The organism is Enterococcus sp. C74 (assembly GCF_040887125.1).
In the GTDB taxonomy this organism is placed as follows: Bacteria; Bacillota; Bacilli; order Lactobacillales; family Enterococcaceae; genus Enterococcus_B; species Enterococcus_B hirae.
Window position 1 is genome coordinate 173,015 of record NZ_JBFOFA010000003.1, and the last position, 57,671, is coordinate 230,685.

Consider the following 57,671-nt stretch of genomic DNA (forward strand, 5'->3'; position numbering starts at 1 on the left):
GACGATATCAGTATGTTGTTAGGCTCGCATGACAAACATGTAAAATTAATTGAAGAAATGACTGAAACAACGATTCATACGAGAGGCGAAATGATCCAGATTATTGGAGAAGAGCCGGGGCTTTCGTTAGCACAATCGGTGATACGTACCTTACAAGAATTGATCAAGCGGGGGATACATGTCAGTACACCTGATGTTGTTACTGCCTTAAAAATGGGGCAAAAAGGGACATTGGATTACTTCATTGAAATGTATGAAGAAGAAATCGTCAAAGACCGCAATGGTAAACCGATTCGAGTGAAAAATAGTGGACAAAAACAATATGTCGAGGCCGTTGCTAAACATGACATCGTATTTGGTGTCGGTCCTGCTGGAACAGGTAAAACATTTCTAGCTGTCGTTTTAGCAATTGCTGCGTTGAAAAAAGGCGAAGTCCAAAAAATCATTTTGACTCGTCCAGCGGTGGAAGCAGGAGAAAATCTTGGTTTCTTACCGGGTGATCTGAAAGAAAAGGTTGATCCTTATTTACGTCCAGTGTATGATGCACTGTATCAAATATTTGGTTTAGATCATACCAATCGTTTGATGGAGCGTGGGATCATCGAAATTGCGCCATTAGCTTATATGCGTGGGCGAACACTTGACGATGCTTTTGTAATACTAGATGAAGCTCAAAATACAACAGTGGCACAGATGAAAATGTTCTTGACTCGTTTGGGGTATCAATCAAAAATGATCGTAAACGGCGATACAAGTCAGATTGACTTACCTAAAGGGACGATGAGTGGTTTGATCCATGCAGAACGTACATTGAAACAAATCAAAAAAATTGCTTTTGTCAATTTTGAAGCAAGTGACGTCGTTCGTCATCCTGTTGTAGCCGAAATCATCAAAGCTTATGAAAAGGCAGATCTTCATCAAGAGTAAGGCTTAGGGGGATAAGCGAATGTTGAATAAAATACTCCAACAACTGCAAGCAAAATTAGGAAAGGCGGCAATGCCTTTCTTATTGCTTTTGTTTTTTGTGATCGTTTGTGGCGTCACGTTTAGTAGCGTCAAGCAAAAAGCCAATGATTTCAAAGAAGGACAAGTGGCAGAAGAAAGTATCCGTGCGAATAAAACGATCGAAAATACAGAAGAAACGGAACAAAAAAGAAAACTAGCAGCGGAAGCTGTTACGCCAGAATATACGTATCAACAAGATTTGGCGAGTGAACAAAGTAGTCGCATCAAGCAGCTTTTTGAATTGATCAATAAAACAAATGATTCGATCAATAAAGCGTATAAAGAAAAAGTGGATAAAGCAAAAGAAAATGAGAATGTTCCCAAACCAACTATAGATGAGCGAATTGCAGCTCTAAAGAAGAGTTTTGAAAATGCTAATGCTGAAAACGTGGCATTTTATCAAAAATTACCGACTAACTTTTACACAAAAATCTTTGGCATGTCAGATAGTCAAATTGCGACAGTCCGAGATGAAAGTCTGCGATTGATCAATGAACAAATGAAAAAACAAGTTCGAGAAAGTGATTTAGAAACCTTCAAGCAACAGGCGGAAGAACAGATCCAATATTTGAACGTGACACCTGACCAACAACAAACGATCCATTATCTTGTCGATCAAGGAATCGTCGTAAATGATGTCTTAAATGAAAAGAAAACAGAGGAATTGAAACAATCAGCAAGAAGTGCGGTTCAACCGGTCATGATCTATCAAGGCGAAATCATTGTTCGTGAAGGAAATCAAATCGATGCAGATGCAATGAAAAAGCTTGAATTATTAGGATTGACCAGTCAAACAACGTCAATTTTTCCTTTAGTAGCAATGATCTTAGCAGTCTTATTGCAAATTGCTGTTTTAGTTTACAACTCAATGCAGTACCATGAAGCCGGAAAACGAACAGAGTATGTTCTCTTTTATGTTACGGCTATGTCCATCAGTGTGTTATTAATGAAATTTTTCCAACTATTCCAAACGGAACAAGCAGCTTTTATCCCGCTGTTTTATCCTGCAGCTTTTGTTCCCTTAGTTTTAAATTTCTTTTTGAACCGGAGGGCAGGAATCATGGCTGCCTTGTTCCAAGCCGTATCTGCATTGTTTATTTTTTATGGCTCGATTGGGACCAACTTTTTGACCGTTATCTTGATGGCTTATCTTTTTTCAGGTTTATTAGCGACGGTTTTAAAACGCCAACGAGTGTCAGAACAATGGTTTTCAGCTATGATGTGGGTCATTATTTTTCCGTTGATGATGGATGTTGTGCTGATCGTTTATCAAGGTATGAGCTTTAGTAATGGAACAACTTGGTTAACACTGATTTGTGGCTTTATGGGGGCTTTGCTGTCGTATCTGTTAACGATGGGATTACATCCGTATATCGAATTGATGGTCAACGATGATAGTGTGATCGTCTTGAATGAGTTAAGTAACCCTAACCATCCATTGTTAAAACAGCTATTGGAAGAAGCACCAGGAACTTATCATCACAGTATGATGGTCGCCAATTTAAGCGCAAACGCTGTGGCTGAGATCAATGGGCGGTCATTATTGACACGTGTAGCTTGTTACTACCACGATATTGGTAAAATCAAACATGCTAGCTTTTTTGTAGAAAACTTGCCTTCTGGTGCTGAAAATCCACATAATTTCTTATTACCTGAAGATAGTAAACAGATCATTTTTGGTCATGTGACCGATGGAGCGAAAATTTTAGAGGAATATGGCATGCCGCAAATGGTAATCGATATTTGCCGACAGCATCATGGAACAACATTGATGAAGTATTTCTATATCAAGGCAAAAGAAAGAAATCCTGAAGTCACCGAAGAACAATTTCGTTATCCTGGTCCCAAACCACAGACCCGAGAAGCCGGCATCGTGAATATTGCAGATAGTTGTGAAGCGGCAGTACGGGCAATGGATCATCCAACAGGTGAAAAAATCGAAAAATTTGTCCATAATTTGATTGAAGAACGAATCTCTGATGGTCAACTTGATGATAGTGGTTTAACATTAAAAGAAATTCGCAAAGTGGAAAAATCTTTGATCAGTGGGTTAAGTAGTACCTTCCATTCACGGATCAAATATCCTAAAATGAAATCGGAAGCGGAAACGATGAAAGTAGAAAAAGAAAATGGCTAAAATAAAAAATATCAGCAATAAGTAAGAAAGAAGCGATAAATATGGACATCACATTTATGGATGAAACACAGAAAGTTTCAACAGAAAAAATCAAAGAGATCGAGGACCTTCTGCAATTTGCAGCGGCTCATTTAAAATTATCCGAGGAAACAGAAATGTCTGTTACTTTTATGGACAATGCAGCAATCCAAGAAATCAACCGTGTCTACCGTGGCAAAGATGCCCCAACAGATGTGATTAGTTTTGCATTAGAAGACGAAGGGGAAGACGAAATTCCCGTGATTTTTGAAGAAGGCGATAATCCTTTACCACGAGTATTAGGAGATATCATGATCTCAATTGAGCGTGCCCAGGAACAAGCGGAAGAATATGGTCATTCGTATGATCGAGAGTTGGGATTTTTGGCAGTGCATGGCTTTTTGCACATCAATGGTTATGATCACATGACACCCGAAGATGAAGCAGAGATGTTTGGTTTACAGAAAGAGATTTTAGATGCTTATGGACTTAAAAGATAAAGAGTGCGAGAAAAAGGTTGAGAAAAATAAGCACTTCGCTATGTCAGTAGAATTTGCTCTTCAAGGGGTTAAAACAGTCTTTGATGAGGAACGTAATATGAAAAAACATGTAGGTTTTGGGTTGCTGGCGTTTTTTATGGGAGTTGTATTTCAACTGAATCAAATAGAATGGCTGTGGTTAGTTTTAGCAGTTTTTCTGGTATGGATCGTTGAGATTTTAAATACTGTTTTTGAGAATGTGGTGGATATGTTTACCGATTTTCATTTCCATCCAATTGGGAAAAAAATCAAAGATATGGCGGCAGGAGCAGTGTTAGTCACCGCTTGTTTTGCAGTGATCGTCGGTCTCATTTTATTTGTACCTAAAATCTATCAAATGTTTTTTAATTAAAAGGAGAATAATATGTTAGAACATAAATCAGGTTTTGTCGCTATTGTGGGACGACCAAATGTTGGCAAATCAACATTATTAAATCGAATCGTTGGGCAAAAAATTGCTATCATGAGTGACAAGGCACAAACGACCAGAAATAAGATCCAAGGCGTTTATACGACACCAGAAGCACAGTTGATTTTTATCGACACTCCGGGAATCCATAAACCAAAACATCGTTTGGGTGATTTTATGGTGGAATCAGCCTACAGTGCACTAAGAGAAGTGGATGCTGTCTTATTTATGATCAGTGCGGATCAAAAACGTGGACGTGGGGATGATTTTATTATTGAACGATTAAAAAATGTTCAATCACCTGTTTATTTGATCATCAATAAAATCGATAAAGTTCATCCAGATGAATTATTAGGAATCATCGAAGATTATTCGGTACAAATGCCTTTTGCACAAGTTGTACCGATTTCGGCTACCGAAGGGAACAATGTGGACCGTCTAATGGAAGTTTTGATCGCTGAGATGCCAGAAGGTCCTCAATACTTCCCGGATGATCAAGTAACGGATCATCCAGAATACTTTATCGTTTCGGAATTGATTCGTGAAAAAGTCCTGTTTTTGACTAGAGATGAAGTCCCACATTCAGTGGCTGTTGTTGTTGACTCAATGAAACGCAATGAAAATGATAAAATCCAAATTCAAGCAACCATTATCGTTGAACGTGATAGTCAAAAAGGGATTATCATCGGTAAAGGTGGTAAAATGCTAAAAGAAATTGGGACGAAAGCAAGAAAAGATATTGAAAATTTGCTTGGTGACAAAGTATTTCTAGAACTATGGGTTAAAGTTCAAAAAGATTGGCGCGATAAAAGAGTTTATTTACAAGATTTTGGTTACCGCAAAGAGGAATACTAACTTTAAGTAGATAAAAATGAGTTGAACGTGATTATTCGATAGACGAAACCGCGTGTAAAAGTCAGAAGACAAGAAAATGAGTAGAATAAGTGGGAAAGGAAAATGATTCAGTGAATGATTTTTCTTTTCCTTATTCTTTTTCTAAAAGGGGGGGCGAAAAAAATGAGCCAGCTAGCCGAATCAAAAGGGATCATATTGTCCAGTCGAAATTATAAAGAAAAAGACAAATTAGTGAAAATTTTTACTGAGTCTGCGGGGAAACTGATGTTTTATGTCAAAGGAATTCACCGGCAAAACCAACCATTAGCCCCTGCACTGCTCCCATTTACTGAAGGAATCTACATTGGTACGTTTAAAAGTGAAGGACTTTCGTTTATAACCAGCGTAAAAGATGTTCACTCCTTTAGAAAAATTCAAGAAGACATTTTTTTAAGTGGTTACGGCACGTATTTGTTAAACTTAGTGGATGCAGCGATCGAAGACCATCAATATGATCCCCATCTTTTTCAATTTACACAAGCAGCATTGCAACGGATGGATCAGGGGGACGACGCGGAAATCATCACCAACATCTTTGAGGTACAATTATTGCAACGCTTTGGGATTGCACCGATTTGGACACATTGTGCGGTGTGCGGCAAAACTCAAGGTAAATTTGATTATTCTTCCAAATATGGAGGCGTGCTGTGCGAAGAACATTGGTCAATGGATCACCGTCGTTATCATGCAGATCCAAGAGCTGTTTATTTCGTGCGTATGTTCTCTGCTATTTCTTATGATAAGATCACAGGGATCAATTTAAAAGACGAAACCAAGGCAACGATCAGGCAACTGATTGACCAGTTATACGAAGAATACGTAGGGATTCATCTAAAAAGTAAAAAGTTCATTGATCAAATGAAATCATGGGAACATGTCCTAAAAAAGCCTGATCCGGAAGGAGAAAGTGCTTCTGAAAACCAAAAAAATGAGTAGAATGTTCAATCAACATTCAAAACTATTTGACAAAAGCCTAACTATACGTCTATTATGGAACCTAGATAAATGAGAGTTTTGTACAAAAACTTGATTGGCTAAATAAAAGAATAAAGTACGTTGAACAAGATCAGTAAAAAATACGTAGCAAAAGCGAGTTCGGGAGGGTGAGAGCCGAATGCTGTCGGTTTTTGAAGAGGCACTTGGGAGTACTGACAATGAAGCTGCCGAAATTTTCGGAAGTAGGGTGGAACCGCGAAGTTATTCGTCCCTATGTTTGTTTAGACAAGCATAGGGACTTTTTGTTGTTTCAAATTCTCAGCAAACTATTTAGAAGTGGAAGGAGTCATTTTAAATGAGCAAAAAATTATCTGTACAAGACATGATCTTGACGTTACAAAAATTTTGGTCATCAAATGGGTGCATGTTGATGCAAGCCTATGATACAGAAAAGGGGGCAGGTACAATGAGCCCATATACCTTTTTACGAGCAATTGGACCAGAGCCTTGGAATGCAGCATACGTAGAGCCTTCTCGTCGCCCAGCCGATGGTCGTTATGGGGAAAATCCGAACCGTCTGTATCAACATCATCAGTTCCAAGTAGTGATGAAACCATCACCTGAAAATATCCAAGAACTTTATTTAGAAAGTTTACGTTTATTGGGGATCGATCCTTTGGAACACGACATTCGGTTTGTCGAAGATAACTGGGAAAACCCTTCGATGGGCTGTGCTGGTGTTGGTTGGGAAGTTTGGCTCGATGGAATGGAAATTACACAATTCACGTATTTCCAACAAGTCGGCGGTCTGCCATGTAAACCAGTGACATCTGAAATTACTTATGGTTTGGAGCGCTTGGCATCCTACATCCAAGAAGTAGAAAGTGTCTATGATCTTGAATGGTCAGATGGCGTAAAATATGGGGAGATTTTCAAACAGCCTGAATACGAGCACTCCAAATATTCATTTGAAGTCAGTGATCAAGAACTATTATTAAGTAATTTTGATCGTTTTGAAAAAGAAGCTAAACGATGCATTGATGAAAATTTAGTTCATCCTGCCTATGATTACATTTTAAAATGCAGCCATACATTCAATCTATTAGATGCTCGTGGTGCAGTTTCTGTCACAGAACGTGCTGGTTATCTGTCACGTATCAGAAATATGGCAAAATCTGTTGCAAAGATTTTTGTGGCAGAGCGTGAAAAATTAGGATTTCCTTTATTGAATAAAAACACAGCAAATCCAGAAACGGTTAAGGAGGCTGAATAACATGGCAAAAGAGTTACTTTTAGAAATCGGGTTGGAAGAAATGCCTGCCCATGTAGTTACACCAAGCATGAAACAACTGGAACAAAAAACAGCAAAGTTTTTAGATGAACACCAATTGTCTTATGATACAATCGAAACTTTTTCAACGCCAAGACGTTTAGCGATCAAAGTAACCAATATCCCAGAACGTCAAGCAGATAGCGAAGAAGAATTAAAGGGTCCGGCTAAAAAAATCGCATTGGATTCAGATGGAAATTGGACGAAAGCCGCAGAAGGGTTTGTACGTGGTCAAGGTTTGACGACTGACGATATTACCTTTAAAGAGCTGAAGGGTGTAGAGTATGTGTACGTAACCAAATATACACATGGACAACCAGCGAAAGAAGTATTGACTGGACTTGCAGATGTCATCAAAAGTTTGACATTTCCTGTTACGATGCATTGGGCAAATTTTGACTTTGAATATATTCGTCCTATTCATTGGATTGTTGCTTTACTAGATGATGAAGTGATTCCTTTCGAGATTTTAGATGTTACAACAGATCGCACATCACGTGGTCATCGTTTCTTAGGAGAAACAGTTCGTTTCGCTCATGCCAATGAGTATGAAGAAAAATTACAAGAACAATTCGTGATAGCTGCGCCACATAAAAGAAAAGAAATGATTGTCCAACAAGCAACAGAATTAGCAGAGAAAAACCATTGGACGATCGATTTAGACGAAAAGTTATTAGAAGAAGTGAATAATTTAGTCGAATATCCCACAGTTTTTGCTGGCGATTTTGAAGAAAAATATCTGTCTGTCCCTGAAGAAGTATTGGTTACTTCAATGAAGGAGCACCAACGTTATTTTGAAGTAAGAAATGACCAAGGATTACTCTTGCCACATTTTATTTCTGCTCGAAATGGGGATCGTGTCAAACTAGAAAACGTGATCCGTGGAAATCAAAAAGTATTGACTGCTCGTTTAGAAGATGCAGAGTTTTTCTACAATGAAGATAAAAAGATTCCAATCGAGACTTTTGTTGATAAATTAAAATCAGTGACTTTCCATGAAAAAATTGGAAGCATCTACGAAAAAATGCAACGAGTACAAGTTATTGCTCGTATTTTAGGTAAATCTGTCGGCTTATCACCAGAAGAGTTAACGGATTTACAACGTGCTGCTGAAATCTATAAATTTGATTTAGTGACCAACATGGTAGGTGAGTTTCCAGAGCTTCAAGGGATCATGGGTGAAAAATATGCGCGATTACACGGCGAAACATCAGCTGTAGCAACAGCTATCAAGGAACACTATCTGCCAATTTCAAGTGAAGGTGACTTACCAGAAACCAAAATTGGTGCAGTATTAGCGATTGCAGACAAACTAGATAGTATCTTCTCTTTCTTTACAGTTGGAATGATCCCAAGTGGGTCAAATGATCCGTATGCTCTTCGTCGTCAAGCGTATGGGATTGTCCGCATCATCGAAGCAAAAAATTGGGCATTTCCATTGGTTCGTTTACAACGTGAAATCGACCAGGCAATCAATGAAGATCAAGAACGTTTTGGCGTCCAGTTATCGGATGGACAACAGGCAGTCATTGATTTTATCAAAGGACGTTTCCGTCAGTTACTAACTACAAAACAAATCCGACACGATGTGATTGATGCAGTTTTAAATGCAAAACAAAGCGATTTGACAAAAGTTTTTGCAGCAGCTCAACTGTTTAAAGAACGTTTAGATGAGGAAGAGTTTAAGCCATCGATGGAAGCATTGACTCGAGTGGTTAATTTAGCGAAGAAAGCGCAAGAAACAACGACAACAGAGATTAATCCTGCGTTATTTGAAAATGAAGCTGAAACAGCACTTTATCAAGCGGTAGCAGAAATGAAAAAACAATTTGGTACACAAACGCTGAAAGAAGATTATGATCAACTTGTTGCTTTACGTCCATTGATCGAAACGTATTTTGACCAAACCATGGTCATGGTAGACGATCCTGCTGTCCGTAACAATCGTTTGGCACAGCTGAAACAAATTGCTGAAATGGCACTATCAATAGCAAGCTTAGATCAGATTATCACTAAATAAATCAGGTAGCCCTTTGCCAACTTGATTTGAAACAAGCGTTATGACAAGTCTAGCTCTGAGATATAAGCCGAAGCATCCGAAAATAGTTTCTTCTATTTTTAAATGCTTCGGCTTATTTTTTGACTGATTACCGAAGTGCAGATCTTTGAACGCCGTCGATAAGATTGTGAAAGTATCAGAGTGGATGCTTTCATAGCAATTACTCATTTTAGTGTAAAAAGTAAGCTTAAGGTCTTAATACCTCAGACTCTTTTTATGTAGTGTATATCGTTTTTATTCATGCTATCTAGCAATAAGCGACTTTTCTTTCACGAATCAGAACAATATGACATTTTTTGGTAAAAAGAGAACAATCGGTCAGTGCTATTGAGTGAAATGCATAGTTTTTGTTATTTTTAAATCATCCTTTATTTAAAAATGAAAGTTAGGTATAATTAATATAGAAAAATTGTTATTCATAACAAGAAAAGCTTGTTATGAATGGGATAATAGTAAATAGGGTCTCAGGTAGAAATTCTTTACTTGTCTAATGAAATTAGCAAATTTCCCGTGATTTGGAAGCGATTAGATAAAGTAACGATTTATTTTTTTGGGAATAAAAAGTTTTTAAAACGATGGGATCCAGTATCTTACTCTAGATGATAATAATTATCATCTGAATGATAAACTAAAAATTTTTTTAGAAATCGATGTCATTTTATTATCTAAGTATGTTCATAGGATGAAAGTCTCACGAAGCTTCACTGAAATGAGTATATTTTATGAGAACAAGTAACATCAGCAGGATGTCATGTGTTAAAAGAAAAATGAATTTAGGAAAGTAACAGGAAAGTGGAGAGAAATGGAAGAGACAATTAGTATAAAAGAGATCATCGGAGTATTTCGTAAGCGTTTGTTGACCTTATTTATTTCAACGTTAGTTGGTTTGGCGGTAGCAAGTTTCGTTACATTCTTTATTTTAACACCCAAGTTTAGTTCACAAGCCCAATTGATTGTCACGTTGCCTCAGTCAAATATTACGAATGTCAATGATGTGAATACGAATTTACAAATGATTAACACCTACAAAGATATGATCATTAGTGACTTAGTTTTAAGTGAAGTGAAAGATCAATTAGAAACGCAAGATCAGCTAGCAATGACGGTTGGAGAAATCAAACAAGCAATCACAGTGAATCAATCCGAAAATTCACAAATGTTTTCTATCCAGGCGATTAGTTCGATTCCAGATAATGCTCAGAAAATTGCGAATACCACAGCTGAGGTGTTTCAAACGAAAGCAAAAGATGTGATGAATGTCGATAAAATATCGATCATTTCTGAAGCGGTTGCGGACGGAACATCGGTGTCACCAAATAAAAAACTAAATATTGCCCTTGGCCTTATTTTAGGTCTGATGATTGGCATGGGGATAGCTCTGTTATTGGAATTGTTCGACCAGACTGTGAAAGATGAAAAATATCTTTCGGAGGTCATAGGGTTTCCAATTTTAGGGACGGTACCAGAAATGACTGCCAAAGATTTCAATAGAAATGACAAAAACAACAACGCACCGGTGACAATAAACGATGAAACTGGTGAACAAGCGAGAGCTTCTCGTAGAGCTCGTTCGAGAGTGTAGGAGGGAAAACATGCGACGCGTCATAAAACAAAAAGAAACACTACTTCAACCGATTCGTTTGATTACTTTAACTAATCCTTCATCAGCAGCGGCTGAGCACTACCGAACGATTCGAACCAATATCCAATTTGTTTCAATCAATGATCAACAAGTCAAAACGATCGTGGTCACGTCATCTGGACCAGGTGAAGGGAAATCGACCACGGCTGCAAATCTGGCTGTTGTCTTTGCAAAAGCTGGTCAGAAAGTGTTATTAGTTGATGCTGACATGCGAAAACCAGTTATTTACAAAGCATTTCAAATAAATAATCATTATGGGTTAAGTAATCTACTCAGTTCAACTGAAACGATCAGTAAAGGGATCCAAAAAACGGCAATCAAGGAATTATCAGTATTACCAAGTGGACCGATTCCTCCTAATCCATCAGAGCTGTTAAGCTCGAAAAGAATGGATCAGCTAATGGTAGAAGCAAGTCAGCTCTATGATATCGTGATGTTTGATTTGCCGCCGATTGTAACTGTGACAGATGCTCAAATCTTGTCATCAAAGGCAGATGGTACGCTTCTGGTAGTACGTGAAAAGACTTCACGAAAAGAAGCAGTTGTGAAAGCCAAAAAATTATTAGAGATGGCTCAGGCAAAGGTACTGGGAATTGTTTATAACGGAGTCGAACAAAGCAAAGATACAAGTTATTATTATGAATGATAAAGAGGAGGTAGAGGGAATGATCGATTTACATTGTCATCTATTACCAGCAGTTGACGATGGTGCGCAAAACCTGGAAGAAAGCCTAGCAATGGCTGAAAAAGCGGTTGAACAAGGGATTACTCATATTTTATGTACACCGCACCATAACAATGGCAAGTATTGTAATCAAAAGAAAAAAGTCATTCCCCTAGTCGCCACTTTACAAAAAGAGCTGGATAAAAGAAATTTACCGTTGGTGTTATTAGAAGGTCAAGAAGTTCGTATTACTGGAGAATTGCTTGAAGCGCTTCACCGAGATGAACTTCTTTTTACAGATTTAAATGATACTTATCTATTGATTGAATTTCCTACATTAGAAGTACCGTTATATGCAAAGAACCTTTTTTTTGAACTGTTGAAACTAGGAAAAATACCAGTAATCGTGCATCCTGAGCGTAATACTTATTTTGCAAAAGATCCGAATCGTTTGTTGCCTTATCTAGAAATGGGGTGTTTGACACAGCTGACAGCGCCAAGTTATCTGGGGCGCTTTGGCAAAGAAATCCAAAAAACAGCAAAAAAAATGGTCAAGTACAATCTTGTACAAATGATTGCTTCGGATGCTCACGGTGTTGAGCGACGTTCTTTTTGTTTAAAAGAATGTTATGAACAAATCGCTAAAGACTTCAATAACGAAAAAGTTGAGCAAATGAAACAAGTCGCCAAAGATTTAATCAATGGGGAGCAGATTCATTATCCAACTTATCAAGCGATAAAAAAGAAAAAGTTTGGGTTATTTTAGGGGGAGTAAAGGTGTTTGAAGTCACAAGAAAAAGAAAGATTGCTATTTTGATAGGAGTTGATAGCTTATTGTTGTTTTTGGCAAACATTGCTACAATTAGATTCATGAAGCCATTCGCAGAAGTATCAACGGATTTTATGTTCATCTCTACAGGCGTTTCAATAGGTTTCTATTTGTTTTATGGGAGTTTATTTAAAGTCTTTACAAGGATCAATCGCTATATGAATTTAGAAGAAATCAGGGCGATTTTTGTTTCTTTGTCGATCACTATGATTTCAAATCTTTTTGTCTTGTTTTTTATCAATCATCAGTATATGTTACGTCTAACGATCTTTACCTATATTTTGTCTTTGCTTTTAATCATGGGAAGCCGTCTGGAGTGGCGTCTTTACATTGAGAAAAAGCAGACAAAGCTACAACCTAGAGCCACTGCCAAGAAGACGATCATCGTAGGCGCTGGTGAAGGCGGTAGAATTTTGGCAAATATCTTACTTGGATCAAAAACAGCAAGTGACACCTATGTCATTGGTTTTGTTGATGATGATCCTAATAAGCAAAATACATATCTTTCAGGAAAAAAAGTGATTGGTATGATCAAAGACCTCCCTGCACTAATCAAGAAACATGATGTACAAATCGTTACCATCGCCATTCCTTCCTTATCCAAAACAAAAATCAGGAATATCTTTCAAATGGTAGAATCCTTGCATGTCAAAGTAAACACCATGCCTTCAATGGAAGAAATCGCTTCTGGAAAAGTCAGTGTCACAAAATTAAAAAAAATTGACGTAGTTGATTTACTAGGAAGAGATGAAGTTGAATTGGACATTGAATCGATCAAAGGACATTTGACAGGGAAAACCATTCTTGTGACTGGTGCGGGTGGCTCGATCGGCTCAGAGATTTGTCGGCAGATTATCCAGTTTTCCCCAGCACAATTATTACTAGTAGGACATGGGGAAAATTCGATTTATTTGATCGATCGGGAACTCCGCATGAATCAGCAAAATCAGCAGACAAAAATCATCCCGCTCATTGCAGATATTCAAGATCGTGACAAAATCAATGAGATCATGCAAAACTATCGCCCAGATATCGTTTATCATGCTGCAGCACATAAGCATGTTCCTCTCATGGAAGTAAATCCCAAAGAAGCAGTAAAAAATAATATTCTTGGAACGAAAAATGTTGCGGAAGCAGCCAAACAAGCGAAAGTCAAGAATTTTGTGATGGTCTCAACAGATAAAGCGAATCATCCACCTAATGTGATGGGAGCGACAAAGCGGATTGCAGAAATGATTGTAACAGGATTGAACGAAAAAAATGGAACAACATTTTCCGCTGTTCGCTTTGGAAATGTATTAGGTTCACGAGGAAGTGTGATTCCTGTCTTTCGTGAACAAATTGCGCAAGGTGGACCAGTCACGATTACTGATTTTCGGATGACACGTTACTTTATGACAATTCCTGAAGCAAGTCGATTGGTCATTCAATCAGGAGTCTTGGCTAAAGGTGGAGAGATTTTTATTTTAGATATGGGTGAACCAGTCAAAATCGTCAACCTTGCCAAAAATATGATTCGCCTGAGTGGCTATCGTGAAGACGAAATTGAGATTCTTGAAACGGGTATCCGTCCTGGGGAAAAACTATATGAAGAACTACTGTTGGATAAAGAGAGAAACGATGAAGCTGTCTATGAAAAAATTTTTGTCGGAAACATCAAAGGTTATTCAAACCAAAAAGTGATGGATTTTATCCGTCATTTGCCAAAAGATGAGAAACAATTAGCAAGAGAAGTGATTCGTTTTGCCAATGCTTCTAATCAATAGAAACTAGCTGTTTTAAGCTGAACGTACTATTAGTAAAGTAGTAAAATTATTGCTTTATGTGCTGGATTATACGATTCCTGCGATCAAAAATTGCATAGGGATACGTTATTCAAATCGCATGTAAAAAAACGTTTGACCATCAAAAAAAGAAACGAGAGGAGAAAGCGAGTGGATGCAATAATAGTAGGAGCGGGTGGGTTTGGTAAAGAAATTGCTTTTTTGCTCCAACAACAAAATGAGTATCAGTGGGTCGGTTTTGTCGATGATCGTAAAAGTGAGCAAAGCGATGTTCTAGGAAAACCTGTGATTGGCAAAATTGCTGACTTGCTTCAAGTCAAAACACCAATGGCAGTTTTTCTTGGGATTGCGGCTCCGACGGTCAAAGAAAACATCTCTGAACAGTTACGACAAAACCCTCACTTGCTTTTTCCAAATTTGTTTGCCCCTAGCGCATTGATTGGCTTAAATGTTCAACTGGGCATTGGGAACATATTGATGCCTTACACGACCTATACTGCAGATATTTCAATCGGTGACTTCAATATGATCAATATTGGTTCAACAATCGGTCATGACTCCATTATAGGTAGTTACAATGCCATTTTTCCTAATGTCAATATTTCGGGAGCAGTCACTTTAGGAGATAAAAATGAACTGGGTGTCGGTACAAAGATTATTCAAGAACGTTCGATTGGTGATGGTAACATTATTGGGGCTGGCAGTGTTGTCATCAGAGATATCCCTCATCATTCAAAATGGGTGGGGGTACCAGCAAAGATAATTGAAAGGTGGAGTTGATGTGAGAAAAAAGCGAATATTATTAGCTTCGCCCCATATGAGTGAAGCAGGCTATGAACAAGCGTTTGTCAAAGAAGCCTTTGATACGAACTGGATTGCCCCTTTAGGTGCCAATGTCGATGGTTTTGAGCAAGAACTGGCAGATCATGTGGGAGCCAAGCATGTTGCTGCGCTTTCTTCAGGTACGGCAGCGATTCATTTAGCATTAAAGGCAGCAGGTGTCACTAAAGGAGATCAAGTGATTTGTCAATCCTTGACTTTTGCAGCTACGGTCAACCCGATTCTTTATCAAGGAGCCGTCCCAATCTTTGTGGATAGCGATGCCGAAACTTGGAATATGAGTCCTGTTCATTTACGCGCAGCTTTAGAAAAATATCCAAAAGCGAAAGCGGTGATCGTCGTTCACTTATATGGATTAGCTGCAAACTTAGCTGAAATCATGCAGATCTGTCAAGAATATCAAGTGACGTTGATTGAAGATGCTGCCGAATCATTAGGAACGACTTACCAAGGTAAATATACAGGAACGTTTGGAGACTATGGGATTTATTCCTTCAATGGAAATAAGATCATCACAACTTCAGGTGGGGGAGCATTAATCTCTGACGATCAATCAAAAATCGAAACAGTCAAATTTTGGGCCACTCAATCTCGTGAAAATGAACGTTATTATCAACATTTAGAAATCGGTTACAACTATCGTATGAGCAATATATTAGCAGGAATCGGACGTGGTCAATTAAAAGTATTAAATGAAAGAATCCAAAAGAAGCGTGCCATCTATCAATTTTATCAAGAAGAATTGTCCGAGTTTCCTAATATACAATTTATGCCGGAAAACTCTTGGAACGAACCTAACTATTGGTTGAGTGTCATTCGTTTAGAAGGAATAGATCCATCTTATTTGATTGAAGAATTGGAAAAAGAACAGATCGAAGCACGTCCTGTCTGGAAACCGATGCACTTACAGCCTGTTTTTGACTCTTTTGATTTTATTGGCGGCGAAGTTGCAGAATCGCTTTTTTCTTCTGGAGTTTGTCTTCCCTCAGATACTAAAATGACGGATGAAGAGTTAAATAGAGTCGTTGCAACGATCAAGCGAGTGATGCGTTATGAGTAAACCAACCTTTTATCGACTTTTTGGAAAGCGTGCGTTCGATCTTTTTTTCTCAGGTCTTTTATTGCTTTTGCTTGCACCACTGATGCTCATACTTGCAGGGTGTGTGCGATTAAAATTAGGTTCACCGGTTATTTTTAAGCAAACAAGACCAGGGAAGAATGAACGATTATTTTTTATGTACAAGTTTCGCACGATGACAGACGAGAAAGATCAACATGGCGCGTATCTTCCAGATGAAGTTCGTCTAACAAAATTCGGCAAACTACTTAGAGCAACTAGTCTTGACGAGCTGCCAGAGCTTTGGAATATCTTTAAAGGCGAAATGTCTTTTGTTGGTCCTCGTCCATTATTGGTAGAATATTTGACACTTTATAATGAAGAGCAAAGAAAACGCCACAACATTCGCCCAGGTTTGACCGGATTGGCCCAAGTCAGTGGTAGAAATGCGATCAGTTGGGAAGAAAAGTTTACGTATGATTGTTTGTACGTTGAAAGTTATTCGTTTGGCAAAGATGTTTGGATCTTGTTACAAACAGTCCTTAAAGTGTTCAAACAAGAAGGGATTAGCTCAAATTTTGGACCAACAAGTGAAAAATTTGAAGGGAATGAACCATACTGAAAATTTTATATGTGACGACGATCTCCAATACACTCAATGCTTTTTTAATCCCACATATTGATCAACTAATCAAAAATGGACATGAAGTGAGTGTGGCATGTGCGCTTGAACAACCGTTGGCATCTTATTTTTCTGATAAAAAAATACCTGTGTTTCAAATACCATTCAATAGGAATCCATTAGCTAAAAGCAATCTTTTAGCCTATAAGAAAATCAAACAGCTGATCAAAGAAGAGAATATCGATATCGTACATACGCATACGCCAGTTGCTTCGATGGTGACAAGACTTGCTTGTAAGCGGATCAATATTCCTATCTACTATACGGCACACGGGTTTCACTTTTATCAAGGAGCCCCAATGCTTAATTGGTTCGTCTATTACCCAGTTGAAAAATACTTATCTCGTTATACAAGTAAGCTTATTACCATTAATCAGGAAGATTATTTGCTTGCTTCACAAAAATTTAAAGCAACACAAACTCATTTGATTCAGGGTGTTGGAATCCAAGTCGAAAAGTTCGAGAAAACCTTGGTTGATAAACGGCTAAAAAGTAAGGTACTTTCACTAGCTCAGCCAACAACCAAAGTACTCCTTTCAGTCGGTGAATTGAATAAAAACAAAAACCACGAACTGGTGATTCATGCACTCGCTTCATTTAAAGACCAAGATTTCCACTATTTTATTTGTGGAACGGGGCCTTTGAAACAAACGCTGGAACAAAAAATTAAATTTTTAGGTTTGGAAAAGAAAGTCAGTTTACTCGGATATCGTAAGGATATTATTGAGATCATGAAAATGAGTGATCTATTTCTCTTTCCTTCTTTAAGAGAAGGATTGCCCGTATCGATCATGGAGGCTATGAGCGTTGGTTTACCGGTAGTTGCTTCAAATATACGAGGCAATAAAGATCTGATCTATGATGAGAACACAGGAAAATTGTTTGATGTTAAAGAGCCAGAAGAACTAGTGAATATTCTTCAAGATTTTTTTTCTGGAACGTTACCTGTTACAAAATATTCCGAGAGCGCTGCTGCTCATATCCAACAATTCAGCGAAAATGTAATCATCAATCAAGTAGCAGAACTTTATGAAACTTTATAACTAAAGGAATTTCACAAAATAAAAAAAGCACTTAAACAGGGAAAATGAGGTGAAAAGCTCTTAACCTCAAGAATGTTTTGATTATTTGTAAGAGTGACTGACGAAATGAGCCTGGGTTCAAAGGAAAAGTAAATGGCTTTGTTTTTTTAGAAGAATGATAAAGCGAATGAAACGAAGAACGACCAAACGTTCCAGTTTGTGTTTTTTATGTTAATAAAACTAATTATAGAGGTGAAACCAATTGAACGTATCAATTTTCGGCCTAGGCTATGTAGGGCTAGCCAATGCGTTATTACTTAGCCAGCATGAGAATGTCAAAGCTTATGACATCGTAGCAGAAAAGATCGAACGACTACAAAAGAAGGAGTCACCAATTGAAGACCGTGAAGTACATAATTTTCTTCAAAGAGAAGACCTAGCAATCGAATTTATTAAGGATTTCCGAGAAGCGGTTCTTTTTGGTGATTATTTGATTATTGCCACACCCACTGATTACGATGAAAAGAAAAATTATTTTAATACCTCATCGATTGAGAGCATCATTGAACAAGCTCTCGCCATTCGTCCAGAAGCAAAATTTATCATTAAGTCCACGGTACCAGTAGGGTATACGGCCGAATTAAAGAAAAAATATCAAACAGAAAATATTGTTTTTTCACCAGAATTTTTACGTGAAGGTAAAGCATTGTACGATAATCTTTATCCTTCCCGCATTGTTGTAGGAGAATGTTCAGATAGAGGGACAGAGATTGCGAATATGTTCAAAAAGAATACGCAAGCAGATAATGTCCCAGTTTTATTGACTCATTCAACAGAAGCGGAAGCAATCAAGTTATTCTCAAATACGTATCTGGCGTTGCGTGTGGCTTACTTCAATGAATTGGATAGTTATGCGGAGATACGAGGCTTAAATACGAAACAAATCATTGAAGGCGTCGGACTGGACCCACGTATCGGCTCTCATTACAATAATCCTTCATTTGGTTATGGAGGGTATTGTTTGCCAAAAGATACGAAACAGTTGAAAGCAAATTATACCGATGTGCCTAACAATCTTATCCAAGCGATCGTTGAAGCAAATACAACCAGAAAAGATTTTATTGCAGAACAAATTTTAGCCCAAAAGCCTAAAACTGTGGGAATCTATCGGTTAACGATGAAAGCCGATTCAGACAATTTCCGTTATTCATCGATTCAAGGAGTCATGAAACGAATCCAGGAACAAGGAGTTTCGGTGGTTGTCTATGAGCCAACGTTACCTGTTGAAGAATTTCATCATGCGCCTGTCGTTTCGGATCTTGCGCGATTCAAACAACTATCGGATGTGATCGTCTCAAATCGGATGGACCATCAATTAAAAGATGTGATCGAAAAAGTCTATACGAGAGATATTTTTAGACGGGATGAATAAATGAAAAATATAGCCAAAAATTTTTTTTATCAGAGCTTGTTTCAACTGACGAAAATCATTCTTCCGATTATTACCATTCCAATCGTTTCTAATGCTTTAGGGCCAAGTGGGATCGGTCTTTATAATTATACGTTTTCAATTGTCCAATATTTTGTTTTGTTTGCGGGGCTAGGGGTAACGATGTACGGGAACCGGGAAATAACTTTGACTTACAACCGTAAGAAAGAAGCGTTATCAGAAGTTTTTTGGGAAATTCTGCTTTTTAAGGCATTAGCGAGCTTAATTGTCATAGTCGCTTACTTTATTGTTGCCTCTTTATTAAATAATCGTTCGTATTTGTTTGTCCAATCCTTGGCGATTTTTGCCGTATTATTTGACGTATCTTGGTTTTTTATGGGAATTGAAGATTTTAAGAAAACTAGTATAGCTAATTTAGTAGTCCAACTAGTCACGTTTTTTCTCATTCTTTTCTTGATTAAAAACGAAGACGACACGTTAAAATATACCTTGATTCAAGGACTAGGTTTAGTTTGTTCACAAGTGAGTGTCTGGTTCTTTATTCCTAAATACATTCATTTGACGAAAGTTGATTTAAAGAAAAGTCTTAGTCATTTAAAGGGCTCTTTTGATTATTTTATTCCTCAAATTGCGATCATGTTGTATACCAATTTGAATAAGACCCTTTTAGGTTTCACATTAGGAAGTGTTGCAGTGGGCTATTTTACCAATTCTCTGCAATTGAATACCGTATTCATCACGATCATAACTACCTTAGACATCGTCTTACTTCCCCATATGACAAGTTTTTTTGCAAAAAAAAATATGGAGAAAATCGTTCGCACGATGGAAAAAACGATTCATTTACAATTGTTTTTTTCGATTCCAATCATGTTTGGGATGTTGACAGTTTATGACAAGCTCGTTCCTTGGTTTTTTGGCGAAAAATTTAGCTACATCACTCAAATTATTCCATATTTTACGGTTTTGATTGTGATCGTTCCTTTAGGCATGGCGATTTCTAGACAATATCTAATGCCAATCGGTCAGGTTAAAGAGTATAATCGTTCAGTAATCATTGGAGCTATCATCAATCTTGTGGCAAATCTCATACTATTGCCGTCTATTGGCTTTTTGGGCGTCGTATTTTCAACTATTCTCGCCGAAAGTTTCGTTACAGTTGTAAGAACAAGAGCTTTTCTAAAACAGACGACGTTTACCTTTTCTCTCAGAAAAATCGGGATGTTTATAATTGCTGGATTGATCATGTGTTTGATCACCAGGTTTTTAACAGGTCATTTAACGAGTAATATCCGAACCAATCTGATCCAATTCGTCATTGCTTGTCCAATCTATCTCGCAATCACAACGATAACGAAAGTCAATCCACTAGTTGATTTATTGAAGATCAAAAAGAAAATCTAATGATGACAAACAACAGGTCAAAGACCTTGAAAGTGGTTGCTGCTAGTGAAAAGAAAAATGTTTACACTGATTTTCATTCAATCCGAACCATTGATTCGGCAATATAGCGAAGAATAGTCAATGATCAGAGGACAAAATAAAAAAGGAGGAGAGGCGTTCTCTCTTCCTTTTTTATTTTAGCTATTTTGAGAAATAAACGAAATGCTTAGTTATTTCCGTTTTTGTTGTTTTCCAGCGTTACGACCTGTTTGGTTTTTAGGTGCTTTGACTTGTTTCTTCACTGGTTGTTCGCTATCCGCAGGTGTCACGTCTTTACGAGGTGTTACGACTTGCTTCGGTGGATTTTGTTTTAACTCTTCTGCCACTTGAGCTTTTAATTTAGGCTTCATGATGACATTTGTAATGAAGGTTTGCAAACAACTAAAGATACCACCAACTACCCAATAAAGTGTGACTCCAGCTGGCGCACTGATCGACATGAAGACGATCATCGCAGGCGAAACGATAAGCATCGTACGCATTGTTTTCTTTTGTTCTTCAGGGATACCGATTGTTGAAATATATCCTTGAAGTAAATAAGCAGCACCAGCAATCGCAACTAATACAAAACTAGGGTGTCCTAAGTCGATCCCATAGAAAGAGGATTCACGAATGCCTTCTGTATAACGAGCTGTGAAATAAAGGGCTGAAAAGATCGGCATTTGGATCAAGAGAGGCAAGCAGCCAATCCCGCCAGTCATACTTAACCCATTTTCACGATAAACTTGTTGCATTTCAGCTTGTGCAGCCATTTGTTCTTCACGAGTAGTCGCCGTTTTTAGTTTTTGTTGAGCGGCTTCGACTTGCGGCTTCAATGCTTGCATTTTTTCAGATTGGATCATTGTCTTTTTCGATTGACTAATACCTAATGGCAAAATGATGATACGAACGATGACTGTCATTAAAATAACAGCCCAACCATAGGACCAGTTGAAGTTCTCCACTAAATATGTAATCGCTTGTCCCATTGGATGGACTAATACTCGGTACACGATACCTGATGTGTCAGGGTTACCATTTGAATCCAGACGAACACAACCAGATAAGAAAAGCATGACTGTGACAAGGCCAGAACCCAATACCCAATTTTTCCATTTATTCATAAAATACTTCCTCTTTTATAATTTTTACACAAAATTAACTATACTAAAAAAGCACACACAATTCAATCTACTTTATAGAAAATTCATAGATTCCTACCTATATGGTCTTAAAAAAATAAAAAAGTTATTTGTCAAACCACAAAAAGGAAAGGGAGAAAGGCCATCGGTTAAACAGAAGCAAAAACGATCAAACGAGTGAGGGACGATTAGAAGAGAGAAGGCACGTTGTTTCTTTAAAAAAGTCCTTTATCGTCAAACTTTCTTAAAGTCATGTGAGCCTTCTCATAGTGTAAATAGAACTACCTTTTGCGTGTTTCGTCCATTCATAATCAGTAAATTAGCCGATCACATCAAATTTTTTTCGTTCTTCCATCATCGGATTATCTTGCAAGTCAACGTATTGTACGCGACCACTAGGACTTGGAGAATCCTTTACTTCTTCAATGAATCTTTTGATCGTTTCCTCATCGCCACATGCTTCGATTGTCACCGAACCATCTTCTTCGTTTTTAACTGTGCCTGTGATCCCTAATTGATCGGCAACGATTTTTGTCATATAACGAAAGCCAACACCTTGGACACGTCCTTGAACGTTCATCTTGATTTTTTTCATCATATCCACCTTTCTTTCCTTGCTTTTTAAATTAATGATACCGATTTTTTGATGTTGTAACAAGTTCAAGGTTCGAATTCATGCTATAATTAAGTGAGGTGAAAAATGTGAAAGAAATCCAATCAGCAAAAAATCCAAGAATCAAAGAATTGAAAAAACTACATAAGAAAAAATACCGGGAAGAAACAGGCGAGTATCTACTCGAAGGATTCCATTTGGTTGAAGAGGCAGTTGCTTCTCATGCCAAAGTAAAAGAAATCTTAATCACAGAAAAAGGGTTAGAAGAGTGGGAGGAGTGGCTTAAAAACCATTTAGACATCCCTTGTACCTTGGTAACGAATGAAGTCATGGCTGTGGTATCAGATTTGCCAACACCCCAAGGTATCTTAGCCGTTATGCTCTACGAAAAAGTAAACATGCCCGAATTAACTGGAGGATGGTTATTGTTAGATAATGTCCAAGATCCTGGGAATGTTGGAACAATGATTCGTACGGCAGATGCTTTTGGACTATCTGGTGTCGTTTTAGGAAAAGGATCAGCTGACATTTATAGTACAAAAGTGTTAAGAAGTATGCAGGGGAGCAATTACCATCTACCAATACTTCAAACAGACCTTGAGCAAATGATCCCGCTTTTAAAGGAACACAATTTTAATATCTATGGAACGGAATTGAACGAGGATGCTCGTTCATTAGAACAGGTAACTGTTCCTGAGAAGTATGCAATTGTCATGGGGAATGAAGGGCAAGGCGTGCGGCCCGAAATTCTTTCCTTGACGGATAAAAATATCTATATTCCGATTCGCGGAAATGCTGAATCATTAAATGTAGGAGTGGCAGCAGGCATCGTACTTTACCATTTCTCTTTATGATTAAGGAACTATTAAGCTTTCTACATTTTGATGGAACCTCACTAGAATATTCCGAACACTAATGGTATACTAGGATCAATTTCAAAGGAAAATGAAATTCAAAAAAGGTGGCAGATCAATAATTATGACAGAAAAATGGCGTGAAGACGAAGAATATATGTCTTATGTAGAAGATCTATTAGCAACAGATGCAGTGAAGAAATTAGCCAATTATACACAACATGTCCACTCCACTCGATTAGAGCATTCTCTTAGTGTTTCTTACTATAGTTATAAATTAGCCAAAAAATGGGGCGGTAATGCAAAAGCGACTGCACGTGCAGGTCTTTTGCATGATCTTTTCTACTATGATTGGCGTACAACAAAATTTGATGAAGGAACGCATGCTTATATCCATCCAAGGATCGCAGTGAAAAATGCAGAAAAAATTACTGACCTATCCGATTTAGAGCGTGATATCATCTTAAAACATATGTGGGGCGCTACGATCGCACCGCCTAAGTATAAAGAAAGCTATATTGTGACGTTTGTCGACAAATATTGTGCTGTGAAAGAAGCAGCACAGCCGATGACTGCTTCGATGAAACAAAAATGGCAAAGATATTTCGGCAAAGAACAATCGATTTAATACGATGTGATTAAGAATTCTTCCTGAGAAATTTCATAAAATTTCTCAGGTTTTTTTTTATTGACGAACCATGATTTTTACTGTTTACTTTGTATCAAGAATAAGTTGTTGAAACAAACTTAAAGGGGGTGATGATAAGATGCCATATGGATCTTATTTAAAAGAGTGGAAAAGCTTTAACTAACGTACTTTGTTGAAGTTCTTTTCTTCAAAGTACATTCACTTGAAAGAAGAAAGGACTCAAAGTCATGGAAAAAACAATTAAACCTTATCAATATTATTTTATTAAAAGAGAAGTCGAACAATTAATATCAGTCTATCATTCAGTAAACGATTCTAAAACGATCGAAACGGTCCAAGCATTAGCTGTGGAGAGAATAGAGGAACTAGTAGAACCCTCACAAAGGATGAACCTTTTCTTAGAAAACATCTTAGATACTTCTTTGACCAAAGAAACTGCTGAACGCTTATTAGAAGAATTAAAAGAATCAGTTCAACCTTTTGAGCAACCTTCGAAAGCTCAAATCGAAAAATTATTCCGAAAAGTGAAAAAGTTAAAACAACCTGATTGGAATCATTTGGATTTAAGAGAACACACCTATATTGGATGGAATGATCCTGGTACCCAGAAAAAATTTCTTGTTTATTATGATGAATCAGGGAAGTTAAACGGTATTCGCGGGACTTTATCCCCGACCATCACGAAAGGGATTTGTACGATTTGTAAAAAAACTTCGAGTGTGTCACTCTTTTTAGCAACAACAAAATCGAATTCAGATGGCACCTATACGAAAAAAGGAAACTATATTTGCCATGATAGTGAGCATTGTAACCACAATTTAGTCCAATTGACTCCTTTTTATGAATTTACTGAGATTGTAAAAAAAGAAGGATAATTTCATTGTATTTTTCATAAATATATGCTATTTTAATTGATGAAGTGAATAGGTGATGGTGTTCGCCTTTAAACGTTAATCTTAAGATAACTAATGACGCCTACTAAGAATCGGGATACCCCTTTTTTTAGTAGGCGTTTTTTTTTGAGGAGGAAAAGAGATGGAAAATCGATTACCTGATCCAATTAGGGTCGTCGTATACATGATCAAGTGGTTATTGATCACATTGCTATTGGGAATTTTTATGGGAAGTTTATCAGCCTTTTTTCTCAATAGTTTAACATGGGTTACTAATATACGCCTTGCTTCACCCTGGTTGTTGTTTCTTTTACCAGTAAGTGGTGGAATTTTTGCTTTTTTATATAGTAAGTACGGAGGAAATTCTGGTAGAGGAAATAACTTAGTGATTGATCAAGGAAATGGTGGAGAAGAAAAAATTCCTTTACGCCTGATTCCTTTAACGTTATTTGGAACGATTACCACCCATTTATTTGGTGGTTCTGTCGGACGAGAAGGAACAGCTGTGCAAATGGGAGGCGCTTTAGCAGAAAATTTAGCCCGTCTTTTTCGGTTAAATAAAGTGGAACGGGAGTTATTGGTGATCAGCGGGATCAGTGCTGGTTTTAGTTCCGTTTTTGGTACGCCTCTGGCTGGAACACTATTTGGGTTAGAAGTTTTAGCAATTGGAAAAGTTAGAACAGAAGCCTTATTTCCAAGTTTTTTTGCAGCACTATTTGCTAACTTTGTGACTGAAAGCTTTGGGGTGAAACATATCCATTACCCTATGGGGACGATTCCAAGTTGGGATGTATCTCTTTTCTTTAAATTATTCGTTGCAGGCATTGCTTTTGGTCTTATTGGTTGGGTATTTAGTCGTTCGATTGTTTTTTTGAAAACTTGGTATGCCAAAAGAATGGCTAGTCCAGTTCTACGTAATTTTATTGGCGGAGCTGTGGTCGTCATCGCAGCGCTCTTATTGCAAACCCAAAGATATTTGGGGCTCAGTTTGCCTTTGTTAACTGATGCCTTTAATGGTACCGCCCATTTCTATGATTTTCTTGGAAAGCTTGGATTTACTGTCTTGTCTTTAGGTGCTGGTTATCAAGGTGGAGAGGTAACTCCTTTATTTGAAATCGGAGCGACATTAGGTGCTGCTCTAGCACCAATCTTACATGTGTCCATTCCTTTTTTAGCAGCCTTGGGATTCATTGGCGTCTTTTCAGGAGCAACAAATACACCCATTGCTTGTTTTGTTATGGGAATCGAATTGTTCGGTGGACAAGCAGCCAGTTATTTCTTTATGATCTGTCTGGTGAGCTTCATGTGTTCTGGTAATAGTGGAATTTATTCAGCACAAAAAGTAGTAGTGAAAAAGGGAATTCTTTTCCTGCCAATGATGGGAAGTCAGAAACAGTCTGAGCGATCTAAGGGGAGAACGAAAACACGAAAATAGTTGTTGCAAAAGGAAAGATTACAAAAAGTAAAAGGCATTTGGGGGGCACCCAAATGCCTTATTTAAATAAAGATGCTCAAAGCTGCGAATAATACGGTAAATAGCACGATTAAGCCACCAACGATCAAGTGTCTTTTTTTGTGCAGAACCAAGATGGCGATATATTCTCGCAAAAATGCATTCGGCAAGTAGTAAAAGGCAGTTTTCGCTCCGATTCCATCCGCTTTTAAACCAGCTTGCTTTGCATAAAGACCTGCACGGAAGATGTGGTAATTATTAGAAGTGAAAATCGCTCGATATGGCCCACCAGTTTGTTGATCCATGAGTTCTTTAGAAAAACGCATATTTTCTAAAGTTGTCTTTGAATTGGCTTCCACCAAGATATCTCTCTCAGGAATGCCTTTAGCTAAAGCATATTGCTTCATCGCAATTGCTTCCGGCACTTTTTCATCTGATCCTTGACCACCAGACATCAATAGAATAGGCGGGTTCAAGGTTGCTTTACTTTGTGCCCAATAAAAGGCGATCGCTTTGTCGATTCTTTTTGCTAAAAGAGGGGATACCGTTTCGCCATTGAGTAGACCAGCCCCTAAAACGATAATGTAATTTTGGTTGTATCGTGGACGGTTGAACTGATACAAAAAAGAAACGGTTATAAAGTTATAGAAAACCACAAAAAGATAAAACAGAATCAATGGGACAGCCGTGAATAATACATTGAACCATTGTGGGAAATATTGGATAAAGAAGATTTGAAATATAGTATATAACGTTAAAAAGATTGCTAATAATAAAGTTAAGAGATTGGCTAATGAGCGAGATTCTCTTTTTAAAACTAATAACCCGTTCCAAAATAAAAAGACGATCAAAATGTAGACGCCAAATAACAAGATCAACAAAACGGGGATAGCAATTATTGCAAATAAACCACCAATAAAAATATTTTGTGTTTCAAGCAGCAAGGTGACTAAGTAGCCGCCAAAACTAATTAAAAAGAAATTGAACAATACCCCGTTCAATAGTTTGCGTTTTTCAGTAAAATAGGAGAATGCAAAAATACTGAAAAAAACAAGTGGGATCAAAAAGTAAAAGGTGGAATAAAAAATTTCCAAAACAATGAAGTAAGTGACCATCATCATAAATGTCCAAGATCCACAATAAAAGAACAGAGCAGGATCACTTTGACGACGGCGCCAATAAAGAATACCGGTAAACCCTAAAACATAGAGAACCAAGAAAGTCAGGTCTCTTGTCAAATTCATAGAATTAACTCCTTTCGTTTAATGAACACGAAATAAAACGTGTTTTGTTTAGGTTGATACCAATTTACGCAAAAACGATTGATTGAAAGATAAATCAATAAAATTGACACAACCTTTACTATTATAGCTAAAATTAGAAAAAAAAGCTGTTCTGAAAAATTAAAAACTAAAAAAAGGAAAACTTGAGGCATGTAGCAGGGATTGTTAGATAAAAGTACACCTCCTAAGTTAGACAATGAGATTCTGACTTAAGAGGTGTACTTAAAATTCTACGTTCTACTTGTTGGTATTTTAGCTGGATTAGAACAAATTACTAAAAAAATCAGTAACATGTCGCCAACCAATCACAAAGATATTTGCTTTTTCAACTGATTTAGCAGTAATAATATCTGTGGTTGGTTCTTTATTGTCTTCCAAATAGCCCAGTGAATCATCGGCTAAGGTAATCGTTGCTGTCCCTACCTTCATACCTTTATTGACGGGAGCTGCTACTTGATTATTCGTTACGACTTTTTTATCAAGGGTAGGAGTAATTTTTAATTTACCAGTATCCATACCATTTCTTACCCAAACTTTTACAGGATTTTTTAAGGCAACTGCTACTGAAGTTTCTTTGCCATCTTTCACTGCTAAGTTTTTTAAATCTGGAATACTTGCATTGGACTTTCCAAGTTCTTTAATTGACCAATTATCATAGCAGTAATCCATTAAACGTCCGGTTTCGTTGAAGCGGGCACTTGGATTTGTAGCATGGTCATCGGCATTTAAAACAACCGTAATGACTCGTCTACCATCTTTATTGATCGTTCCAACAAAACAAGCACCAGCAAATTCAGTTGTACCAGTTTTTAAACCATCTACGCCTTCTTTGTAGTTAACAAACCCAGAAAGCATCCAATTCCAATTCACCATTTCGACAGGTGACTGAGTCCCTTCGCCGAATGTTTCATTAGTAGTATTTGTCACTTTTAATACCTCAGGGAAATCTAAGATCAAGTGTCTGGCAACAATCGCAACATCTTTGGCTGACATTTGGTTTTCTTCTGTTTCCGAGGTACCTTCAGGACGATTCTCACCGAGATAGGAATTATTTAATCCAGAGGCGTTCACAATCGTTGCGTCGTTAATACCCCAATCTTTTAATTGTTTTTTCATCAATTCAAGAAACTTTGTTTCACTGCCAGCTATTTTTTCGGCTAAAGCTACCATTGAGGCGTTAGCAGATTGAATAAAGGCTGAATCAAAAAGTTCTTTGACCGTATAGCTGTTCTCTTTGTGCAAAGGTACGTTTGACAAGTCAGGAACAACGCTCAATTTTTCAGCATAATCTGAAATTGGCACTTTTTCATCCCAAGTCAGTTTTCCTTCTTTTACTTGATCAAGAACGATATAAAGACCAATTATTTTGGTGATTGAAGCAATTCCCATTGGTTTTTCTCCATCTTGATCATAAAGGATCTTACCACTCTCTGCATCAACAGCAAAAGCGGCTTTTGCATTGACTTTGAATGATTCGTCAGCGTGAACTGCTGTGATTGGTAAAATCGCAGTGAGGCACAAGATCAAACTTGTTAATAACATGAACAATCGTAATTTTTTTTGAGGCATTTATTTTCTCCTTGTTTTCTAATAGTTTTCCTATAAATTAAAATTTTATCAAAGAGATAGAGTAGTTTCAATATTTCTGATAAAAACATAATAAAAGATATTTATAGAAAAAGGAGAAAAGTGGTTACTTCTCTTTATCTTTGCTACGAATTTTTACCGGTTGCACTTCTGGTTCATTCAATCGAGAAGCAACAAAAATAGTAACAGCAGTTAGGGTTAATAAACTGAAGATCATGAATATGTGCATGTGATCACCTCATTCATTTATTTTCTATTAGTATAGCAAAAAGAATTGAATTTCTTTTTAAGAAATCAAAAGAATGATTGAGTAAAGTATGAAATAATTATGAAATTAATTAAATAAAACAAAAATAGAAATAAGTCGTTTTATTAAAATTCGTTTTATTATCTCGAAAAAATTTGTTGTGGTAGACTTTACTTATAGTAAAGGAATGACTTTTTTTAGGAGGGATACGATTATGACAAAAATGGCGAAAGAATTATTGTCACAGCTGACTTCAGAAGGTGCTACAGGCCCATTCGTCACGATTATGTTGAACACCCATGTCGCACATCAAGATGTAGAAAAAGATCAAATCAAGTTCAAAAATTTTGCGAAAGAAGCAAAAAAACGGTTTGAAAAAAAATATGCTGAACATGACTGGTCCTTGTTCCAAGAAAAAATCACTAGTTTGTTAGAAGATGCTTCATTTTGGCGAAGCGCTACAACAAGCGTTGCTGTCATCTTATCTCCAGAACATACGTATATCCATCGCTTAGGTATTCCTGTAGATGACCAATATTATGTGAGTGATCTGCCATATCTTCTAGCGATTATCAAAAATAGTCACTTTAACTACGCTTATTATCTACTAGGATTGAATCGTGATTCAATGAAGTTGTACGAAGTAAACAATAAGCAGGTAACTGAAGTAAAATTACCGGAAGATGCACCGAAAGATGTAGTAACAGCTTTAGGTTCGGAGTTAACAGGTGGCGGATTAAACTATACTTCAAATGGTAGTGAGGGAGCTACGTTTCATGGTGTCAATCCAAAAGATGAGGAAGTAGAGATCGACTGGGTCAATTATTATCAAGCAGTTGATGATTATCTTAAGGATACCTTTGACAATCCTGAAAAACGCCCAATTTATCTCTTTGCATTACCGGAAAACCAAACGATGTTCAAAAAAATTGCTAAAAATCCGTACTATTGTTCTGATGTGGCGATCTCTGCCTCACCTGCACAATTATCGTTAAAAGAAATCGAAGCAGGAGCTAAAAAACTCTCTGAGGAATTAGCTGCGAAAGAAGCAGAAGGGTATAATCGTTTGTTAGATAAAAAATTTATCGATCAACTAGTGGATATCGTTCCAGCTGCTAAAGAAGGGAAAATTTCTCACTTGTTTATTGCTACGTCTAACTTAGTGGATGGATTTGGAGAAGATCCAGAAACAGAGTATGATCGCCGTCAAGTTTTAAATGAATTGGCAGATAATGTCATCATGAACGGAGGACAAGTAGTCATTCTTGAACAAAAAGAGGCACCAGATGAGAAAAGTTTAGTAGCAATCCTTCGTTACTAATAGAGTGCCATGAGTTTTTGAATGTTGAATAAAGAAATGATAGAACAAGACTGGGGAAATTTTTTTCCTCAGTTTTTTTTATAGTAAAAAAATAAAAAGTAGAAAAAATTAATTCAACCGGTGTTATTTTACTATCAACTATCGTTCTTATGGGGAATCTTATCAAAAAAAATCGTTAGAGAAAGTCTGAATTATAAGGAAACGATTCCATATTTGTTAGGACGGAATACAGAGATATCCCTCTTTTTCTCGTTTTTGTCAGAAAACACCAGATGAAAAGGAAAAAAAGAAGGGAAAATAGTGGCTATTTTGTAACCGATATGATATATTAAGAGTGTAGTTTTTGTTCGGTAATCTGTGGCATGTTTCAAATAAACATCTTCCAGATATACACCATTCAAGTAATTGCAAAATATGTGTTGAAACACAAGGAGGATTTTTATTATGGAAACAGGTACAGTAAAATGGTTTAACTCAGAAAAAGGTTTTGGATTCATTACAGCAGAAAACGGTAACGATGTATTCGTTCATTTCTCAGCTATCCAAGGCGACGGATTCAAAACTCTTGAAGAAGGTCAAACAGTAAACTTTGACGTTGAAGAAGGTCAACGTGGCCCTCAAGCAACTAACGTTGTTAAAGCTTAATTAATTGATTTGAATAAAAGCTCGATAACTACATTGTAGTTGTCGAGCTTTTTTGTTTTGGATCAATCACGAAGTTAAATACGTTCTTCAGATAAGTGGAATTGATTCTGCATCAATAGGTAGTTGAGTAATCAGCCGGTAGGTAAGGTGATCAGATGATTTAGAAAGTGAACCAATAATATAAAGGTTTTTTTCACAAATGGAAAGAGAGATTAAGAAATTTTCTGGTGATTGTAGTATAATCGCAAGAGAACATTTAAAGGCAAGAGAAGAGGAAGTAAATTTGAAATCAAAAACTTATGCAGTTGTCGATATTGAAACGACTGGGACAAATCCAAAAGAAGATCGCATTATCCAATTTGGATGTGTCATGATTGAAGGTGGTCGAATCACTTCTCGTTTTTCGATTGATATTAATCCCGGACGCAAGATTTCCAAACAAATCCAACATCTGACAGGAATTACCAATCGTCGTGTCCAACAAGCACCTTATTTTGAAGATGTGGCCGCAACCATCTATAATCTGTTGGCGGATACGATTTTTGTTGCTCATAATATTTATTTTGATTATAACTTTCTTAATCAGGAGCTATTAAGGTGCCAAACACCGGGATTAAAGATTCCTGGCATCGATACTGTTGAATTAGCTCAAATCTTCTTGCCAAGTGAGCCAAGCTTTCGATTGGCTGATCTGTCAGAGAGTCTAGGCTTTATTCATGAAAACCCACACCAAGCTGATAGTGATGCCGAAGTGACTGCCCAACTTCTTCTATTGATTGAAGAACGGATGCGCCGTTTACCGTTAGTCACATTAGAAGCCATTTATGCATTAAGTGGGCAAACTGGAATGGATACAAGTCGATTTATTCAAAGTGTGATGGAAGAGATGAGAGAACAACCTCAGCCGTTAAACGAAGAATTAGAGATAATCGATGGGTTAGCTTTGCAAAAAAAAGAAGTAGATCTTTATACCAGCATTCATTACAACGAGCAAGTTTATCCTAGAAAGAAACAAGCTAAAGAAAAGATATTTGGGAAAACATTGATGTATCGTAAGGAACAAAATCGCTTGATGAATGCAGTATACGACCATTTTACCAAAGATGAGTCCAAAGATTTGATGATTGAAGCCGCTACTGGAATGGGAAAAACGATCGGGTATCTACTCCCACTCAGCTATTTAGCCACTCCTGAAAAGCCGGCGATCATCAGTACTGTCTCACTGGTACTCCAGCAGCAGATCTTGGAGAAAGATATCCCATTGTTAAATCAATTGTTGGATCAGCCGATTCAAGCAACAGTGATTAAAAGTTATCGCCATTATATCGATTTGCAAAGGTTCAAAGCGACCCTTGAAGCGCCAAAAGAACAAAAACAATATTTACTTTACCAAATGGCAATCCTTGTTTGGTTGACTCAAACGAAAACCGGTGATTTAGACGAATTGCATTTGACCAACTTGAATCATCTTCTCTTTAGTGAGATTGCCCATCGGGGGACTTCATTTTTAGCTAAAAATCAACCGTTTTATGCACAAGATTTTGTTCGTTTTTTAGAGAGAAAGATCCAGCAAAGCAATTTTTTGATTGTGAATCATGCTTTTTTAGTCCAAGAAACCCAAAGAAAGCGACCATTGTTACCAGAGAGTCCATATTTATTGATCGATGAGGCGCATCATTTGCCTGATATTGCAGAGAAAGTCAATGATCGCCGCTTAAGTATTGCGTATTTTTTCAAACAAATCCAACAGTTTAACGAATCGGATCATTTGTTTGACCGGATCAAAGCCTATTTACCAGAAAACCACGAAGTTCAACGTTGGTTAGAGATTTACCAAGAGGAGTTAAACGCACTTAACGAAGCGCAAATTTTTCTGGCAGAAGGACTGAATCAATTTGCGGCAAAGCAAACAAACGGTCAGTATCCAGAAGAAATGATGATTACTCAAGAAATGCTTTCGCAGTTACCATTTGAGTCGAGCCTTGCAATTGACCATCTCCATGTATTTTATCGTGAAATCAAACAACTACAAGACCAAATGCGCTTAAGTTTGACAATCATTCAAGAAAGCTGGACGAAACAAATGCGCATTGATTTAGCCACTCTTTATCAATTATTCGATCAAATGGAAAAGCAAGCAACTTTGATGGAACAGTGGCTGGAAGATTGGCATGAAAATTTGATCCATTGGTTTGTTCCCAACAAAACGGCGCAACAAACGATTTTTCATCTTCACGATTTCAAGGCAGCCTCACTGAAAAGAACAGTTTGGTATCCGCGCTACACGCATATTTTATATATTGGCGGGACGCTTAAAGTAGGACCGAATCGTCAGTATCTTGCGAAACGTTTAGGAATTGAAGGTACACCATTGAAAGTGATTGCATCTCCTTATGATTACGAAAAACAAGCCCGTATCTATGTACCCAAAGAAGCACCGTCAATTAGTCAAGTTGATCAGCAACAATACGTGGACTATTTGTCTCAGACGTTGTCTCAATTGATCTTACAAGAAAAGCGGCCAATCTTGGTTTTGTTTACGTCACATGATATTTTACAAAAAGTTTATCAGGCGATTCATTTATCCATGTTAGAGCAAGGACGGGAAATCTTAGCCCAAGGGATCGGCGGTAGCCGACAGAAATTGTTGAAACGATTCATGCTGTCTGAAATGAGTGTTTTATTTGGAGCTGATAGTTTTTGGGAAGGTGTGGATTTACCGGGGGATGCTTTACAGATTGTCGTGGTTACCCGCTTACCTTTTGACAATCCGTTACGACCGATGGTGAAGGCAAGGAATACCTATCTTGAATCAGAAGGAATCAACCCATTCTATCAAGAATCGATCCCTAAAGCTGCTTTAAAATTGAGACAAGCCTTAGGAAGATTGATTCGTGGTGAAGAAGATCGAGGCGTTTTATTGATTCTGGATCGTCGATTACTGTCTGCGAAATACAGTAATCGGATCTTGCAGGCCTTACCGAAGAATATTACGATCAAAGAAGAAACATTGGACGATATTTGCAAAGATATCCCAAAATTCTTAAAGAAAAACGAAGAATAAACTTCTTCAGACAATCTATTTTCGCATGAAAAATCTGCTATAATAAAACTTAGCGAATATAAAAGGAGCGACGATCCTTGAAGAAACAATCAAAACAAAAGCAAGAATCTCCGAAAGAAAAAACAATTAATCATGTATTACTAGGGTTGATTATCGCTTTATTAGCGATCATCGTATTTAGTTCGATTTTTTATTTACGTGCGAGCCGCCCAAGGATGCAAGCCAAACAAGAAGCAATTGAGATTGCTAAAAAATACGCAGGACTTGAAGAAGCAGATCACTTTTATTGGTTTACTCGGAATCATACTTACTTTTCTTTGACTGGTAAAAACGATAAAGGGCAAGAAATTGCGGTCATTATTCCTAAATCGGGTGAAAAGGTCAAAGTATTAGCTCAAAAAGATGGGATAACTGAACAAGAAGCCAAAGAAAAAATTGCTCAAGCTCATCCAGAAGTCCAAATCGAAAAAGCTTCACTAGGAATGTACGATAATCAAGCTGTCTGGGAAGTTGTTGGAAAAAATTCAAAGGATCAATTCAATTATTATTTGCTTTCTTTCGAGTCAGGGAAAGAAATAAAAACTATCACTGGAATATAATTTGTAAAGGATGAGTAGGATGAAGCTGTCAAAAAGAGTACAACAATTAGAACCTTCTGTGACGCTTGCTGCAGCAGCAAAAGCAAAAGCTTTGAAAGCACAAGGAAAAGATATCTTAAGTCTAACGGTCGGAGAACCTGACTTTGCAACGCCCGAAAATATCCAAGAAGTGGCGGTTCAGGCAATTAGAAACGGCAAAGCAAGTTACTATACGCCGAGCGCAGGGATTCCTGAACTACGCCAAGCAATTGTCGATTATATCAAGGAGTACTATGGGATCACCTATGAACCTTCTCAAACAATTGTAACGGATGGTGCAAAATTTGCGTTATATGCCCTTTTTCAGACGATTTTAGATCCTGAAGATGAAGTGATCATCCCAGTACCTTATTGGGTAAGTTATGGAGAGCAAGTAAAATTAGCAGAAGGTCGACCGGTATTTGTTAAAGGCGAGGAAAACAATGGATTTAAAATAACTGTTTCCCAGCTAGAAGCATCACGAACCCCTAAAACGAAAGCATTGATCATCAACTCTCCTTCGAATCCGACAGGAATGATCTATGATCAAAAAGAGCTGCAAGCAATCGGAGAATGGGCTGTCAAACATGATATTTTGATAGTTGCAGATGATATTTATGGACGTTTAGTTTATAATGGCAATGAGTTTACTCCAATTGCAACAATCTCTGAAGCTATTCGTAAGCAAACGATCATCATCAATGGGGTCTCAAAAACTTATGCAATGACGGGATGGAGAATCGGCTATGCTTTGGGGAACCAAGAAATCATCGATGGGATGATTGCAATTGCTTCTCAATCAACAAGTAATTCAACAGCAGTCAGCCAATATGCTGCGATTGAAGCGTTGACTGGTGAGCAAGATCCAGTGGAAGAAATGCGCGTGGCATTTGAAGAACGCCTAAATATCTTATATCCGCTTGTTTCAAACTTACCTGGAGTGACACTTAATAAACCACAAGGTGCTTTTTATTTGTTTCCGAATGTAAAAGAAACGTTGGCTATGTGCGGTTATGAGAATGTCACGAAGTGGGTAGAAGATCTATTAGAGGAAACGGGTGTTGCTTTAGTAACTGGTGAAGGATTTGGTGCGCCAGAAAATGTGCGATTAAGTTATGCAACGGATCTTGGAACTTTGGAAGAAGCAGTCCGACGTATTGCGCAATTTATTGAGAGTAAAAGTCAAATATAATCCTAATAATTAAGGTAGAGCGAAGGAGAGTCATAAGTGGAAACAATTCAAATCATTGATTCGAAAAATCATGTAGGAGAAACAGTAAAGATTGGCGCTTGGGTAGCAAATAAACGTTCAAGCGGAAAAATTGCTTTTCTACAACTAAGAGATGGAACAGCTTATTTTCAAGGAGTAGTTGTGAAAAGTGAAGTTCCAGAAGAAGTATTTCAATTAGCGAAAAATCTTCACCAAGAAACATCAATCATCTTGACCGGAGAAATCCGTGAAGATAGCCGTTCAAAATTTGGCTACGAAATCGGGATTAAGACAATTGAAGTTGTCAGTGAAAGTCATGATTATCCCATCACACCTAAAGAACATGGAACTGATTTTTTGATGGATCACCGTCATTTATGGTTACGTTCTTCCAGACAACATGCAATCATGCAAATCAGAAATGAAATTATTCGTGCAACATATGAGTTTTTTAATAACCATAACTTTGTCAAAATCGATCCTCCAATTTTAACTGGTTCTGCACCAGAAGGAACGACTGACTTATTTGAAACGAACTATTTTGACCAAAAAGCGTACTTATCACAAAGTGGTCAATTATATATGGAAGCTGCAGCGATGGCTTTTGGTAAAGTATTCTCCTTTGGTCCAACATTCCGTGCAGAAAAATCAAAAACACGTCGTCATTTGATCGAATTTTGGATGATTGAACCTGAGATGGCATTTACACATCAAGAAGAAAGTCTAGAGGTCCAAGAACAATATGTTGCTTTCTTAGTACAAAATGTATTGGATCACTGTGATTACGCATTAGATGTCTTGGAACGAGACAAAGAAGTATTGAAAACTTATACGAAGTTACCATTCCCACGTATCTCTTATGATGATGCGATTGAATTATTGAAGAAAAATGGGTTTGATGATATTGAGTGGGGCGATGATTTTGGTTCTCCGCATGAGACATTCATTGCCAATTCATTTGAACAACCCGTATTTATCTTGAATTATCCAAAAGCAATCAAACCTTTCTATATGAAACCACATCCAACTCGTGAAGATGTAGTGATCTGTGCCGATATGATCGCACCAGAAGGATACGGTGAGATCATTGGTGGTAGTGAACGGGCAACGGATTATGAATTCTTATTAGAACAGATCAAAAATCATGGTTTAGACGAAAATGAATATTCTTGGTATCTTGATTTGCGTAAATATGGTTCAGTGCCACATTCTGGATTTGGATTGGGCTTAGAGCGAACAGTTACTTGGATCGCAGGTATCGACCATGTGCGTGAAGCAATTCCATTCCCACGTTTGTTGAACCGTATCTATCCATAAAAATGAAATAGCTGGTTCAACCACAAAAAACTGCAGAAAGTGGCCTCTTAGGAGGTTAACTTTCTGCAGTTTTTTTATAACTTAGTCAGTTGGTAATGGCTTTTTTAAAGCTTCGATTAATGGTTGGATCGTTGATTGCTGAAGAAGCAATTCTAAGGTACGAATCTCTTTTAGCGAAGGATAATTGTCTAAAAGTAGCCAGTTTTTCTGAGGAGCTATTGGAATATTAGAAATCCAGTAATCGATGGAATCTGCATTTTGATCGTTCATTACAGAATCTTGGACATCAATGATTTCAAAAACTGCGTACTCATTCAATTTCGTTTTAAGAAGCGTAATCAGTAATTCACTATGTACTTGGTCGTAGGTAAAAGCAAGACCAATTTTTTTCTTCTGTTGATTTTTTCTAATAAGTTCCTTTAAGTGTTTATCATAGATAATTGTAAGATAGAGCCATTCATAAAATAAAGGATCATCATTTATTTCATTTCTGAAAGTGATCAATTTTTGTAACAGTCGGTTAGCAGTATGGGCAGAAAAGCGCCCATTTTGCTTAAAAAATTCAATCACAAATCGTTTTTTTTGATCATTTAACAAATATTTGATTTTTCCAGACAAAGTTAGTGATTGATCGATCGAATAATGGAGCTCAATTTCTTTATTTTCTCCAAATAGCTGGTAGAGTTCAGTTGTCAACTGAATCAAGGATTGCTTTTTCCCTTGCATTTCTAGTGAAAGCTTTGGTTCTTTCATCATTGACTGAAATGTTAAGAGATTTGATTGGACGACACCCGTATATGAAAGCTTGAATACTTCTTTGAAGTGTGCATAATCAATGACGATTCGTGAATCATCAAATGGTAAAGTTGCTGAGGATATTGCATTTTTATCCGCTGATTTATAATAAGTCGTTGATTTTTGGATATGGACACTAAGCTTAATAATCACCCAGATCCAGCTACTTAATCGTTGTTGTTCTCGAGAAGTAGAGAAGTTGGGCAATTCGGTAAATGCTTGCAACAGTTGATCAAGAATTAATTGTTCTTTCGGAAGAATATATTGAGTATTAGCGTGATATTTTTCTGAAAAAAAGACATAAAAAAACTGATATAGTTTAGATGAATCTCCTGTAAAGTAGAAAGGAGAGTCAGTCAGACAAATATCATGGCAGTTCAAAAAATCAGCTACTTGTTTTTTGATACGGCGAAATTGAGATTTACTGATTTTTAGTTTTTTTAAAATTTCCGAAGTTGTTATAAACGGACAAGAAAAAACCAGAGAAATAAATTGAATCTGTACAGAATCTTGATAAATATAACTGTATATTTCACTATAGCTGATTGGTTTATTTTTTCTCAGCAATAAATAATCTTTTTTCTTTTCCACTTGAAAAAAGCCACGATTTTCCAGCTCATTCAATTGTTTAAGAATCGTTTGCTTGGTTGCTTGGGTTGTTTCTTCTAGTTGTTGAACGGTCACTTGTCCATTTGCTAAATATGTTTCTAAAATAATTAATTGGATATAATGTTTTTTGGATAATATCGCTTTCATCTTGGTTGGAACCTCCTTACTCGTTATAAGGATTGTACTAATGAAATAGTTGCTATCGGCAATGATAATTTCTTTTTTTGGAAAAAAAAATTATGGACAATTCCAAAAAATTAGTAAACATTAGCAGGCTTGCTAAATAGAGAGATGAAAAATGGGAATTTGGCGATTTATTTCTTTTTTTGTGTAAAAAAGGATCTTTAAAATAAAATGTTCATGAAAATTCAAGGCAAATAAAAGAGTATCTCCAGAGATAATATAGAATGAGTCTCGTTACCTAATCGTAACAGCAGAAATCAATTAGTGGGGGAAAATAGAATGAAAAATAACATGAAGAAGGTATTTGTCGCAAGTATTGCCTGTCTGTCTTTAGGAACTTCTATAGGCGTACATGCAACAACCATAGGCAAGGAAGCTATTACTATCAGTGATAACTTGAAAGAAGTGGTTGAGGACTCGATTATCAGTAACGGGGATTTTAGCGCTGGTTTAGATCATTGGATCGTGTCAAACCCAGAATCGAACAATCCAACACTGGTAACTGAAAATGGGGTTTCTTATGTGAAAGCAATGTTGGGCGAAAATATCCATCAATATGTGAAATTACAACCCAACACGACCTACACATTTTCTTATGACGCTGCGGGAAGTAAAAATTTTCCGGGTAAAGTCGAGTTTGGTACATTGAATCACGGAGAAGAATTTGTTTCTTTACAAGAATCGGCACATAATAATGAACAATGGGAAAGACATTCGTTTACTTTTACGACACCAGAAAAAGACAATACATATATTATCCGTTTTTCTTCTACGGGAAATGGTTGGGCAACTTTTAAAAATATCGATATCCAATCTGAAGATGACACATCCCAAAATACTTTGTTATCTGTTGGAGTAGAAAGTCACCAACCATATATCTACTTAAACTTAACGCCAGAACAATTTAATAGCAAACAACGCCTGATGGTTTATTTGGATGGTAACTATTATTTTGAAACGTATAATGGTAAAGCTTACTACTCTTACAAAGATATAACAGACGAACTAGTAAAGATACGTCGTGGGTTTGAAGGCAACAAAGGTGAAAAAATTGAAGTTTATTTAGCACCTGGTTCACCTGGTCAAAGCTCTGCAGGTAAAGTATTGTTAGAAACCTATGTAGTAGAGAAAAGATTGGAATCAGCAGCGACTGAATATGATCAGATCGTGAAAGATATTCAAGTAGTTGGAAATAAAGTAGTGATGGATATTGATCGAGAAATATTTGAGCAAGACAATCGAATCGTACTTTATAAAAATGATGCATATATCGCGGAAACTTATAAAGGAAAAGCTTACTATTCATCAGTCAAAAAAATGAATGAGACCGTTCGGGTGACTTACAGTAAAGGCGTGGTTGCTGGCGATATCATTTCAGTTAAATTAGTAGGTAATCGACCAGGAACAAGTACTACGAATAGTTTCCAACAACTACTAGCGACTATAGAAGTGGAATAATCCCAGTAAAATAGATATCGCTTAGGATGAAGAGATACGACAACAATAAAAAAACTCCCTCACTCGTTTGGCTAGTGGGGGAGTTTTAATCAAATAGGAGAAATGCTTATTTTTTTTATTGCTGATAAGATAGCTATTAGGTATGGATTATTTCGGGTAAGGACAAGTGTAGATTCCGTTGTTCAGTTCTTTTTTATTTGTGACACTCCTGTACTCTTACAATGGATGATATGGTTTTCACTTTATGAGTCGCTTTTTTTATTGTAAAGGTAATGCTTTTTTGATTGATAAAAAATAGAAGAAGTATTAGTTTGACAAATGAGTGACCACTCATATATAATTATACATGAATAAACGTTCATGTTTAAAGTGAGGAGGTCAGAGCATGAAAAGCTATCGATTAGAAGGATTGGATTGCGCAAACTGTGCAATGAAAATCGAAAAAAGAATCAACGAAATCAATGGGGTAAAGCAAGCAAATGTTAACTTTGCTGTAGGTAAATTAACGATTGACGCAGATCAGGATAAGATAGGTGAAATCGAAACTGAAACTAGAAAAGTGATCAAGGAATTAGAACCAGAAGTTGAGGTAAAAGAGATGGAAGAAGTGACTTCGACATTAAATGAAGAAAAAAAGGATCTGATTCGTATTGTCCTATCAGCTATTGGCTTATTAGGGTTGTTTATTTGGGCTCCAGCTGAACCGATTCGTTTTATTGGATTTTTACTTGTCTATTTATTTATTGGTTTTGATGTTATTAAACAAGCTGCATTAAACATTACGAGAGGTCAATTGTTTGATGAAAATTTTTTGATGGCAATCGCAACGATCGGTGCGATGTTGATTGGTGAATATCCAGAGGCAGTAGCGGTCATGTTGTTTTATCAAGTAGGTGAATATTTCCAAGGCTTTGCAGTCAACCAATCAAGAAAATCGATACGTGCATTGATGGAGATTCGACCAGAAGTGGCTCATGTTGAAACAGAAGCTGGATTGGTGACTACCCAGCCAGAAAGAGTAATGATTGGGGAGCATGTTTTTGTCAAACCAGGAGAACGAGTACCATTAGATGGGAAAGTCATCAGTGGGCAGTCATTAGTTGACACTTCTGCATTAACGGGAGAATCGGTTCCAAAAGAAGTTTTTGAAGGAGAGTCAGTATTAAGTGGTTTTATCAATATCAATCAACCATTAGTTGTTGAAGTAGAAAAAAATTATCAAAACTCAACCATTAGTAAATTGCTCGAATTAGTAGAAAATGCAAGTAGTAAAAAGGCACCAGCAGAAAATTTCATCACTAAATTTGCTCGTTACTACACGCCAGTGGTAGTAGTATTAGCTGTTTTATTAGCCATTTTACCACCACTTGTGTTACCAAATACAGGATTTGATGAATGGATTTACCGAGCTTTGACGTTCTTAGTGATTTCGTGTCCTTGTGCTTTAGTAATTTCGGTACCTTTAAGCTTTTTTGGAGGAATTGGTGGAGCTAGTAAAATGGGTGTATTAGTGAAGGGTAGTAATTACCTTGAATTATTAGCTCATACAGACACCATGGTTTTTGACAAAACAGGAACTCTGACAAAAGGTGATTTTTCTGTTCAATCAATTGAAACTACTATGGTTGAACCTTTATTCATGCAATATGTTGCAAGTGTAGAACAATATTCGACACATCCGATTGCACAAGCGATTTTAGCTGATTATGAAGGAGCATTATTACCCACGGATCAAATGGAAGAAGTTTTAGGCGAAGGAATCAAGGCAGTTGTGGATGGGAAAGTAGTCTTAGTAGGAAATCATAAACTTTTCACTCGATACAATATAGCCTTTCCAGTCAATCAAGCAGTTGGTACCTTAGTATATGTGGCAATTGATCAACAGTATGTTGGAAGCATAGTGATTGCAGATTCCATCAAAGAAGATGCAAAAACAGCTTTACAAAAACTAAAAAAACTTGGAGTTAAACAAACTGTGATGCTTACCGGGGACGCACAAGCAATTGCGACACATATTGGAAATGAATTAGGAATCGACACGGTCTATAGCGAGCTCTTACCGCAAGACAAAGTGGCTAAATTAGAACAAATCCTTACGAACGCATCGCAAAAGACTGCGTTTGTTGGTGACGGAATCAATGATGCACCTGTGCTAGCTAGAGCTGATGTCGGAATAGCGATGGGAGGTCTTGGAAGTGATGCAGCAATCGAAGCGGCTGATGTAGTGATCATGAATGATGAACCTGGAAAAATCGCAGATGCTATTCGCTTATCAAGAAAAACGTTGAAAATCGTTAAACAAAATATTATCTTTGCGATCGGGATCAAAAGTGTTGTCTTAATTTTAGGCGCATTCGGGATCGCCACAATGGGAGATGCCGTATTTGCTGATGTAGGTGTCACTGTACTAGCAGTCTTAAACGCTATGAGATGTTTAAAACTCTAACGATCGACTGTTGATCTAAACACAAGCATCGTTAAAGTGAACTTTTCTTGCCTACGGAGTAGGATTATCAGAAAATAAGTGAAAATCTTTAACCAAACTATTTATATGCGTATTTAAAATGAAGTTCTATAGGTGTATTTTGTTTGTTATTGATTAATAGAAAAGAAATTTTCCTTTATTCGTCAGCTTGATGCCTGTTCGGATGAAAGGGGAATTTCTTTTTTTATGTAAAAGCAACGATTTTTGAATTGTAGTACCGGTTGTTGTTTTTTGATTAGAAATTAAGTATATTAAAATAACTATTTGATCTAATTTTTAGAAAATTCTTTTACACCCTTCAGTTTGAAAGGGATTAACTAATTTATACAAGGTGTTATCTTGTGTAAAATGATAAAAAGATGGAAAAATAGTGTGGGAAAATTAAAAATATACACACATAAAATAACGAACTATTGTAAATAGATAAGAATTTGTTTATGATTGTAAATAGATAAATATTTTATTTAAAAAAATTTAAAAGGAGAAAACAGATGAACGATAAGCAACTACGTTGGTTTACCGTAGCACTCATTGCTTTCAACATGGTTTGGGGCATGGGGAATGTAGTAAACAACTATGCGCAACAAGGAATCTCAGTTGTTACTTCTTGGCTATTGATTCTTGCTATTTATTTTATCCCTTATGCCTTGATCGTAGGGCAACTTGGTTCCGCATTTAAAGACAGTAAAGGTGGCGTCAGCTCTTGGGTCGAAAATACGACATCAAATAAACGGTTGGCATACTATGCTGCATGGACTTATTGGGTCGTCCACATTCCTTATCTTGCACAAAAACCTCAGGCAATTTTGATTGCTGCTGGATGGGCAGTTCAAGGAAATGGAAATATTGTTAACACGATGACTGTTCAAATGGTAGCAGTGATTTCCTTAGTAATTTTCTTAGCCTTCTTGTATCTTTCTACAAAAGGATTATCCACATTGAAGGTCATTGGTGGATTAGCAGGAACTGCGATGTTTGTCATGTCACTTTTATTTATTTTGATGGCAGTAACAGCTCCATTTATTACTACTGATATGGAATTTGCTACTACAGGAATGAATCAGGTCAAAACATACATCCCGACATTTGACTTTAGCTATTTTACGACCGTTTCGATGCTTGTATTTGCAGTAGGTGGGGCAGAAAAAATCTCTCCTTATGTTAATTCCACAAGAAATCCAGCCAAAGAATTTCCAAAAGGAATGATTTTCTTGGCTGCAATGGTTGGTGTTTGTGCGGTTTTAGGTTCTGTAGCGATGGGAATGTTATTTGCGAGTGACAATATTCCGAAAGACTTAATGGCAAATGGTGCTTACAGTGCTTTCCAAATTCTAGGCAACTATTATGGCATTGGTAATTCGTTGATGATCATCTATGCTTTGACAAATATGGTTGGTCAAATTTCCGCATTAGCCTTCTCAATCGATGCACCACTGAAAATTTTATTAGCAGATGCAGATCCAGAATTTGTTCCTTCATGGTTACGTAAACGAAGCAATAAAGGAACACTCGTCAATGGCTATTTATTGACTGGGATTTTAGTTAGCATCATCATTTTACTACCCATTTTTGGAATCAAAGACATGAACGAATTAGTGAAATGGTTGACTAATTTAAATTCAGTAGTAATGCCTATGCGTTATTTATGGGTATTCTTAGCGTATATGATGTTGAATAAAGCTTACAAGAAATTTACTTCTGAGTATAAATTCGTGAAGAATCCAAAGGTTGGTTTTATTTTCGGTGCTTGGTGTTTTGCCTTTACCGCTTTTGCTTGTATTCTGGGAATGGTTCCCAAAGTCGAGTATGCGGCTGATCCTAAAGCTTGGTGGTTCCAGTTGATCTCAAATGTCGTTACACCAATTATTTTGATCATGTTGGGAATGATCTTACCAGCGATTGCCCGTCGTGATAAAAATAAAAATGTAAAAGAAACATTGATTGAAACATAATGAGCTGAGAGAGAAACGATCGTTTCTCTCTTTTTTTGTGCCTCATGTTATCATAAATAAAAAAAGAAAAAGTTTTGAGTGGAGGAGGAATAAGATGAAGATAGTAATTTTAGGACAAAGTGGCTCTGGAAAATCGACACTGGCAAGAACTATTCAAGAAACGGCAAAGATTCCTCTTTTACCCTTAGATTTTTTATGGCATGGTACAGATTATAGTGAAAAGGCACAAGTTTGGTTTCAACTAGAGCAAGAAAACTTTATGGCTAAACATGAGAACTGGATCATCGAAGGAAACTATCTTGCTACTGCTAGGAAGAGACTGCAAGAAGCAGATCAAATCATCTTATTACGAGTGCCAACGTATCTTGCAATGGCTCGTGTCATCAAACGAACTTTAAAAAGAAAGCGAGATCGTGCGACCAGACCAGACATGCCTAATGACTTTACTGAAAAGTTGGATAAAGAATACTTGGATTTTTTGTGTTTTGTTTGGCGTTTTAAGCGAAAGAATGAACCTCGAATCTTCCAACTGATTGATACATTGCAAGTAAAAAATAAGTTACTCATTTTAGATAATAAACGTGATCGACAAAAGTATATTAACCAGTTGAAAAAAATAAGCCCATTGGTTGACAATTTACGATTACAGTTGTAATCTATTATCGAAGTTAAGTTTACAAATGTAATCGATGGAGGTGGAAAACTAATGGAAGAAAAGAGAGTATTAATTAAAATCAGTGATTCTGAATGGGAAGTCATGCGAGTTATCTGGACTTTAGGTCAAGCAAATGCCCAACAAATCACTCAGATATTAGCTGATTCGATGGATTGGAAAGTAGCAACTGTTAAAACCCTTCTAGGGCGTTTGGTGAAAAAAGAAGCGCTTTGGACTGAACAAGAGGGAAAGAAATTTATTTATCATCCAGCTGTTTCCGAGATGGAAACCGTTCGAAGTGCTACTGAAAATCTCTTTTCACATATTTGTGCAAAAAGAGTCGGTGCGACGATTGCTGATTTGGTTGAAGAAGCGACATTGACCCAAGCAGATATTCAGCAGATCATGAAACAACTCAATAAAAAAGAGCCAGTCGAAACGATTGAATGTAATTGTATACCTGGTCAATGTGAATGTAAGAAACAGTAATAAGGAGGAAACAAGAATGAAACAAGAATTTTCAGTTAAAGGGATGAGTTGCAACCATTGTGTGGCTCGGATTGAAGAAGCGGTCGGAAGAATCAGTGGTGTCAAAAAAGTAAAAGTTCAGCTGAAAAAAGAAAAAGCCGTTGTGAAATTTGATGAAGCAAATGTTCAAGCGACAGAGATTTGTCAAGCAATCAATGAATTAGGCTATCAAGCAGAGGTGATTTGATGGCAACGAATACTAAAATGGAAACATTTGTCATTACTGGAATGACATGTGCGAATTGTTCTGCTCGAATCGAAAAAGAACTAAATGAACAACCTGGTGTCATGTCTGCTACTGTCAATTTAGCCACTGAAAAGGCAAGTGTGAAATATATCGACACTACTACAGAAAGATTGATCAAAAGTGTCGAAAATATCGGCTATGGGGCAATTTTATATGACGAAGCGCATAAACAAAAAATTGCTGAGGAGAAACAAACCTATTTAAGAAAAATGAAGTTTGATCTTATCTTTAGTGCGATCTTAACTCTACCCTTGATGTTAGCAATGATTGCCATGATGCTTGGAAGTCATGGACCAATTGTGTCGTTCTTCCATCTGCCTCTTGTGCAGCTGCTCTTTGCTTCGCCTGTGCAATTTTATGTAGGTTGGCGCTTTTATAAAGGAGCCTATCATGCATTAAAAACTAAGGCGCCGAATATGGATGTCTTAGTTGCGATTGGAACATCTGCAGCCTTCGCATTAAGCATTTATAATGGTTTTTTCCCTAGCCATTCCCATGATCTTTATTTTGAAAGTAGCAGTATGATCATTACCTTGATTTTACTTGGAAAGTATTTAGAACATACAGCAAAAAGTAAAACAGGCGATGCCATCAAAAAGTTGATGTCCCTTCAGACAAAAACAGCACAAGTTTTAAGAGATGGCAAAGAAGAGACGATTGCAATTGATGAGGTCATGATCGATGACATCTTAGTGATTCGTCCTGGTGAACAAGTACCTACAGATGGACGGATCATTGCTGGCGCTAGTGCATTGGATGAAAGCATGTTGACAGGAGAAAGTGTACCTGTTGAGAAAAAAGAAAAAGATATGGTTTTTGGTGGAACGATCAATACCAATGGATTGATCCAAATACAAGTTTCTCAGATAGGAAAAGATACGGTGTTGGCACAAATCATCCAAATGGTGGAAGATGCTCAAGGAAGTAAAGCACCGATCCAACAAATTGCTGACAAGATTTCAGGAATTTTCGTACCGATCGTTTTGTTTTTAGCATTGGTGACACTATTAGTTACAGGATGGCTCACGAAGGATTGGCAGTTAGCATTACTTCATAGTGTGTCCGTTTTGGTCATTGCTTGCCCCTGTGCGCTTGGTTTAGCAACACCAACTGCCATCATGGTAGGAACAGGAGTCGGTGCTCATAATGGGATATTGATCAAAGGTGGCGAAGCGTTAGAAGGAGCCGCTCATCTAAATAGTATTATTTTGGATAAAACTGGAACGATTACACAAGGCCGACCAGAAGTAACAGATGTCATCGGTCCCAAAGAGATCATTTCCCTTTTCTATTCCCTTGAACATGCTTCTGAACATCCTTTAGGAAAAGCTATTGTTGCTTATGGTGCAAAAGTCGGTGCAAAAACTCAGCCAATCACTGATTTTGTTGCTCATCCTGGTGCAGGAATCAGTGGAACGATCAACGGTGTTCATTATTTTGCTGGGACTAGAAAGAGACTAGCTGAAATGAACCTTTCATTTGATGAATTTCAAGAACAGGCGTTAGAATTAGAACAGGCAGGGAAAACAGTTATGTTTTTAGCCAACGAAGAACAGGTTCTTGGAATGATTGCCGTTGCTGATCAAATCAAAGAAGATGCAAAACAAGCAATCGAGCAACTACAACAAAAAGGTGTAGATGTGTTTATGGTTACGGGAGATAATCAACGAGCCGCTCAAGCAATCGGCAAACAAGTAGGAATTGATTCCGACCATATCTTTGCAGAAGTTTTACCTGAAGAAAAAGCCAACTATGTAGAAAAACTACAGAAAGCTGGAAAGAAAGTTGGCATGGTCGGTGATGGAATCAATGATGCCCCAGCGCTAGCTTTAGCAGATGTTGGGATTGCAATGGGAAGTGGAACCGATATTGCGATGGAAACAGCCGATGTGACATTAATGAATAGTCATTTAACTTCTATCAATCAAATGATTTCTTTATCAGCTGCCACATTAAAAAAAATCAAACAAAATTTGTTTTGGGCATTCATTTATAATACGATCGGGATTCCTTTTGCTGCCTTTGGTTTTTTAAACCCAATCATTGCTGGTGGCGCAATGGCCTTTAGTTCAATCAGTGTATTATTGAATTCTTTAAGCTTAAATCGAAAAACGATCAAATAAATCGTTTCAGAGGAAAGGAAGGAAAAAAATGAATAATGGAATGGATCCTGAGAATGAAACAAATAAAAAGGGCGCTATTGGAAAGAATCCTGAGGAAAAAATAACTGTAGAACAAACGAATACCAAGAATAATTTACAGGAACATGGAAAAATGGAAAATATGGATCAACACCATACGCATGGACACATGGAAGGGCATCAACAGATGGACCATGGACACATGAGCGGAATGGATCATAGCCATATGGATCATGAAAATATGAGTGGAATGGATCATAGCCACATGGGTCATGAAAATATGGGTGGAATGGATCATTCTATGCACATGGGGAACTTTAAGCAAAAATTTTGGCTTTCTCTGATTTTAGCGATTCCGATTATTCTTTTTTCACCGATGATGGGGATGTCCTTTCCTTTTCAAGTGACGTTTCCTGGTTCTAATTGGGTGGTGTTGGTTCTGGCAACGATTTTATTTGTTTATGGCGGACAACCATTCTTAAGCGGAGCCAAAATGGAATTGAAACAAAAAAGTCCAGCAATGATGACACTGATTGCTATGGGGATTACCGTCGCATATGTTTATAGTGTGTATTCTTTTATAGCCAACCTCATCAACCCCCATACACATGTCATGGATTTTTTCTGGGAATTAGCAACGTTAATCGTAATCATGTTATTGGGACATTGGATCGAAATGAATGCAGTCTCTAATGCCAGCGATGCTTTACAAAAATTAGCAGAATTATTACCTGAATCGGTAAAACGATTGAAAAAAGACGGGACTGAAGAAACCGTCTCTTTAAAAGAAGTCCATGAAGGTGATCGTCTAATTGTTCGTGCTGGAGACAAGATGCCAACGGATGGGACGATCGACAAAGGACATACCATTGTTGATGAATCTGCTGTTACGGGTGAATCCAAAGGGGTTAAAAAGCAAGTGGGCGATTCGGTCATTGGTGGATCAATTAATGGCGACGGAACAATTGAAATTACTGTAACAGGTACTGGCGAAAATGGTTACCTTGCAAAAGTAATGGAGATGGTACGAAAAGCCCAAGGAGAAAAATCTAAATTAGAGTTTCTATCAGATAAAGTAGCAAAATGGTTATTTTATGTGGCTTTAGTAGTTGGGATCATCGCCTTTATTGCTTGGCTCTTCCTAGCAAATCTACCAGATGCACTAGAACGAATGGTCACCGTGTTCATCATTGCTTGTCCGCATGCACTGGGACTTGCGATTCCATTAGTCGTTGCTCGTTCGACTTCGATCGCAGCTAAAAATGGGTTGCTTTTGAAAAATCGGAATGCGATGGAACAAGCCAATGATCTAGATGTGATCATGTTAGATAAAACAGGCACGTTGACCCAAGGAAAATTTACTGTAACTGGTATTGAGATTTTAGATGAAGCTTATCAAGAAGAAGAAATCTTGAAATATATCGGTGCTTTAGAAGCACATGCAAATCATCCTTTAGCGATTGGGATAATGAATTATTTAAAAGAAAAAAAGATTACTCCTTATCAAGCACAGGAACAAAAAAATTTAGCAGGTGTTGGTTTAGAAGCAACTGTGGAAGACAAAGATGTTAAAATTATTAATGAAAAAGAAGCAAAACGTTTAGGACTAAAAATCGACCCTGAACGATTAAAAAACTATGAAGCTCAAGGAAACACTGTCAGCTTTTTAGTAGTTTCAGATAAATTAGTGGCTGTGATTGCTCTAGGAGATGTCATTAAACCAGAAGCAAAAGAGTTTATCCAAGCGATCAAAGAAAAAAATATTATCCCAGTCATGTTGACTGGGGATAACCCCAAAGCAGCCCAAGCAGTAGCGGAATATCTTGGAATCAATGAATATTACGGCGGTCTACTGCCAGATGACAAAGAGGCGATCGTTCAAAGATATCTTGATCAAGGAAAAAAAGTGATCATGGTTGGTGACGGCATCAATGATGCGCCAAGCTTAGCACGGGCAACGATAGGTATGGCAATCGGAGCAGGAACTGATATTGCGATTGATTCTGCAGATGTTGTCTTAACGAACAGTGACCCCAAAGATATCTTGCATTTCTTAGAATTAGCAAAAGAAACAAGAAGAAAAATGATCCAAAATCTTTGGTGGGGCGCTGGTTATAATATTATTGCTATTCCTTTAGCAGCAGGAATCTTAGCACCGATCGGACTTATTTTAAGCCCAGCAGTGGGAGCAGTCTTGATGTCACTAAGTACAGTGGTCGTTGCGCTCAACGCCTTAACTTTAAAATAAGTTGTTAACGTTACTTGATTAACGAGTGAGTGTAAAAATAGAAAAAAGACAATCTTTAAGGACAAACACAAGCAAATTTATTCAAATGAAAACTGGCAAGCAGCTATTTTTCAGCGAATCAATTTTAGCAAAGGTCGTTAAAGATTGTCTTTTTTATTTATGTAGACAAAATGAAAAGAAAAAATGGCAGGAGAAAAGTTGAGAGAGGGATTCAAGAAATAATCAGTAACCATAGTTGTTCCCATTGTACGAAATTTTGCACAGTTCAATGTGTGACGGTAAGAAAAAAATAGCAGTAGTTAACTTTTTCGATCTGTTAAATTAGAATTTAATGAATTTCGTTTGAATTAAAGAAGAAAAAATGTTTTTTTTCGTAATTTATATATAGGGAGATGTATTAATCTATAGTTGATCGTACTCCTGAAACACACAGTAAAAAATAAGTGAGGGAACGCCAATGAAGTGGCAAAGATTATTGTCAAAAAATGTACAAAATCTATTTATATTGATCCATCAAATGAAAGATTTATCGTGGAAAAAAACGGATCTAGCAGAAAAACTATTAGTTGATGTAAAAACGATCGATCGATATTTAAAAAGATTAGAAGAAGGAGATTTTCCGATCCAATTGATTCAACATAAAAAAAGCGTAAAGCTGATTTATAATAAAGGCTACAGTGAGCCCTATTTGTTGTTTGATTTTCTGATCCACTCTTCGTCCTTTTGCTTATTGAAGGATTTGATTTTGAACACGGAGTATCAACAAGAGTATGATCGCTCCTCACAAGAGCGTCTAAGAAAATGGCTGGGTGAATATCATTTGTCTTTTTCTTATCGAAAACAACAACTTTATGGTTCTGAAAGAAAGATACGCTATCTTTTTTTCTGTTTTCTTAAAGATTTTCCCCTCTTTTTTATTGGGGATACAGAACAGTCTTTTTCCGAATTATTTATCCATTTGTTGGAGACACGTGCCCAAAATGCCGAAATCAAAATATTAGACGAACATCGCACGCTTTTTTTTGAACTTTTTCCAGAGTTGTTATTCCGACACGAACAACGTTTATCTGTCCGCGAAAAAAATTACCGCTGTATCGTTCGTTTAAGTTGCAACATCATTATCGAAAAATACTGGAAAAAAATTGAAGAAACGAAAATCTACCGAAAATTAATGACCTTAACAGAGAAATTGGATTCGTTGTTTTGGTTGGCTAGTGAATTTGAAAGTACGAATAAAACAACGATCACGCGAGTTATCTATCAAGAGTGGCTCCGTTACTCAATTGGACTACACGAAAGAGTAGTCAAAGAGGAATTTCATGAGTATCAGGAAAGCTTGCGTTTGGTGCCGAATGTTAATGAAAAACTTTATCAATACCGGATGGCTTTACAACAAGCACTTACATATCCATCGTATGAATGGGGCCTACTTTTACTTAAAGTTTTGCAAGAAAGAGGATACCTGGAAATCTATCCACCAGAAGTAAAAATCGTCTTTTTTTTTCGTTACGATCATGAGGAAGCGCGCCGCCTAGCTTCTGTTCTGGATAAGACCTTGCGACATCGAAAACGGACCTCCATACATGTTTGTACTCGATCAATCCCTCCAAGTTATGCACAATTGATTATTACGGACCATTTTTTTCCATTAAATAATAGTAAACATCAAAAGACTTATTTCTACCAACCTTCTTTTGGGGTAGATCGTCTACTATCAGATATTGATTATTGGATTGATACGAAAAATTGATTTTTATCATATGAAAAGGGTGTGTTATAATAAAGAAGATGAGTAAAGGAGGATGTCTTTTGGATTTAAAGAAATTAGAAGTTCCTACATCTTCAATCACTGAAGTAAAACGATCACCGATGGATGTATTTGATCAGGCAAGAAAAGCTGAAACCGGTGTATATATATTTAATCGTGAAAAAGTTGCAGGAGTGATGTTGACACAAGAGCAATATGAAACACTGTTACAAGAATTAGCAGATTTACGTCAGAAGGCAAATGAAGAAGTACAGGCACCTATAGAAAGTAATGAACTACTTGGAAACTACGCTGACCAAACAGCTGCTGTCGTTTCGACTTCTGATGGTCTAGATGAGCTGGTACAAACACTGAAACGTTATTTGATTACTGGTGTAACGATTTCTGCTAAAAATTTAGATGAACGAATGGTTACACTAGGTTTCATTACGAAAAAGACGGGCTTTGGAGGAGTGGTCGATATGTTAAACGAATTGACCGCAACTGGAAAGATCAATTATCAGTTACGTAGAAAACCAAACAGTCGTACAGTAATTGCCGAGATTATTGGTGAACAAGACAGTCAATCACAATTATTTGATAAAATTATTATAAAAAAAATCTATCTGCATGAACTTTAATGAATAGCGTAAATTTTTATTTTTTGCTTCTTTCGGTGCTATGATTTTTCAGACTTTTTTACAAGGATCAATGAGAAATCATAGCTGATTTTCTATAAAAATTGGGTGGTTACCGATCCTTTGCTAGTCATATTTTTTCGATTCACTGATTTAACGAGTGAAAATTCTTGCCCAAAAAGCCCCAAGAATTTGAGGGATCAAATACAAAACCGAAAGCAGTAAAATCAGTTGGGTTGGTTTGAATGGCTGGTAAAAGAAATGCCAATCAGAGTAATAGTGACAAATCAAATAAGAAATGAATGTTGAACTAATATTAATAAAGAAGAGAAAGAGTAACTGTTGCTTTTTCTGGAAGCTAAAGCCAGCGTAAAAAGACAGAAAAATCAAAAAAATCAAGCCAAAAACAGAATGATACCGATAATCTAGTAGTAAAGAGAAGTACACATACGGAATGAAAAGTAAGAGCAAAATTAATTTTTTTCCATGATTTTTCATGGTGTGTTCCCCCAATCAGGTGAATCCGATTTCTTCTACTTTCATTCTAAAATCAACCAGCTAATAATCAAACACTTTTTTGAAATTTGTAGATTAAATGAATAAACTCTCATAGCCTTATCTCTAAAAAAAAAGATTTTCCCCCTAATTTTTTTAGAGAAAACGCTTATAGTAGGTGAAAGAAAAAATCGCGTAGGAGTAAAGTGATGAAAAAGAAAATAAAACTTGAACAATTGTATTTATTTTTTTGGTTTTTTCCAATTCTGCTGTTGCCGTTTACTTGGGTGAATGCCGTTGTTCAGGGAGCAGAAATTTTGGGGCTAATTCATGGTACTGGGATTGTAGTATCGAAAAATTTTCCAATTTTAACACTATTCTATTTTTTAGTGAGTATGAGCTTGATTTTGACAAATAAATTTATGAATAGTTATAATTGGCATTTGATTCATTTTTCTTGTATGTTGGTTTTTACTTCCTTTTTTTCTATTCTGCCACGAATCATTGTTGGACCGAATGGCTTAAGTGAAAGTGGATTGAAAGATACAGGGGAAACTTCGATGTACTTTTTGACCATTAAACCAAGTTTTTATCTAGCGATTCTTTCGTTTTTATTAGCAGTCATTTTTTATTCTATAGCAAAATTAAGAATAGAAGAAAAACTGTCCGGCGAAGTTAATAAATAGGTTCAATAAAAAGTAAACATTGTGAGCGAATACATTGTGAGCAAATATGTGAGCAAATGATAGTAGCGAACAGTGTTTTTTTTGCTTTTTGTCAAATGATGTTGAAGAAGAGAATCTTAGAATCATTTGGCCAGAAAGAGGAAACCTTTTTTATATCACACTACTTGATCCCAAAATAGGCATTGGCATGATTCGACGTTTTAAAAGCACTGAACAAAAATACCTGAAAGGATGGCAGGAAAGCAAGAACAACTTAAGGAAATAGAAGAGAAGTTAGAAATAGCGAAAAAACAGCTTCGTTTCCCACAAAAGGAAGAACTCAAAGAAAAAGTGGTAGAACAAACTAGAATAAACATAGAAATGGAGTATTCACTAAGTAAGAAGTTAGATACGCAATCAATGGATGAAGATATGAATGAAGCAATGTTGCCTGAAGAAGAATACAATGAAGAAAATCAAATCGAAATATAAAAGAATAAATAACTGAATGTATTACATATTCCGCAAAGGAAATATCTCTTTTCGTATAATAATCAACCTATTTAAAAAATTCAAATAGCCTTTTTAGGCAAGCTAAAGATCTTTATTCTATGATATAATATTATTGTAGAAAGTTTGTGGCGGTTTGGCAAATCCAATTGAGGGGGCGTGGTGCCTATGGGCTTATTAGCTTGTTGGACGTACTCTTTAGAAAGGAAATGCCTGATTTGTTCTCATTGGATCAAATCATTGCTATTATCGGAGCAGCAGCAGTAATAATTACTGCAATAGCGAAAGCTAGTGATTCGATTTTAGCATGGTTAAAGTTCAAAAAAGAACAAAAAAAATAGAGCCGTCTCAACTTTTGGCGAAGTAGACAGGCTCTAAAGCTTTGTATATATGCCATCCGCTTTGAACGGACTACACTGGGCATGTTACAGCATGCCCTTTCATTTTTATTATAACCCATTTATCTAAATTTGAAAAGTAACTTTGTTTGCGAAGTGTTGTTCTGCATGACATTAAATATAGCATATTGCTACTTCTTCAATCATAGTAGAATCATTAATCCCAATTGCTATTCTATTACTTGAATAGGGCTTTTTGTCAAATGATGATTGTAGAAAGTTTGTGGCGGTTTGGCAAATCCAATTGAGGGGGCGTGATGCCTATGGGCTTATTAGCTTGTTGGACGTACTCTTTAGAAAGGAAATGCCTGATTTGTTCTCGTTGGATCAAATCATTGCTATTATCGGAGCAGCAGCAGTAATAATTACTGCCATAGCGAAAGCTAGTGATTCGATTTTAGCATGGTTAAAGTTCAAAAAAGAACAAAAAAAATAGAGCCGTCTCAACTTTTGGCAGAGTAGACAGGCTCTAAACTTGTTAAAAAATGCCATCCGCTTTGAACGGACTACACATTAAGGGCTATGTTAGCGCATAGCTCCTTTATTTAATTATAGTATATCGTAGATAGAGAAGAAAGAAAAGGATTAAAGGTTAGTTTTGATATAAATTAACCTTTATTTTTGGGCTTTTTGTCAAATTACGTTGGTAAAGAGAAAGTCTAGAATCATTTGGCCAGAAAGAAGAAAACTTCTTTCTGTGTTTTTTTTTGGTTAAAATAGTTTTACGTGACGGATCATGGTTTAAAGGATTTCAGGGGGGCTCTTCTCTCTGTTTTTACATCATAAAAAATTTGTCGGTGAATTTCACCAACATCAAAAAGTACGAAGCCTTTTTATTTGGCTTCGATTTACGATAACTTTACATAAATTAACTGGATATTTACACCTTCAATATGCAGGATTTACAGTGGATTGCTACAATTTACTTGTAAATAAGAAAGGGGTATATCAATGAAAAAAGTATTATTTTCTTTAGGTGTTTTAGGTCTTATGTTAGCTGGCTGTGGTTCCGGTTCTGGTAGCACGGATGGCTCCGCAGCACAAAATAATTCTGCAACTTCTGGCGATCAAGTCAAAATCGTGGCTGTCGGATCTACTGCGCTCCAACCTCTAGTCGATGCAGCACAAGAAAGTTTTGTCCAAAAAAATCCCAACTATCAAATCTCTGTCCAAGGTGGCGGAAGTGGTACTGGGTTAAGTCAGGTCGAGTCTGGGGCAGTGACGATCGGAAACTCCGATGTCTTTGCTGAGGAAAAAGAAGGTGTAGATGCAAGTAAAATAAAGGATCATAAAGTTGCGGTGGTAGGTATGGCGCCAATCGTCAATAAAGACACGAACGTCAAAAATATTACAAAACAGGAATTAATTGATATATTCACTGGAAAAATTACCAATTGGCAAGAACTAGGTGGGAAAGATGAAAAAATCAATGTCATCAATCGGGCAAATGGTAGTGGTACACGAGCTACTTTTGAAAAGTGGGGATTAGATGGTGCTACTCCAGTACAATCACAAGAACAGGATTCATCAGGAACTGTTCGACAAATTGTTAGCCAAACTCCTGGCGCAATCAGCTACCTTGCTTTTTCTTATTTGGATGATAAAACACAGGCTTTAAGTATTGATGGTGTAGAACCAAAAGAAGAAAATGTTGCTGACAACAGTTGGAAAATTTGGTCTTATGAACACATGTATACAAATGGTGAGCCTTCCCCGGAAGTTCAAAAATTTTTAGATTATATGATGACAGACGAAATCCAACAAGGACCGGTGAAAGAACTCGGTTACTTACCAATTACTGCGATGAAAGTAGAACGTGATGCTGAAGGAAACTTAAAATAAGCAATCATGTACTCAAATCTGCTACCCCTAAAAGTGTGCCTTTAACGGGCATGCTTTTTTTTTTAGCTATTTCCTGCAAATGAATATGACAGTAATGAAAGATATTTATTAGTCATTTCATAGGCTTTTTTTTTACAAATGTATTAAGGTAAATATAATACTAATAATCGAGGTAAACGGTAAATGAGAATATTTAGTCATCAAACGGAAGTTGAAAAAGATCAAACTTCAGTTAAAAATATTACAAGATATGCTCCCGATTATCGAGAGGGGCTAACAGATGAGCAAGTTGCAGAACGAGTGCATGCTCAAGCAACAAATGAAACGATCGACCCATCATTTAAAACGAACAAACAAATCGTTTTGCAAAATATATTTACTTATTTTAATTTGATTTTTATCGTCTTAGCAGTTTTATTATGTCTAGTTAGTTCCTATAAAAATTTGACTTTTTTGCCAGT

At 36.9% G+C, this 57,671-nt stretch carries 51 protein-coding genes and 1 riboswitch (2 of these 52 running past the window's edge); of the genes, 44 read left to right on the forward strand and 7 right to left on the reverse strand.

Translation table 11 applies throughout. The features are described from left to right. The 18 genes from AB3H93_RS05325 to AB3H93_RS05410 form a co-directional block, all read left to right on the forward strand. Positions 1-927 carry the 3' portion of a PhoH family protein gene (locus AB3H93_RS05325; RefSeq protein ID WP_010718528.1) on the forward strand. 45 nt of this gene lie to the left of the window's left edge, so only the last 927 of its 972 coding nucleotides appear in the window; the start codon falls outside the window, past its left edge; it ends in the stop codon at positions 925-927. 19 nt (positions 928-946) lie between these two features. Next, a complete protein-coding gene (locus tag AB3H93_RS05330; protein WP_010737951.1) occupies positions 947-3,142 on the forward strand; it encodes an HD family phosphohydrolase in 2,196 nt (731 codons plus the stop codon). Between the two features lie 41 nt (positions 3,143-3,183). After that, positions 3,184-3,660 carry an rRNA maturation RNase YbeY gene (gene ybeY, locus AB3H93_RS05335; RefSeq protein WP_025480127.1) on the forward strand — a complete coding sequence of 159 codons (477 nt, stop codon included), beginning with the start codon at positions 3,184-3,186 and terminating at the stop codon, positions 3,658-3,660. Beyond that, positions 3,644-4,051 carry a diacylglycerol kinase family protein gene (locus tag AB3H93_RS05340; protein ID WP_172595700.1) on the forward strand — a complete coding sequence of 136 codons (408 nt, stop codon included), beginning with the start codon at positions 3,644-3,646 and terminating at the stop codon, positions 4,049-4,051. Before ybeY ends, AB3H93_RS05340 begins: the two co-directional genes overlap by 17 nt. Positions 4,052-4,063: 12 nt before the next feature. Next, the gene (gene era / locus AB3H93_RS05345) at positions 4,064-4,963 is read left to right on the forward strand and encodes a GTPase Era (protein ID WP_368020249.1); all 900 of its coding nucleotides are present in this window, start codon (positions 4,064-4,066) and stop codon (positions 4,961-4,963) included. 162 nt (positions 4,964-5,125) lie between these two features. Beyond that, positions 5,126-5,938, forward strand: a complete 813-nt coding sequence (recO, locus tag AB3H93_RS05350) for a DNA repair protein RecO (protein WP_053766588.1) — start codon at positions 5,126-5,128, stop codon at positions 5,936-5,938. Positions 5,939-6,293: 355 nt separating this feature from the next. Then, complete coding sequence (gene glyQ / locus AB3H93_RS05355; protein WP_010718522.1) at positions 6,294-7,211, forward strand: glycine--tRNA ligase subunit alpha; 918 nt, start codon at positions 6,294-6,296, stop codon at positions 7,209-7,211. A 1-nt stretch (position 7,212) separates the two neighbouring features. Continuing rightward, positions 7,213-9,288 (forward strand): glycine--tRNA ligase subunit beta, encoded by a 2,076-nt coding sequence (gene glyS, locus AB3H93_RS05360; protein WP_368020250.1) that lies wholly within the window; start codon positions 7,213-7,215, stop codon positions 9,286-9,288. A gap of 841 nt (positions 9,289-10,129) precedes the next feature. Further along, complete coding sequence (locus AB3H93_RS05365; RefSeq protein WP_368020251.1) at positions 10,130-10,909, forward strand: YveK family protein; 780 nt, start codon at positions 10,130-10,132, stop codon at positions 10,907-10,909. Between the two features lie 10 nt (positions 10,910-10,919). Next, positions 10,920-11,615 carry a CpsD/CapB family tyrosine-protein kinase gene (locus tag AB3H93_RS05370; protein ID WP_010718519.1) on the forward strand — a complete coding sequence of 232 codons (696 nt, stop codon included), beginning with the start codon at positions 10,920-10,922 and terminating at the stop codon, positions 11,613-11,615. A gap of 19 nt (positions 11,616-11,634) precedes the next feature. Beyond that, entirely contained in the window at positions 11,635-12,399 is a 765-nt protein-coding gene (locus AB3H93_RS05375; protein ID WP_010737946.1) for a tyrosine-protein phosphatase, read from the forward strand. 11 nt (positions 12,400-12,410) lie between these two features. Then, positions 12,411-14,228 (forward strand): polysaccharide biosynthesis protein, encoded by a 1,818-nt coding sequence (locus AB3H93_RS05380; protein WP_368020252.1) that lies wholly within the window; start codon positions 12,411-12,413, stop codon positions 14,226-14,228. Positions 14,229-14,396: 168 nt separating this feature from the next. Then, the gene (locus tag AB3H93_RS05385; RefSeq protein ID WP_368020253.1) at positions 14,397-15,026 is read left to right on the forward strand and encodes an acetyltransferase; all 630 of its coding nucleotides are present in this window, start codon (positions 14,397-14,399) and stop codon (positions 15,024-15,026) included. Position 15,027: 1 nt separating this feature from the next. Continuing rightward, positions 15,028-16,146, forward strand: coding sequence for a DegT/DnrJ/EryC1/StrS family aminotransferase (locus AB3H93_RS05390; RefSeq protein WP_368020254.1), 1,119 nt, complete (start codon positions 15,028-15,030; stop codon positions 16,144-16,146). Next, a complete protein-coding gene (locus AB3H93_RS05395) occupies positions 16,139-16,765 on the forward strand; it encodes a sugar transferase (protein ID WP_010718514.1) in 627 nt (208 codons plus the stop codon). The genes AB3H93_RS05390 and AB3H93_RS05395 overlap by 8 nt, the downstream gene beginning before the upstream one ends. An 11-nt stretch (positions 16,766-16,776) precedes the next feature. Next, positions 16,777-17,868: a glycosyltransferase family 4 protein gene (locus tag AB3H93_RS05400; RefSeq protein WP_368020255.1), complete on the forward strand. Its 1,092-nt coding sequence runs from the start codon at positions 16,777-16,779 to the stop codon at positions 17,866-17,868. 241 nt (positions 17,869-18,109) lie between these two features. Next, the gene (locus AB3H93_RS05405) at positions 18,110-19,279 is read left to right on the forward strand and encodes a nucleotide sugar dehydrogenase (protein ID WP_063627376.1); all 1,170 of its coding nucleotides are present in this window, start codon (positions 18,110-18,112) and stop codon (positions 19,277-19,279) included. Next, a complete protein-coding gene (locus tag AB3H93_RS05410) occupies positions 19,280-20,701 on the forward strand; it encodes an oligosaccharide flippase family protein (protein ID WP_126343525.1) in 1,422 nt (473 codons plus the stop codon). Between the two features lie 209 nt (positions 20,702-20,910). Here the strand turns inward: AB3H93_RS05410 and yidC are convergent, their stop codons facing one another. Both yidC and AB3H93_RS05420 read right to left on the reverse strand, forming a co-directional pair. Beyond that, positions 20,911-21,843 (reverse strand): membrane protein insertase YidC, encoded by a 933-nt coding sequence (yidC, locus tag AB3H93_RS05415; RefSeq protein WP_010718510.1) that lies wholly within the window; start codon positions 21,841-21,843, stop codon positions 20,911-20,913. Positions 21,844-22,180: 337 nt separating this feature from the next. Continuing rightward, the gene (locus AB3H93_RS05420) at positions 22,181-22,456 is read right to left on the reverse strand and encodes an acylphosphatase (RefSeq protein WP_010718509.1); all 276 of its coding nucleotides are present in this window, start codon (positions 22,454-22,456) and stop codon (positions 22,181-22,183) included. A gap of 107 nt (positions 22,457-22,563) precedes the next feature. On the opposite strand from AB3H93_RS05420, the gene AB3H93_RS05425 reads away from it, so the two are divergent. From AB3H93_RS05425 to AB3H93_RS05440, 4 genes are all read left to right on the forward strand, one after another. Next, positions 22,564-23,328: an RNA methyltransferase gene (locus tag AB3H93_RS05425; protein WP_034700883.1), complete on the forward strand. Its 765-nt coding sequence runs from the start codon at positions 22,564-22,566 to the stop codon at positions 23,326-23,328. A 124-nt stretch (positions 23,329-23,452) separates the two neighbouring features. Further along, entirely contained in the window at positions 23,453-23,956 is a 504-nt protein-coding gene (locus AB3H93_RS05430; RefSeq protein ID WP_010737939.1) for an HD domain-containing protein, read from the forward strand. 248 nt (positions 23,957-24,204) lie between these two features. Beyond that, positions 24,205-24,852: a FusB/FusC family EF-G-binding protein gene (locus tag AB3H93_RS05435; RefSeq protein WP_010718506.1), complete on the forward strand. Its 648-nt coding sequence runs from the start codon at positions 24,205-24,207 to the stop codon at positions 24,850-24,852. 42 nt (positions 24,853-24,894) lie between these two features. Next, positions 24,895-24,962, forward strand: a riboswitch (Fluoride riboswitch). A 50-nt stretch (positions 24,963-25,012) separates the two neighbouring features. Beyond that, positions 25,013-26,305, forward strand: coding sequence for a voltage-gated chloride channel family protein (locus AB3H93_RS05440; protein WP_063627374.1), 1,293 nt, complete (start codon positions 25,013-25,015; stop codon positions 26,303-26,305). A 62-nt stretch (positions 26,306-26,367) separates the two neighbouring features. On the opposite strand, the gene AB3H93_RS05445 is transcribed toward AB3H93_RS05440, so the two are convergent. The 3 genes from AB3H93_RS05445 to AB3H93_RS05455 form a co-directional block, all read right to left on the reverse strand. After that, the gene (locus AB3H93_RS05445; protein ID WP_010718504.1) at positions 26,368-27,567 is read right to left on the reverse strand and encodes a YdcF family protein; all 1,200 of its coding nucleotides are present in this window, start codon (positions 27,565-27,567) and stop codon (positions 26,368-26,370) included. A 300-nt stretch (positions 27,568-27,867) separates the two neighbouring features. Beyond that, the gene (locus AB3H93_RS05450) at positions 27,868-29,175 is read right to left on the reverse strand and encodes a serine hydrolase (RefSeq protein ID WP_368020256.1); all 1,308 of its coding nucleotides are present in this window, start codon (positions 29,173-29,175) and stop codon (positions 27,868-27,870) included. A gap of 124 nt (positions 29,176-29,299) precedes the next feature. Next, on the reverse strand, positions 29,300-29,422 hold the full coding sequence (locus AB3H93_RS05455; RefSeq protein WP_368020257.1) for a hypothetical protein: 123 nt from the start codon (positions 29,420-29,422) through the stop codon (positions 29,300-29,302). Between the two features lie 232 nt (positions 29,423-29,654). On the opposite strand from AB3H93_RS05455, the gene AB3H93_RS05460 reads away from it, so the two are divergent. The 6 genes from AB3H93_RS05460 (at position 29,655) to asnS (ending at position 37,614) form a co-directional block, all read left to right on the forward strand. Beyond that, positions 29,655-30,761, forward strand: coding sequence for a hypothetical protein (locus tag AB3H93_RS05460; protein ID WP_010737935.1), 1,107 nt, complete (start codon positions 29,655-29,657; stop codon positions 30,759-30,761). Between the two features lie 444 nt (positions 30,762-31,205). Next, positions 31,206-31,406: a cold-shock protein gene (locus tag AB3H93_RS05465; protein WP_005875554.1), complete on the forward strand. Its 201-nt coding sequence runs from the start codon at positions 31,206-31,208 to the stop codon at positions 31,404-31,406. 283 nt (positions 31,407-31,689) lie between these two features. Further along, on the forward strand, positions 31,690-34,470 hold the full coding sequence (locus AB3H93_RS05470) for a helicase C-terminal domain-containing protein (RefSeq protein ID WP_368020258.1): 2,781 nt from the start codon (positions 31,690-31,692) through the stop codon (positions 34,468-34,470). A gap of 77 nt (positions 34,471-34,547) precedes the next feature. After that, a complete protein-coding gene (locus AB3H93_RS05475; RefSeq protein WP_010718499.1) occupies positions 34,548-35,069 on the forward strand; it encodes a DUF5590 domain-containing protein in 522 nt (173 codons plus the stop codon). A 19-nt stretch (positions 35,070-35,088) separates the two neighbouring features. Further along, on the forward strand, positions 35,089-36,279 hold the full coding sequence (locus AB3H93_RS05480) for a pyridoxal phosphate-dependent aminotransferase (RefSeq protein ID WP_034700871.1): 1,191 nt from the start codon (positions 35,089-35,091) through the stop codon (positions 36,277-36,279). A gap of 36 nt (positions 36,280-36,315) precedes the next feature. After that, entirely contained in the window at positions 36,316-37,614 is a 1,299-nt protein-coding gene (gene asnS, locus AB3H93_RS05485) for an asparagine--tRNA ligase (RefSeq protein WP_010718497.1), read from the forward strand. Positions 37,615-37,695: 81 nt separating this feature from the next. Here the strand turns inward: asnS and AB3H93_RS05490 are convergent, their stop codons facing one another. Further along, on the reverse strand, positions 37,696-39,165 hold the full coding sequence (locus AB3H93_RS05490) for a helix-turn-helix domain-containing protein (RefSeq protein ID WP_368020259.1): 1,470 nt from the start codon (positions 39,163-39,165) through the stop codon (positions 37,696-37,698). Positions 39,166-39,480: 315 nt separating this feature from the next. On the opposite strand from AB3H93_RS05490, the gene AB3H93_RS05495 reads away from it, so the two are divergent. The 10 genes from AB3H93_RS05495 (at position 39,481) to AB3H93_RS05540 (ending at position 53,303) form a co-directional block, all read left to right on the forward strand. Beyond that, positions 39,481-40,659 carry a carbohydrate binding domain-containing protein gene (locus AB3H93_RS05495; protein WP_368020260.1) on the forward strand — a complete coding sequence of 393 codons (1,179 nt, stop codon included), beginning with the start codon at positions 39,481-39,483 and terminating at the stop codon, positions 40,657-40,659. A gap of 385 nt (positions 40,660-41,044) precedes the next feature. Continuing rightward, entirely contained in the window at positions 41,045-43,105 is a 2,061-nt protein-coding gene (locus AB3H93_RS05500) for a heavy metal translocating P-type ATPase (RefSeq protein ID WP_368020261.1), read from the forward strand. 530 nt (positions 43,106-43,635) lie between these two features. After that, the gene (locus tag AB3H93_RS05505) at positions 43,636-45,096 is read left to right on the forward strand and encodes an APC family permease (protein WP_010718493.1); all 1,461 of its coding nucleotides are present in this window, start codon (positions 43,636-43,638) and stop codon (positions 45,094-45,096) included. A 94-nt stretch (positions 45,097-45,190) separates the two neighbouring features. Next, positions 45,191-45,751: a topology modulation protein gene (locus AB3H93_RS05510; protein WP_368020262.1), complete on the forward strand. Its 561-nt coding sequence runs from the start codon at positions 45,191-45,193 to the stop codon at positions 45,749-45,751. A gap of 51 nt (positions 45,752-45,802) precedes the next feature. After that, positions 45,803-46,240: a CopY/TcrY family copper transport repressor gene (locus AB3H93_RS05515; protein WP_053766604.1), complete on the forward strand. Its 438-nt coding sequence runs from the start codon at positions 45,803-45,805 to the stop codon at positions 46,238-46,240. Between the two features lie 16 nt (positions 46,241-46,256). Next, on the forward strand, positions 46,257-46,466 hold the full coding sequence (gene copZ / locus AB3H93_RS05520) for a copper chaperone CopZ (RefSeq protein ID WP_010718490.1): 210 nt from the start codon (positions 46,257-46,259) through the stop codon (positions 46,464-46,466). Further along, positions 46,466-48,649, forward strand: a complete 2,184-nt coding sequence (gene copA, locus AB3H93_RS05525) for a copper-translocating P-type ATPase CopA (RefSeq protein WP_368020263.1) — start codon at positions 46,466-46,468, stop codon at positions 48,647-48,649. Before copZ ends, copA begins: the two co-directional genes overlap by 1 nt. Before the next feature lie 187 nt (positions 48,650-48,836). Continuing rightward, positions 48,837-50,915 carry a copper/silver-translocating P-type ATPase CopB gene (copB, locus tag AB3H93_RS05530; protein WP_306453782.1) on the forward strand — a complete coding sequence of 693 codons (2,079 nt, stop codon included), beginning with the start codon at positions 48,837-48,839 and terminating at the stop codon, positions 50,913-50,915. A gap of 457 nt (positions 50,916-51,372) precedes the next feature. Further along, positions 51,373-52,665, forward strand: coding sequence for a helix-turn-helix domain-containing protein (locus AB3H93_RS05535; protein WP_010737923.1), 1,293 nt, complete (start codon positions 51,373-51,375; stop codon positions 52,663-52,665). A gap of 59 nt (positions 52,666-52,724) precedes the next feature. After that, entirely contained in the window at positions 52,725-53,303 is a 579-nt protein-coding gene (locus AB3H93_RS05540) for a prevent-host-death protein (RefSeq protein ID WP_010718485.1), read from the forward strand. Positions 53,304-53,453: 150 nt separating this feature from the next. Here the strand turns inward: AB3H93_RS05540 and AB3H93_RS05545 are convergent, their stop codons facing one another. Beyond that, positions 53,454-53,798 carry a hypothetical protein gene (locus AB3H93_RS05545; RefSeq protein ID WP_014834534.1) on the reverse strand — a complete coding sequence of 115 codons (345 nt, stop codon included), beginning with the start codon at positions 53,796-53,798 and terminating at the stop codon, positions 53,454-53,456. Positions 53,799-54,004: 206 nt separating this feature from the next. Between AB3H93_RS05545 and AB3H93_RS05550 the strand changes: the two genes are divergently transcribed. The 6 genes from AB3H93_RS05550 to AB3H93_RS05575 all read left to right on the forward strand — a co-directional run. Further along, positions 54,005-54,481, forward strand: coding sequence for a hypothetical protein (locus tag AB3H93_RS05550; RefSeq protein WP_010718484.1), 477 nt, complete (start codon positions 54,005-54,007; stop codon positions 54,479-54,481). Positions 54,482-54,712: 231 nt separating this feature from the next. Beyond that, positions 54,713-54,952, forward strand: a complete 240-nt coding sequence (locus AB3H93_RS05555; RefSeq protein WP_063627364.1) for a hypothetical protein — start codon at positions 54,713-54,715, stop codon at positions 54,950-54,952. A 146-nt stretch (positions 54,953-55,098) separates the two neighbouring features. Next, on the forward strand, positions 55,099-55,311 hold the full coding sequence (locus AB3H93_RS05560; protein ID WP_088745556.1) for a hypothetical protein: 213 nt from the start codon (positions 55,099-55,101) through the stop codon (positions 55,309-55,311). Positions 55,312-55,591: 280 nt separating this feature from the next. Beyond that, the gene (locus tag AB3H93_RS05565; RefSeq protein ID WP_368020264.1) at positions 55,592-55,804 is read left to right on the forward strand and encodes a hypothetical protein; all 213 of its coding nucleotides are present in this window, start codon (positions 55,592-55,594) and stop codon (positions 55,802-55,804) included. A gap of 515 nt (positions 55,805-56,319) precedes the next feature. Beyond that, the gene (locus tag AB3H93_RS05570) at positions 56,320-57,210 is read left to right on the forward strand and encodes a phosphate ABC transporter substrate-binding protein PstS family protein (RefSeq protein WP_034700844.1); all 891 of its coding nucleotides are present in this window, start codon (positions 56,320-56,322) and stop codon (positions 57,208-57,210) included. A gap of 183 nt (positions 57,211-57,393) precedes the next feature. Continuing rightward, positions 57,394-57,671 carry the start of a cation-translocating P-type ATPase gene (locus tag AB3H93_RS05575; protein WP_368020265.1) on the forward strand. It continues 2,188 nt past the right edge of the window, so 278 of the gene's 2,466 nt are visible here — the first part of the coding sequence; it begins with the start codon at positions 57,394-57,396; its stop codon lies beyond the right edge, outside the window.

Coding starts and splice junctions, on each gene's coding strand:
- AB3H93_RS05330 (WP_010737951.1), top strand. CDS start 947: ATGTTGAATAAAATACTCCAACAACTGCAAGCAAAATTAGGAAAGGCG.
- ybeY (WP_025480127.1), top strand. CDS start 3,184: ATGGACATCACATTTATGGATGAAACACAGAAAGTTTCAACAGAAAAA.
- AB3H93_RS05340 (WP_172595700.1), top strand. CDS start 3,644: ATGGACTTAAAAGATAAAGAGTGCGAGAAAAAGGTTGAGAAAAATAAG.
- era (WP_368020249.1), top strand. CDS start 4,064: ATGTTAGAACATAAATCAGGTTTTGTCGCTATTGTGGGACGACCAAAT.
- recO (WP_053766588.1), top strand. CDS start 5,126: ATGAGCCAGCTAGCCGAATCAAAAGGGATCATATTGTCCAGTCGAAAT.
- glyQ (WP_010718522.1), top strand. CDS start 6,294: ATGAGCAAAAAATTATCTGTACAAGACATGATCTTGACGTTACAAAAA.
- glyS (WP_368020250.1), top strand. CDS start 7,213: ATGGCAAAAGAGTTACTTTTAGAAATCGGGTTGGAAGAAATGCCTGCC.
- AB3H93_RS05365 (WP_368020251.1), top strand. CDS start 10,130: ATGGAAGAGACAATTAGTATAAAAGAGATCATCGGAGTATTTCGTAAG.
- AB3H93_RS05370 (WP_010718519.1), top strand. CDS start 10,920: ATGCGACGCGTCATAAAACAAAAAGAAACACTACTTCAACCGATTCGT.
- AB3H93_RS05375 (WP_010737946.1), top strand. CDS start 11,635: ATGATCGATTTACATTGTCATCTATTACCAGCAGTTGACGATGGTGCG.
- AB3H93_RS05395 (WP_010718514.1), top strand. CDS start 16,139: ATGAGTAAACCAACCTTTTATCGACTTTTTGGAAAGCGTGCGTTCGAT.
- AB3H93_RS05410 (WP_126343525.1), top strand. CDS start 19,280: ATGAAAAATATAGCCAAAAATTTTTTTTATCAGAGCTTGTTTCAACTG.
- yidC (WP_010718510.1), bottom strand. CDS start 21,843: ATGAATAAATGGAAAAATTGGGTATTGGGTTCTGGCCTTGTCACAGTC.
- AB3H93_RS05420 (WP_010718509.1), bottom strand. CDS start 22,456: ATGAAAAAAATCAAGATGAACGTTCAAGGACGTGTCCAAGGTGTTGGC.
- AB3H93_RS05430 (WP_010737939.1), top strand. CDS start 23,453: ATGACAGAAAAATGGCGTGAAGACGAAGAATATATGTCTTATGTAGAA.
- AB3H93_RS05435 (WP_010718506.1), top strand. CDS start 24,205: ATGGAAAAAACAATTAAACCTTATCAATATTATTTTATTAAAAGAGAA.
- AB3H93_RS05440 (WP_063627374.1), top strand. CDS start 25,013: ATGGAAAATCGATTACCTGATCCAATTAGGGTCGTCGTATACATGATC.
- AB3H93_RS05445 (WP_010718504.1), bottom strand. CDS start 27,567: ATGAATTTGACAAGAGACCTGACTTTCTTGGTTCTCTATGTTTTAGGG.
- AB3H93_RS05450 (WP_368020256.1), bottom strand. CDS start 29,175: ATGCCTCAAAAAAAATTACGATTGTTCATGTTATTAACAAGTTTGATC.
- AB3H93_RS05455 (WP_368020257.1), bottom strand. CDS start 29,422: ATGCACATATTCATGATCTTCAGTTTATTAACCCTAACTGCTGTTACT.
- AB3H93_RS05460 (WP_010737935.1), top strand. CDS start 29,655: ATGACAAAAATGGCGAAAGAATTATTGTCACAGCTGACTTCAGAAGGT.
- AB3H93_RS05465 (WP_005875554.1), top strand. CDS start 31,206: ATGGAAACAGGTACAGTAAAATGGTTTAACTCAGAAAAAGGTTTTGGA.
- AB3H93_RS05480 (WP_034700871.1), top strand. CDS start 35,089: ATGAAGCTGTCAAAAAGAGTACAACAATTAGAACCTTCTGTGACGCTT.
- AB3H93_RS05490 (WP_368020259.1), bottom strand. CDS start 39,165: ATGAAAGCGATATTATCCAAAAAACATTATATCCAATTAATTATTTTA.
- AB3H93_RS05495 (WP_368020260.1), top strand. CDS start 39,481: ATGAAAAATAACATGAAGAAGGTATTTGTCGCAAGTATTGCCTGTCTG.
- AB3H93_RS05500 (WP_368020261.1), top strand. CDS start 41,045: ATGAAAAGCTATCGATTAGAAGGATTGGATTGCGCAAACTGTGCAATG.
- AB3H93_RS05505 (WP_010718493.1), top strand. CDS start 43,636: ATGAACGATAAGCAACTACGTTGGTTTACCGTAGCACTCATTGCTTTC.
- AB3H93_RS05510 (WP_368020262.1), top strand. CDS start 45,191: ATGAAGATAGTAATTTTAGGACAAAGTGGCTCTGGAAAATCGACACTG.
- AB3H93_RS05515 (WP_053766604.1), top strand. CDS start 45,803: ATGGAAGAAAAGAGAGTATTAATTAAAATCAGTGATTCTGAATGGGAA.
- copZ (WP_010718490.1), top strand. CDS start 46,257: ATGAAACAAGAATTTTCAGTTAAAGGGATGAGTTGCAACCATTGTGTG.
- copA (WP_368020263.1), top strand. CDS start 46,466: ATGGCAACGAATACTAAAATGGAAACATTTGTCATTACTGGAATGACA.
- copB (WP_306453782.1), top strand. CDS start 48,837: ATGGAAGGGCATCAACAGATGGACCATGGACACATGAGCGGAATGGAT.
- AB3H93_RS05535 (WP_010737923.1), top strand. CDS start 51,373: ATGAAGTGGCAAAGATTATTGTCAAAAAATGTACAAAATCTATTTATA.
- AB3H93_RS05545 (WP_014834534.1), bottom strand. CDS start 53,798: ATGAAAAATCATGGAAAAAAATTAATTTTGCTCTTACTTTTCATTCCG.
- AB3H93_RS05550 (WP_010718484.1), top strand. CDS start 54,005: ATGAAAAAGAAAATAAAACTTGAACAATTGTATTTATTTTTTTGGTTT.
- AB3H93_RS05555 (WP_063627364.1), top strand. CDS start 54,713: ATGGCAGGAAAGCAAGAACAACTTAAGGAAATAGAAGAGAAGTTAGAA.
- AB3H93_RS05570 (WP_034700844.1), top strand. CDS start 56,320: ATGAAAAAAGTATTATTTTCTTTAGGTGTTTTAGGTCTTATGTTAGCT.